Raw genomic sequence first — 43032 nt, forward strand, 5'->3', positions numbered from 1 at the left:
AGCGGTTTCTCGTCCGGTACCGCGTGGGGGGCCATTAACCGCCCCCGGGTTTAGGTATGGGGCGGCACCGCGACCGCGGACCGCCCCCTTCCCGTTCAACGCCTTCGTGGTGGGCGGCGAGTTCTGAACGCCGGGCCCACCCCCTAGCCGAGCTGGGTGGCCGCCCAGCGGGCCCAGTCGCGGCGCATCGCGTTGAAGCGGAGGCCGTACTCCAGGGCGATCCGGCCGTGCACCGACAGCGCGTCCTCGCCCCAGTCGATCGACCGCTCCAGGGCGCGCAGGGCCTCGTACTCCTGGTCGGAGAGCTCCATCAGGCCGGTCAGGTACGTGCTCGCCTGCTCGGGGGTCAGGACCCCGAGGAAGAAGACCCGCAGCAGGATGTCGCTGCGGGTGGAGCGCTGCGGCTTGGTCTCCGTCAGCCAGTGGCGCAGTTCGGCCAGGCCCTCGTCGGTGAGGGTGTACTCCTTGCGGCCGCGCGGGCCTTCCGCCGAGACGCCGATCAACCCGGCGGCGGCGAGTTTGCCCAGTTCGCCGTACATCTGGCTCTGGGTGGCGGGCCAGACGTTCGCCAGTGAGGTCTCGAAGCGCTTGAGCAGGTCGTAGCCGCTGGCCGGGCGTTCGGAGAGGAGTCCGAGGAGGGCGTGTCGAAGGCTCATGCCCCTCACCTTACATTCCATTCTTGACATGTCAGTTTTGGAAGGTCTACCTTCGACATGTCAGAACAGGAATGTCAGAGCGGCAACAGCAGCAGTCGGGGGTCTTCGATGTCGTACGTGCGCACCTTCCTCCCGTGGATCGTCTTCGCGGTCGTCCCGTCCGCCCAGTGGCAGTGGGGCGCGCTCGCCGCACTGGTGGCCGCGGTGGCGGTGGTCCTCCAGCAGCGCCGGGAGGGGGCGGGCTTCGACTCGCTGATCATCGAGACGGGCTCGGCGGTCTTCTTCGCGGCCCTGGCGGGCATCGCCTTCGCCGACCCGCACTCGGGCGTGCACGCCTACTCGGCGGCCCTCTCCTCGGGCGCCCTGGCGCTGGTCGCCGCGGTCTCGCTGCTGATCCGCCGGCCGTTCACGCTGGGCATCGCCAAGCGCACCACTCCGCGCGAGGTCTGGGGACTGCGGCCCTTCATCCGGGCCAACACGGTCGTCACCCGCGCCTGGACGGCCGCCTTCGCCCTGACCGCCGGGGCCCTCGCGCTCCTCGCCCACGCGGGTCAGGGGCACTCGACGACGGCCACGGCGGTGCAGGCCGCCGGTTTCGTCCTGCCGATGGTCTTCACCAACCGCTACGTCGCCTCGCTGCGCACGAACGCCGCCGCCGCCGCCCGCTGAGCGGCGGGGCGAGTCCGGCCACGTGCGGCCACGTGCGGCCACGTGCGACTACGTGCGGCTACGTGCGGCGGAGGGCCTCCTGGGAGGCGACGTACCTGACCATCAGGCGGGCGAGCTCCAGCCGGTCGCGCTCGCTCCAGTCGGCGGTGATGTACTCGTACGCCGAGCGCTGGTGGCGGCGGAAGCGGGCCATCAGCTCCTCGCCGCCGGGGCTGAGGTGCAGGACCGTACGGCGGCCGTCGCGCTGCGAGGCGGCGCGAACCAGGTAGCCGGCGGAGATGCAGTCGGAGACCATGCGGCTGGCCACCGAGGGGTCCACGCCCAGGTGGGAGCCGACGGCGCCGACGGTGACCTCGCGGTCGCCGTCCTGGGCGATCTCCAGGACCACGTTGAGCACGAGGGTCCGGCTGAGGTCCTTCGGGGAGATCGGGTCCTCGACGTCCAGGAGCGAGGAGCGGCGCAGCTTCCCGAAGGCGGGGCCCACGGCGTTCAGCAGCTCATCGGCCACGGCGGCCTCGACGGCCGACTCCGCCTCGTGATTCTTCATGGCCCCATCGTATCTACGTGACTCTCCGCAGACATGTGTTGACATGAAAACGTGTGCGTGTCAGCATGCATATGTCTTCAGTCAATGATTACGGCGTGTCAGGACGAGCGGAACGGAGCCTCCCCATGACCACTCTCATCACCGGTGCCCGCGGCAAGGTCGGCCAGGGCGTCATCGCCCGCCTGCACTCCGCCGGCCACCCCGTCCGCGCCGCCGGCGCCCGCCCGGCCGAAACGACCGTCCCGGCCGGCGTCGAGGTCCTCGAACTCGCCCTCGACCGGCCCGAGACCTTCGCCGCCGCGCTGGACGGCGTCCGGCAGGTCTTCCTCTACCCCGAGCCGTCCGGGATCCAGGAGCTGGTCGAGGCCGCCGAGGCCGCCGGCGTGGAGCACGTCGTGCTGCTGTCCTCCTCTTCGGTCCTCGGCCCGGACGCCGAGACCGACCCGCTCGCCGGCCACAGCCTCACGGTCGAGCGCGCCCTCACGGCCTCCTCGCTGACCTGCACCTTCCTGCGTCCGGACGCCTTCGCGAGCAACTCCTTCGCCTGGGCCTACCCCATCGGCCGGTCGATGCCGGTCCAGCTGGCCTACCCCGACGCGCAGATCGCGCCCATCCACCCCGAGGACATCGCCGACATCGCCTTCGAGGCCCTGACCGGCGGCTCCCTCAGGGGCCGCGCCGTCACCCTCACCGGCCCGGAGTCGCTCAGCTTCCGCGCACAGCTCTCCGTCCTCTCCGGGGCCGTCGGCCGGGAGATCCCGGTCGAGCGGATATCCCGTGAGGCCGCCGAGCGGCAGATGTCGTCCTTCATGCCCGCGCGGGTGGCCGGCTCGCTGCTCGACCTGTGGGCCGCCGCGAGCCACGGGCCCGCCGTCGTCGCCGACACCACCGCCTCCCTGCTCGGCCGTCCCGCCCGCACCTACGCGCAGTGGGCCGCCGAGAACGCCTCTGCCTTCGCCGGGAGCTGACCCGCCATGAAACCCATCGGACACTGGCTGTGCCGCACCGACCGGGCCCTGACCGCCACGATGGACGCCTTGCTGGCGGACCTCGGCCTCACCCGGCTCACCTGGCAGGTCCTCAACGTCCTCAACGTCCTCGACGTCCTCGACGGCCCCGCGGACGATCCGGAGGCAGGCGACACCCGCGTGCGGGCCGTCCTCGCGGCCAACGCCGACGCCGGGGCCCTGACCGCCGCCGTCGAGGCGGTGCTCGCGGGCGGCTGGGCCGTGCGCCCGCAGCCGGGGCGGCTCGCCCTCACCGACGCCGGCCGGGACCGCCTCGCCGAGGCAGGTGCGCGGATCGGGGCGTTCCGGGAGCTGTCGACGGCGGGCATATCCGCCGAGGAGTACCGGACCGCCGTCAGCGTGCTGGAGCGCATGACGCGCAACCTGGAGAGGGCCGCGTGAGCGCTCCGCCCCCGGCCGGGTCGCGGGGGGCCGCCGATAGGGTGGGCGGGTGCCCACGTACTCCATCGGTCAGGCCGCCGGTCTGCTGCGCGTGAGTCCCGAGACCGTCCGCCGCTGGGCCGACTCCGGGCGGCTGCCCGCCCTGCGCGCGCCCGACGGCACGCGGGCCGTCGACGGGCCGGCGCTCGCCGCCTTCGCCAAGGAACGCGCCGCCGGACTGCACCCGCTGCCCGAGCGCGCCGCGGCCACCTCCGTACGGAACTCCTTCGCGGGGATCGTCACCGCGGTGCGGGTGGACGACGTGGCGGCCCTGGTGGAGATCCAGTCGGGTCCGCACCGGATCGTCTCCGTGGTGACCCGGGAGTCGGTGGAGCAGCTGGGCATCGAGGTGGGCGCCAGCGTCACCGCCCGGGTGAAGTCGACGGAGGTGTACGTGGACGTGCCCCTCGCACCCAAGGGCCCCGGCGGGTCCGGGGCGCCCGGCGGGTCGTAGGGGCTTCGGTCAGCGGCAGCGGAGGGCCGCGTACAGGTCCAGCTTGTGGTCCAGGCGGGAGAGGTCGCGGCCGGTCAGGACCTGCACCCGTTCCATCCGGTAGTGCACGGTGTTGACGTGCAGGTGGAGGGCCTGCGCGGTCCGGGCCCAGGAGCAGTTGTTGGCCAGGAAGACCTCCAGGGTCTCCCGCAGCATCCCGTCCCCGAGCGCGCCCAGCACCCGCTCGCCGAACACCGCCCGCACCTCCTCGGGCACCCCGGCCATCAGCCCGCCCAGGGTGTCCAGTTGCTCCACGCCCCGCACGGGGGCGACCGCGTCGGCGGCCGTCAGCGCGAAGCGGGCCTGGGTCAGGGAGGCCCGCAGGTCCTCCGGGCCGGCCGCGGCGGCGCCCGCGCCCAGGCGCAGGTCGGCCTCCGGGCCGCCGCAGACCTGGAGCAGCGGCCACAGGGCACGCAGCCCGGCCACCGTGTCGCTCTCCGCGCGCGGGTCCTCGTACACGACGGCCACGGCTTCGCCGCCGGGCGCCTCGCCCAGCGCCCACGGCAGCCCGTCCGCGTGCGCGAGGGCCTCGGCCAGGGCCGGGCCGGAGGTCGCCGCCAGCACCCGGTACGGCCCGCGTGCGGGCAGTCCCGCGGCGGTGAGGGCCTCCTCCAGCGCGGCCGGTTCGCAGTCGGAGGCCAGCAGCCCGGCCAGCTGCCGTCCGGCCGCCCGGGCGGCGGCGGTCCGGCGGTGGGCGGGCCCGTCGCGGTGCTGGGCCAGCACCTCGGCGATCTCGTGCAGCACGCGCGGGGGCGCCGCGTCCGCGTCGGGGACGTGGAGCTGCCAGGCGTCGTACGGGGAGCCGTCGGCCTCGATGCGCAGCGTGAGCCCGCCCCGTGAGGGGGACGCCGCCCGCTGGGCGGGGATCGCCGCGGCGGAGGGCGTCCGGGCCACGGTGCGCCCGCTCGCGGTGAGCAGGTGGCAGTCCACCCGGCCCAGGTGCGCGCAGGCCCGCTCCAGGAGCTCGCCGGGCCCGGCGCCGTTCTCCAGCAGCCGGCTCAGCTCGGCGCGCACGTTCGCGGGGAGGGCGAAGGTGCGGGTGGGCCGGCGGCTGAGGTCTCCCCAGTGCCTGAGGTACACGGCCTCGGTGACGGCCCGGAAGCTGGTCCGCGCCGGGACGGCCACGATCGGCACCCGGTACGCCCGGCAGGCCTCCACGAGGGCCTCGGGGACCCGCCCGTGGGTCTCCTCGCCGGCCAGCAGGGCGGTGGCCCCGGCGTCGGCGAGGGCGGAGACGAACCGGTCCGCCTTCACCAGGTCGCCGTCCGTCCACCACACCAGCCCGCTCAGCACGAGCTCGCCGGGCCCCAGGAAGCGGCCCGGGTCCTCCAGGTCGGTGGCGGTGACCCCGCTGACCTCCTGGCCGAGAAGCGTTTCTTCGCCCCAGAGCAGGGTGAGGCCGAGATTGTCGGACTGGAGCAGGTCGAGGACGTGCATGGCAGGGACTCCTTGCGGTGGGGGTCACCCACATTCGCCAGGTGAATACGAGGAACCTCATCGTAAATGCAAGGACAGCGCCCGCCTATGCCCTGTCTGTGCCCCTTGGTCAATCATCCAGGGACATCCCGCCGGGACTCGTTCGTTTCCGTGGCCTGGACCAGTCGTTTCGCCCCCTTCGCCGTTGCTTCACTGAGGCGTACGCCCCGGACGACAGAGAGGCTGGTGGCGCGAAATGGACCTCAACACGGTGCTCGACGTGCGCGATGCCCGCCGCCGCGAACCCTGGCGCCCCGGCGACGCCTTCCTCGGCGGGGGCACCTACCTGTTCTCCGAGCCGCAGCCCCACGTCCGCCGCCTGGTCGACCTGTCCCGGATGGGCTGGCCGCCGCTGTCCTGGCAGCCCGACGGCTCCCTCGACATCGCCGCGACCTGCACCATCACCGAGCTGTCCCGCTTCGGCCGCACCCTGCCCGCCACCGCCGCCCCGCTGTTCGAGCAGTGCTGCCGGGCCTTCCTGGCCAGCTTCAAGATCTGGAACATGGCCACCGTCGGCGGGAACCTCTGCAACGCCCTCCCGGCCGGCCCGGTCATCTCCCTGACCGCCGCCCTCGACGGCACCGTGCTGCTCCAGGGCCAGGACGGCGCCACCCGCCGCATGCCCGTCACCGAGTTCATCCGCGGCGCCGGCGTCAAGGACCTGCGCGACGGCGAGATGCTGCGCTCGGTCCGCCTGCCCGCCCGCGCGCTGGAGGCCCGCACCGCCTTCCGTCAGGCCTCCCTCTACGGTCTCGGCCGCTCCGGCTCCCTGGTGATCGGGGCCGCCGACCCCCAGGACGGCTCCCTCGCCGTCACCGTCTCCGCCGCGACCACCCGCCCGTTCCGCTTCTGGTTCGCGCTGCCGCCCACCGCGGCCGAACTCCGTGAGGCGATCGACTCCGCCGTCCGCCCCGGCGAGTGGTTCGACGACATCCACGGACTGCCCGAGTGGCGGCGGCACATGGCCCTGCTCCAGGCCGAGCAGGTCCGCCGCGAACTCTGCCTCCCGGAGGGACCCCGATGAGCTACGAGATCGAGATCAACAGGCAGCGCTTCGAGGACGAGCCCCGAGCGGGCCAGTGCCTGCGCACCTACCTGCGCGAACGCGGCTGGTTCGGCGTCAAGAAGGGCTGCGACCAGGGCGACTGCGGGGCCTGCACCGTCCACGTCGACGGGCAGCCGGTGCACAGCTGCCTCTACCCCGCCGTCCGCGCCGAGGGCCGCTCCGTCACCACCGTCGAGGGCCTCGCCTCCCCGTGCGGGGACCTCCACCCGGCGCAGCGGCAGTTCCTGGAGGCCCAGGGCTTCCAGTGCGGCTTCTGCACCGCCGGGTTCCTGATGACCACCTCCGCCCTCCAGGCCGAGCGGGGCACCGCCCACGACGACGGCAAGCTCGACGACCTCCCGCGCGCCTTCAAGGGCAACATCTGCCGCTGCACCGGCTACCGGGCCATCGAGGACGCCGTCCGCGGGGTGAAGCACATCGAGGAGCCCGAGGCGGGCCAGGCCGTCGGCCGCAGCCCGGGCGCCCCGGCCGGCCCCCAGGTCGTCACCGGCACCGCCCGCTACACCTTCGACGTCGAGGTGCCCGGGATGCTGCACATGAAACTGCTGCGCTCCCCGCACCCGCACGCCCGCATCGTCGACATCGACATCCGCGAGGCCCTCCAGGTCCCCGGCGTGCACGCCGTGTTCACCCACCACGACGCCCCCGACCACCTGTACTCCTCCGCCCGCCACGAGCACCCCACCGAGGACCCGATGGACACCCGGGTCCTGGACGACGTGGTCCGCTTCGTCGGCCAGCGCGTGGCGGCCGTGGTCGCCGACAGCGAGCAGGCCGCCGAGGAGGGCTGCCGGCGCGTGGTCGTCACGTACGAGGAACTCCCGTACGTCGTCGACCCGGAGGAGGCGATGCTGCCCGGCGCGCCGGTCCTGCACCCCAAGGGCCCCGAGTCGGGGATCTTCCGCGCCGAGAACAACGTGTGCGGCGAGGTCCACGGCACGATCGGCGACATGGAGCGGGGATACGCGGAGGCGGACGTCGTCCACGAGGAGACGTTCCGGACCCAGCGCGTGCAGCACGCCAGCCTGGAGACCCACGGCTGCGTGGCGTACTTCGAGCCCAAGGAGGAGGGCGACGGCGAACGCGTCACCGTCCGCACCTCCAGCCAGGCCCCCTTCCTCACCCGGCGGGCCCTGTGCGCCCTGTTCGACCTGAACGAGGACGAGGTGCGCGTCGTCGCGGGCCGCGTGGGCGGCGGCTTCGGCGGCAAGCAGGAGATGCTCACCGAGGACGTCGTGGTCCTCGCCGCCCTGAAGCTGCGCCGCCCGGTGAAGCTCGAATTCACCCGGGCCGAGCAGTTCTACGGGGCCACCACCCGCCACCCGTTCAAGATCACCATCAAGATCGGGGCGAAGCGGGACGGCACGCTCACCGCCCTGCGCATCCGCATCGTCTCCAACACGGGCGCCTACGGGAACCACGGCCCGGCCGTCATGTTCCACAGCGCGGGCGAGTCCTTCGCCGTCTACAAGGCGCCGAACAAGGAGGTGGAGGCGTATTCCGTCTACACCAACACCGTGCCGGCGGGCGCCTTCCGCGGCTACGGCCTGGGCCAGGTCCTCTTCGCCCTCGAATCGGTGATGGACGAGCTCGCCCTGCGCCTCGGCATGGACCCCCTGGAACTGCGCGAGAAGAACGTCATCGGCGCCGGCGACCACATGGTGACCCCGATCGGCCACGAGGAGGACCTCTTCATCGCCTCGTACGGGATGAAGCAGTGCATGGACATCGTCCGCCGGGCCGAGGCCGAGGACCGCAGCCACGAGGACGTCCCCGAGGGCTGGCTCACCGGCACCGGATCGGCCGTCGCCATGATCGCGACCGGGCCGCCCGGCGGCCACTTCGCCGACGCCCGGGTCAGCCTGCTGCGCGACGGCACGTACGACATCGCGGTGGGCACGGCGGAGTTCGGCAACGGCACCACCACCGTCCACAAGCAGATCACCGCGGGCGCCCTGAACACCACGGTCGACCGGATCACCGTCCGCCAGTCCGACACCGACGTGGTCCGCCACGACACCGGCGCGTTCGGCTCGGCCGGCACGGTGGTGGCGGGCAAGGCCGTGCTGCTCGCGGCCACTTCGCTGGCGGAGCGCCTGAAGACCTTCGCCGCCCGCCACACCGGCGTGGCCCGGCACCTGTGCCGGCTGGAGGCCGAGGCCTTCGACTGCGCGGGCCGGGTCGTCACCCTCAAGGAGCTGTACGAGGCCGCGTGGGACCGGGGCGCGCTGGAGGAGGTCGCGGCGGACGGCCACTGGGGCGGCTCCCCGCGCTCGGTCGCCTTCAACGCCCAGTGGTTCCGCCTCGCCGTGGACCCGGACACGGGCGAGATGAGGATCCTGCGCAGCGTGCACGCGGCGGACGCGGGCAAGGTCATGAACCCGATGCAGTGCCGGGGCCAGGTGGAGGGCGGGGTGGCCCAGGCGCTGGGCGCCACGCTGTTCGAGACCGTACGGGTGGACGAGCGCGGGGAGGTCACCACGGCCGCCTTCCGCCGCTACCGGCTCCCGCAGTACGCGGACGTCCCGCGCACGGAGGTCCACTTCATGGAGACCTCGGACGCGATCGGCCCGCTGGGCGCCAAGTCCATGAGCGAGAGCCCCTTCAACCCGGTGGCCCCGGCCTTCACGAACGCGCTGCGGAACGCGACGGGGATCCGCTTCACCGAGCTGCCGGTGACACGTGATGTGGTGTGGCGGGCAATCCACCAGAAGCTGCAAGGCGGAAACGACGATTGATCACACAGGTGCAACTCGGAGGAGCCTCCTAACCTGGCAGATGAGGTTCCAGCGCCGCTCCAGCCGGGCATGACTGCCCCATGGCCTCACTCCTGCTGCACGGCGACCTCGACCACCCGGCGACGCTGACCGTCGCCGACCTGCGGCGATGGCCGCAGCACCAGGCGAAGGTCGTCTTCGACTGTGCGACGAACGGCCCGCAGCACCACGTCTTCGAGGGCGCGCTGCTGCGGGACGTCATCTCCGGCGCCGGCCCCGTCTTCGACGCCCGCCGCCGCAAGGACCGTGGCCGCTACCTCCTGGCGGTCAGCGGCGGCGACGGCCACCACACCGTCCTGTCCTGGGCGGAACTGGACGACGACTTCTGCGGCAGCCCGGTCCTGCTGGCCACCCGCCTCGACGGGGAGGAGCTCGACGGCCCCGGCAGCCAGCTGGTGGTCCCGTCCGACCGCTGCGGGGCCCGCTACGTCAGCGCGGTGACCCACGTCTGGTTCGGCACCCTGGACGTCCCGGCGCTCATCGGCGTCTGACACACGCGCCGCCGCCACCTCCGATCACCCATCGCCACCCTTCGCTACCATCCGTGACGACAGCTGGTCGCGCGGGTCGAGAGGCGGACGGACGGATGAGGCGAACGGCACGGCGTGCGGGGAAGGCCCTGGGAGCGTGCGCGGCGGCGGCACTGCTGGCACTGGCCGGCCCGGCGGGCACGGCGCAGGCGGCGACGGGGGTCCTGGTCATCGACGGAACGGAGCACGAGGACCCGTCGGGCTGCTACCGGCTGGGCGACTTCGCGCCGCCGAGGGTCGCCAACCACACGGACGAGGTGGCGTTCGTGTGGTCCGGCACGGACTGCGACGACCAGGTGGTGCAGCAGATCAATCCGGGCCGGACCGCCATCGGGCGCGGCCGGAGCGTCTTCATCGACTGACGGCCCCGGCGGCCGCGGGCCGCCGGCCGGCCATGCGGCACCCGAGGCACCCGGTGTGCCCCTCGCGCGCGGTGCGGTCGCGGGCGCCCATGGGCCAGTGCTCCTTCGGGCGCGGGCCGGGCCCCTTGCCCCAGCCCGTCAGGTGCAGCACCCAGGTGAGCACCGCGGCCGCCGCCACCACGGCGATCCCGATCCATATCCCGGGCGTCCAGCCGACCACCCCCAGGCCGAGCACCGCGGCCCCGGCGCAGGCGACGGCGGTCCCCGACCAGCCGGCGACCGTGTGGCCCTCGTCGTATCCGTGCGCGCTCATACGTCACCCCTGTCGACCTATGATGTCTTAGTCAGTAAGCAATTTATCTTAGGCACTAAGGGATTTTCAATGGAGGGCAGCACGCCCCGCCCCGACGCGTCCATCCCGGCCGCGATCGGCGCGATGGACGACCTGATCGCGACGAGCATGGTGGCCCAGCAGGAGTTCGCCCGGAACCTGGGCCTCAGCCCGACGGACCTCATCTGCTTCGCGTACGTCCTCCAGGCCGGGGACGCCCCCGTCACCGCCGGCGACCTCGCCGCCCGCGCGCACGTCACCACCGGCGCCGTGACCGGCATCGTCAACCGGCTGGAGCGCGGCGGGTACGTGACCCGGCAACCCGACCCCGCCGACGGCCGCCGCGTGCGCGTGGTCGCCGTGCCCGAGGCCGCGCAGCGCGTCCGCGACGTGTACGAGCCGTACTACGCGCTCCTGGCGCAGCTGTTCGCGACGTACAGCCCGGAGGAGGTCGCGGTGCTGAACGACTGGTTCACGCGGGCCGGCACCCTGGCCGCGACGTACCTTGCGGAGTCCTGCGGCCCCTGAGCCCGGGACGTGGCGTTCACCTCAGTTCATTGCAACGTTCGCATCAGGTTCGTTGCGTTAAACCGCAGGCTCACTGCAACGATTTCTCGGCTCTGACCTGCATGTACTTCACTTCAGTACCGCCACTCTGTTGCCATGCCCTTGAACGCAACATAGCGTTTCCCATGTAAGAAACAAGACGGAGCAACCGCCCAGCGCAGGAGACCACGATGCAGAAGTTCGCCGTCACCGCCCCCGTCTCGGCCGTCCTCGACATCCCGGCCGGACTCGTCCAGCTGATCGCCGCGGACCGCTCCGACGCCACCGTCGAGGTCCGCCCCGCCAACCCCGCCAAGAGCCGCGACGTGAAGGCGGCCGAGCAGATCACGGTGGACTTCCGCGACGGCGTGCTGCGGATCGCGGCCGCCCCCGCGAAGAACCGCCTCCTCGGCAGCTCCGGCGCCGTCGAGGTGACCGTGCAGCTGCCGGCCGGCTCCCACGTCGAGGCGAAGGCGGCCGCGGCCGACCTCCGGGGCGTCGGACGGCTCGGGACGGTCGTCTTCGAGGGCGCGCAGGCCCAGGTCAAGCTGGACGAGGCCGGCTCCGCGCGGCTGACCGTCCAGGCCGGCGACGTCGTGCTCGGCCGGCTGAACGGCCCGGCGGAGATCAGCACGCAGAAGGGCGACATCACCGTCGCCGAGGCCGCCAAGGGAGCGGTCACCCTCTCCACCCAGCACGGCGCCATCACGGTCGGAGCCGCCCGCGGGGTCTCCGCCACCCTCGACGCCGGCACCGGCTACGGCCGCATCCACAACGCCCTGAACAACACCGACGGCCCCGCCGCCGCCCTCACCATCCGCGCCACCACCGCCTACGGCGACATCACCGCCCGCAGCATCTGACCGGAGGTCAACCGGGTTGTGGGAGAACGCGATCCGGTGCGCCCGTACGTTTCTTTTGCTTCGCAAGTACCGGAGAAAGAACCTCTCCCCACCCCACCAGCCTCCCGCGCAGGGCCATCTCACTCACACGGGTGAAGAAGTCCAACTCAGCTGGATTTCGGCCGGGTTGCCGGGCATATGCTCGCCCCGACCACCCCACAAACGAAGACGGCCCCCGCCGGGACGGCAATCCCGGACGAGGGCCTGACCAAGTAGGAAGTACACACCACTTCCCATGGCTCCTGAGCACCCTAGCGCGCCCGAGCGCGCCACGTACGGCGTTCGTCACTCCAACGTCCGTCACACGACCCGGTACACCATCATCGGCAACCACCTGACGCAGCACCCGCACCTCACGCTGACCGCCCGCGGCTTGGCCGCGTACATCCAGTCGCTGCCGTCCGGCGCCCCGATCGGCATCAAAGACCTGGCCAGGCGCCTGCCCGAGGGCGAGATCCGCATCGCGTCCGCGCTGCGCGAGCTGGAGGCGTACGGATACCTGAAGCGGGTCCGCGAACAACTGCCCGACGGCCGCTTCGTCACCCATACGGTGTCCTACAACCACCCCAAGACCGCGGCGACCCGCCCACCCCAGCCACCTCCGCCACAGCACCCCGCCCCGGAACCGGAGCCGGAACCGAAGCCGGAGCCAGAACCCGAGCCCACCCCGGAGCCGGAACCGAAGCCTGCCCCGGAGCCGGAACCGAAGCCTGCCCCGGAACCGGAACCGAAGCCCGCCCCGGAGCCGGAACCGAAGCCGGACCCAGAGCAGGAGCCGGACCCAGAGCCGGAGCCCGTGCCGGACCCGGAGCCTGACCCGGAGTCCGTCCTGGAGCCCGTCCTGGAACGGGAACCGGCCCCCGCGCCGCCCCCCGAACCAGCCGCCCAACCGGCTCCCGGACCCACCCCCGCCCGGCGGGCGGCCATGGCCGTCCTCGCCGAACTGCGCCGCGCCGACCCCCGCCTGCTCCTCGGACGCCAGGACATCGAACGCCTCGCCCCCCAGCTCGAACCCTGGCTGGAACGCGGGGTCACCAGGGAAGCGGTGATCTGCGTCCTCACGGCGAGACTCCCCATTCCGCTGACCAACCCGGCGGGCCTGATCCACCACCGCCTCACCGCCCAGGAGCCCCCGGACCTGCCGCCCGCCGCGCGCAGGCCCGCCTACGTCCCCCCGGACCCCTTCCAGACCTGCCCGAAGTGCGACAAGGCCTTCCGCAGCCCCGTCCCCGGGACCTGCGCGGGCTGCACGTGAGCCGCCGGGCCGGAGCGGCCGCCCCGGTCACCGGCTGATCCGGTCGACCCCCACCCCCGAGATCCGCCCGAGCCCGTCGAACCCGACCTCGACCGCGTTCCCGTCCGGCAGCCCGGCCACGATCCGCTCACCCTGCCCCTCCACCCGGTACGGCAGCCCGTGGTGCTCGAAGAACCCGCGGACGACCTGCGGTGCCGAATGGCCGATCAGCCCCGCGCCGGTGAGCAGCACCCGCGGCAGGGTCACCGGGTCCAGCCCGGCCCGCGGGACCCGCGGGTCGTCGGGCAGGAAGTAGACCCGGGTGGCCGGCCCCGCCATCTGCCCCAGGTAGCCGGGGGCCCCGGCCACGCCCATCCCGGTGAAGGCGAGCATCTCGGCCGCCCGGTGCGGGTCGTCGAACCCGGACAGGTCGACGAGTCCGTCGGTCAGTTCGGGTATCCCGTGCGCCCGCCCGTACCGCTCGACGGTCTCCGTGAGGGCGACCACCTCGGCGCCCCGCCAGCCCGGGTTGGCCCAGCCCCACATCCAGGACCGCTCGTCCATGTCGTACGTCCCGAGCACGGCCACGCGCAGCTCCAGCCCGCCCTGCTCGTACGTGCAGGAGGACAGCTCGGCGGTCCAGGGACCGTCGGGCAGGAAGGAGGTGAGCACCTCCAGCTGCGCCGCCCCCCAGGCGGCATGCCGTTCGGCCTCGAGCAGGAACGCGTCACTGAAACGATTCGTCATGCGCCGAACCCTACGAACCCCCCGGCCCGGCCCCCGCCACGGGCCCGGACCCGAACGGGCGCCTCCCATCAGGGTGAAGGCCGGGCCGGTCAAACCTTTCTGCGGTGAACCGGTTCCGGCAGACGGGTGACGCGGCGTGTCCTCGGCTGGCGGCCGGTCACGCACAGCCACTATCTCTGCACGCATGATCAAGAACATCGCCGCCGCCGCGGCGCTCGCTCTCGGTGCCGGCCTCCTGACCTGCATTCCCGCCCAGGCCGCGCAGAACTCCGTCCCCTTCCCGCCGCCGGCCGGCTACCCCCTCGTCCTCACCCTGGCCCCCGCCCCGCTGCTGTGGCCCGCCGTACCGCTGGTGCAGCCGGCGTACGTGGTCTACGGGGTCAGCTGAGACACCCGGGCGCCCGTGCCCCGACCGGGGGCCACGGGCGCCCCGGCCCCAACCCCCCACCCCCCCACCCCCCCCCCCCCACACACCCCCCCCCGCCCCTCCGCCCTCCGCCCTCCGCCCTCCGCCCTCCGCCCTCCGCCCTCCGCTACGCGAACTCCGGCATCTCCCCGACCCGCGTGTCCATGTCGATCACGGCGAACACCGCGCCCTGCGGGTCGCCGAGCGCGGCGAAGCGGCCGAAGGGGCTGTCCATCGGGCCGAAGTACAGCAGCCCGCCCCGCGCCTTCGTCTTCTCCACCGCCAGGTCGCAGTTGGGGACGCCGAAGTAGACCTGGACGTAGGACGGGACCTGCGGCGGGAACTCGTCGCCCATCTTCATCCGGCCCAGCACCGGGTGGTCGGCGCCGCCCACGCTGAAGATCTTGAAGTCCATCCCGGCCGCCGCCGGGTCGTCGCACTCGGCCCCGCCGGTCTCCATCTGCCGGGACTCGTACGGGAAGACCCGCTCCAGGAACGGATCGGCCTCACCGGGCTCACGGGTGTAGAGCTCGGCCCAGGCGTACGAGCCGGCCTCGCCCAGCTTCTCGAAGCCCTTGTGCTCACCCGGCTGCCAGACCCCGAAGACCGCTCCGCTGGGCTCCTTGGCGATCGCCATCGTGCCGAAGGTGCCGACCTGCATCGGCTCCATCATCAGCGTGCCGCCCGCGGCCTTGATCTTCTCGGCGGTGGCGGCGGCGTCGTCCGAGGCGAAGTACAGGCACCACTGGGAGGGCGCGTCGGCGCCCGGCATCGGCGGGACGACGGCCGCGACCGCCTTGCCGCCGGAGTAGGCCTGCGTGTAGTTGCCGTACTCGCTGGTGGCCTCACCGAAGGTCCAGCCCAGTACGTCGGCGTAGAACTCCTTGGCGGCCTCCACGTCGGTGAACATCGCGTCCACCCAGCAGGGGGTGCCTTCCGGGAACTCGGCCATGGTCGATCGACTCCTGTGTCGTCTCGCGTGCGTGTGTCGTCCGGCTCGTACGTCCCTCCCACGCTAGGGCGGGGGTCTGACAACCGCGCGCCGAACGGGCACCGGGTGCGGTCACGGGAGAGGCTGGGGGCATGGACGACATCACCATCCGGCTCGCGCAGCAGCCCGAAGCCGACGCCCTGCTCGCCCGCAGCCCGCTGGCCGCGCTCACCGGGATGCTGCTGGACCAGCAGGTGCCGATGGAGTGGGCGTTCTCGGGGCCCTGGACGATCGCGCAGCGCCTCGGCGCCGACGACCTGGACGCCCACGCCATCGCCGCGTACGACCCGGAGGCCTTCGCCGCGCTGCTGTCGCAGAAGCCCGCGGTGCACCGGTACCCGGGGTCGATGGCGAAGCGGATCCAGCAGCTGTGCGCGTACCTGGTGGAGCACTACGCGGGGGACGCGGAGGCGGTCTGGGCGGACGCGGGGACGGGGGCGGAGCTGCTGGCCCGGCTGAAGGCGCTGCCGGGGTTCGGGGAGCAGAAGGCGCAGATCTTCCTGGCCCTGCTGGGCAAGCGGTACGGGGTCCGGCCGAAGGGCTGGCGCGAGGCGGCCGGGGGCTACGGCCCCGCGAACGTCCACCGCTCGGCGGCGGACATCACCGGCCCGGAGTCCCTGGCGAAGGTCCGCGAGTACAAGCAGGCCGCGAAGGCCGCCGCCAAGGCCGCGAAGGGCGGGGGCGGCGCGTAGGCCGGGGGCGGTGCGTGGACCCGTTGCGCCACAGCTGAGTTGACGGACCGTCCGGCCCGGTGGAGCCCCCGTGCGCCGGGCCCCGTAACGTCGGCCGGATGACCGAGAAGCCCCTCCGCGCCACCACCGCCGAACGCGTCAGCGACGCCCCCGGCAGCGTCATCACCCTGCTCACCGACACCCCTGAACTCACCTGCAACACGGCCACCTTCGAGGTGGGCGCCGCCGGCGCCCCGGTGCACTTCCACACCAAGGCCACCGAGTTCTTCCACGTCACCGACGGCCGGCTCGACGTGCTCGTCGGGGACGAGGTCCACACCCTCACCAAGGGCGACTTCCTCAGCATCGCCCCCGGCGTGAAGCACGCCTTCGCCCCCTCCGCCGGCCACACCGCCGAGGTGTTCGTCGGGTTCACCCCCGGCATGGCCCGCTTCGACTACTACCGCCTGCTCGGCCGGGTGCACGCGGGCGAGGCCACCGTCCAGGACATCATCGACAGCCAGCCCGCGTACGACAACCACTACGCCGAGAGCGAGGCCTGGGCGGGCCGCCTGCTGCGCAGCGCCGAGGCGTAGACCTCGTCGGCGTCGAGGCGCCGCAGCTCCTCCGCGATCAGTTCCGCCGTGCTGCGGATCTTGAGGGCGACCTTCCGGTCCGGCCAGCCCGGCAGGACCAGCGTGGCCAGCGAACCGGTGGGCCGGTCCACCACGACCTCGCCGGCGCCGGTCTCCAGCCGGACCCGGGTGATGACCGGCCCGGCGGTGGCCACCCGGGCCACCGGCACCCCGAGCCGGTCCTCCAGCCAGCGCGCCAGCAGCTCGGCGCTGGCGTTGTCGGCCTCGCTCTCCACGGCCGCCGCGGTCACCCGCGAGGTGTTCTGGTCGAAGGCGCAGGCCAGCAGCGAACGCCACGGCGTGAGCCGGGTCCAGGCCAGGTCGGTGTCGCCGGGCGCGTAGGCGGCCGCGCGTTCGGCCAGCACGCCGACCGGCTCCGCCGCGGCCTGCGCGTCGGTGATCCGGCGCTGCGCCAGCGCGCCCAGGTCGTCACGGGCCGGGTCGGCGGGGGCGTCGGCCGGCCACCAGGCGACCACCGGCGCGTCCGGCACCAGCAGCGGCAACACGATCGACCCGGCCTGGGTGGTGAGTTCCCCGTGCAGGCGCAGGATGACGATCTCGCCGGAGCCGGCGTCCGAGCCCACGCGCAGCTCGGCGTCCAGCCGGGTCCGCCGGCGCCGCTCCGGGCCCCGGTGGGTCCGCTTGATCACCGCGATGATCCGGCAGGGGTGCTCGCGCGAGGCCTCGGAGGCCGCGCGTACGGCGTCGTAGGCGTTCTCCTCGTCGGTGACGACGACGAGGGTGAGCACGAGGCCCATGGTGGGGCTGCCCACGGCGCGCCGGGCCGCCAGCAGGGCCCGGTCGATCTTGCTGGACGTGGTGTCGGTCAGTTCGGTCCGCATGGACACGAGTCTGTCAGCGGCTGCCGTAAGGCGGACAACCGGTTCGCTTGATTCCTCCTGGACTCGACCCGCGGCTCAGCGCCGCCGGCGCGCCGTGCCGAAGAGGGAGCGGGAGATCTCGCGCCCCAGCTGGGTGCCGACCGAGCGGGCCAGTGAACGGAACAGGCCGCTGCCGACGACCTGTTGGGCCAGCGACGGCTCCGGCTTCGGGGCGCTGCGCGCCGCCCGCTCGGCGGCCTTGGCCTGCTTGTCGGCCTCGGCCGCCGCGGCGGCGGCCTCCGCCTGGGCCTCCGCGGCCGCCTGTTCGGCGGTGATCTTCTCGTACGCCGACTCCCGGTCGACGGGCTCGGCGTAACGGGAGTACAGCAGCGAGGCCTTGACGGCGGCGTCGAGCGCCGCCGGGTCGATCGGCCCCATCAGCGACTGCGGGGCGCGCAGCCGGGTGGCGGCGACGGGGGTGGGGGCGCCGTTCTCGCTGAGCACCGTGACGACGGCCTCGCCGGTACCGAGGCCGGTCAGCAACTCCTCCAGGTCGTACGGGGAGTTCGGGAAGGTCCGCACGGTGGCCTTGAGGGCCTTGGCGTCGTCGGGGGTGAAGGCGCGCAGGGCGTGCTGGACGCGGTTGCCGAGCTGGGCCAGGACGTCGGCGGGGACGTCCTTGGGGGTCTGGGTGACGAAGAAGACGCCGATGCCCTTGGAGCGGATGAGGCGCACGGTCTGGGTGATGGATTCCAGGAAGGCCTTGGAGGCCCCGTTGAAGAGGAGGTGGGCCTCGTCGAAGAAGAAGACCAGTTTGGGCTGCTCCAGATCGCCGACTTCCGGGAGGTCGGCGTAGAGGTCGGCGAGCAGCCACATCAGGAATGTAGAGAAAAGCTGTGGTTTGTCCTGTACGGCCGGAAGTTCCAGTACGGAAACCACCCCGCGCCCGTCCGGAGCCGTTCGCAGGAATTCACTGGTGTCGAATTCAGGTTCGCCGAAGAATTCCGAGGCGCCCTGCTGCTCGAATGCGGTGAGCGCCCGCAGGATCACCCCGGCGGTGACGGTGGAGAGCCCGCCGATCCCCTTGAGCTCCGGCTTTCCCTGGTCGGAGACGAGGAAGGCGACGACCGCCCGCAGGTCCTTGAGGTCGATCAGCTCCAGGCCCTTGGAGTCGGCGTAGTGGAAGATCAGGCCGAGCGACTGCTCCTGGGTCTGGTTCAGCTGGAGCACCTTCGACAGCAGCACCGGCCCGAACGCGGTCACGCTCGCCCGGACCGGGATCCCGGGGCCGATCCCGCCCAGGGAGTAGAACTCGGCGGGACATCCGGTGGCCTCCCAGCTCTGGCCGACCTCCCGCGCCCGCTCCTCGGTCCTGCCGCCCGGCGCGCCGGGGGCGGAGATCCCCGAGACGTCGCCCTTGACGTCGGCGAGGAAGACCGGCACGCCGTTGGCGGAGAGCTGCTCGGCGATCAGCTGGAGGGTCTTGGTCTTCCCGGTGCCGGTGGCGCCCGCGACGAGTCCGTGCCGGTTGAGCATCGACAGCGGGACGCGGATCTGCCGCCCCGGGTCGCAGACCCCGTCCCAGAGCAGGGCCCCCAGCTCCAGCGCGGGCCCGCTGAAGGCGTACCCGGCGGCGATGGCGGCGGCCGGACCGTTCGGGTCCGTTTGTCCCCCCGCAGTGGCGGCCGGCTCGGGCGGATCGATGCTCTGGCTCATGCGTCACTCCCGGAATAGCCCTGTGTGCCACTTTTGCACCGCTGGAGCGAGGCTGCGCCCGGAGGCACCGGCCCGGTAGGCTTTCCGTGTGATCTTCAAGCGCATCGGTAGCGGACGGCCGTACCCCGACCACGGCAGGGAAACCACCCGGCAGTGGGCGGACGTCGCCCCGCGCCCGGTCAGGCTGGACCAGCTCGTGACGACCAAGGGCCAGCTGGACCTGGAGACGCTGCTCGCCGAGGACTCCACGTTCTACGGCGACCTCTTCGCGCACGTCGTGAAGTGGCAGGGCGACCTCTACCTGGAGGACGGACTGCACCGCGCCGTGCGCGCGGCCCTCCAGCAGCGCCAGGTCCTGCACGCGCGCGTCCTCGAAATGGACTGACCAGGGGCGGACGGGGCGCCGGTTGCGCCTTTCGGGTCTGCCTTACCCGATCAACAGATCATTTAGTAGGCATCGTTCCGGTACGGCACTACGCTGCGCCCATGAGCATGCTCACTCCCCCCGGCATGGGCGGAAAGTACCGCGTCACGGGGACCGCCTACCCCCGCATGAGCCGGCCGCGGCGACGCCGGAAGCTCGTGTTCGCCCTGCTCGGATCGGTCCTCGCGCTGGCGCTGCTCGGCTACGGGGCACTGCAGCTCATCGACGTGTTCCGGGGCGACGGCGGCAAGCACACCGCGGCGGCCGGGGACTGTGCGACCAAGGGCCCCGCCTCCGCCACCCCGGCCGCGGCCGCGAACCCCGGCCCCGCCGCGTCCGCCGCCCCCGCGGTCGTCCTGCCGCAGCCCGGCCAGATCACCGTCAACGTCTACAACGCCACCCCGCGCGCGGGCCTGGCCAAGGCCGTCGGCGACGAGCTGAAGAAGCGCGGCTTCACCGTCGGCCACGTCGGCAACGCCCCCGCCGACTTCGACAAGAAGGTCCCCGGGCCCGGGATACTGCTCGGCTCCCCGCGCACCGACAAGGCGGCCTACTCCGTCCTCGGCACCCAGCTCACCGGGGTCACCCAGCAGACCGACACCCGCGAGGGCGCGGACATCGACCTGATCCTGGGCGACTCCTTCAAGGAGCTGAACAAGAAGGAGGACGCGGACAAGGCGCTGGCCGTCCTGGCCAACCCCGCGCCCGCGCCCTCCTCGAAGAAGTGCTGAGAGCCCTACCGCTGCGCTACTCGGCGGAGCCGTACATGCGGTCGCCCGCGTCGCCCAGGCCCGGCACGATGTAGCCGTGCTCGTTGAGCCGCTCGTCCACGGCGGCCGTCACGACCGTCACCGGCGTGCCCGCGAGCTCGCGCTCCATGACCTCGACGCCCTCGGGCGCGGCCAGCAGCACCACGGCGGTCACGTCGTCGGCGCCGCGCTTGATGAGCTCCTGGATCGCGGCGACCAGCGTGCCGCCGGTGGCCAGCATCGGGTCGACGACGTAGACCTGGCGCCCGGAGAGGTCCTCGGGCATGCGCGTCGCGTACGTGGAGGCCTCCAGGGTCTCCTCGTTGCGGACCATGCCCAGGAAGCCCACCTCGGCGGTCGGCAGCAGCCGGACCATGCCGTCCAGCATGCCGAGGCCGGCGCGCAGGATCGGCACGACCAGCGGGCGCGGGTGCGACAGCTTGACGCCGGTGGTCGGGCCGACCGGGGTCTCGATGTCGGACTGCTCGGTGCGCACGTCGCGGGTGGCCTCGTACGCGAGGAGCGTCACCAGCTCGTCGGCGAGCCGACGGAACGTGGGGGAGTCGGTGCGCTTGTCGCGCAGCGTGGTGAGTTTGTGCGCCACCAAGGGGTGATCGACGACCTGCAAACGCACAACATCCTCCAAGACTCAGCCGGGCTTCGACCTGCGATCTGCGACCCTGCTACCTGCGAAAAACGGCCGCCTGTTCGCGACCTGCTGCCAAAAGGCTACGCGGTGGAAGGGGCGCGGCGCGTCCCGCGCGCGTCCGCGGCCCTTCCGGATGCGGGCCGCCGCGCCGCCCGGCACTGTGGACGGATGAGCAACGGCCAGGGGAGCGGCGGACCGGTGATCGCCGCCGTCGACGGGTCCGACCACAGCCTGCGCGCCCTGGAGTGGGCCCGCCTGGCCGCCCTGCGCCACGGCACCGGCCTGATGGTGGCCCACGTCCTGCCCGAGGTCTCCCAGCTGTACGCGGGGCGCCGCTCGGCCCTGCACGACCCGAACGAGCCCGAGGAGTACGCCGACCCCGTCGGCGACCGGGTCCGCGCCCTGCTGGAGTCCGGCCCGGAGCTCCCGGCGGAGGTCCGCTACGAGGCCCTGGAGGGCTCCGTGCCCGAGGCGCTGCGGGCCGTCAGCGCGGAGCAGGCGCCGCTGATGCTGGTCATGGGCTCCCGGGGGCGGGGCGGGTTCGCGGCGCTGCTGCTCGGGTCGAGCAGCCGGGCGGTGGCCACCACGGCGTCCTGCCCGGTGGTGGTGGTCCCGCACGAGGGACGCGAGGCGCGGGACGCCGACGGGGCTTCGGCCGGGCGGGTGGTGCTGGGGCTGCACGCCGCCGAGACCCCCGAGGACGTACTGGCCTTCGCGTTCGCGGAAGCCGCCGCCCGGGGGACCACCGTCCAGGTGGTCTCCGCGTACGCGCTGCCGCCCGGGCCGATGATGGTGATCGACAGCCCGTTCGCGGTGATCCCGCCCGAGGCCCTCGCCGACGGCGCGGACGGGGTGCCGGCCGAACGGGAGATGCTGCGGGCCCAGACGGAGCGGCTGGCCCCGCTGCGGGCCCGCCACCCGGACGTCCCGGTCGAGCAGGCGGCCGTGCCCGGGGACGCGGCGGGGCGGCTGGTGGAGGCGTCCCGGTCGGCCGCGCTGGTCGTGGTCGGCCGCCACCATCCGCGGCGGCGGTCCCTGCTGATCGGGTCGGTGGCGCACGCCGTCCTGCAGCACGCGCACGGCCCGGTGGCCGTCGTCCCCGCCCTGCACGACGACGACGGGGCGGCCTGAGGGCACCGGCCGGATCCGGCCACGCGGAGTGAGCTGACCCTTCAGCCACCCCCTGCCCTGACCTGGGCCGATCCGGGAAGGGGTGGCATCAAACGCCCCGACGGGGGGAAGGTGGGAGCGGGGGGTCTGCTTCGCGCCGGCGGAGGAGGACGACCGGACCAGCCTGGGGTGGTGCCGATGCCCAAGACGCAGCCCGTGAACGACGGCAAGGGGAGCGAGGCGGACGACCCGCCGGAGACGGCGGCCCAGCGCAGGGCGCGCCGTGCGCAGTTCCTGCGCGACCTGATGGAGGCCCGGGCGCTGCGCGACCGGGTGCAGCCGCGGCGTGCCCGTGCGGCCCGGATGCGCCAGCAGATGCGGATGCGTACGTTCCGTTGGTGACGGGCACGATGCCCACGGCAGCGACCGGCCCCTGACCGGCCCTCCGCCCGGCGCCGCGACACGGCCGCCGCGCGGAAGACCTCTCGCAAAGCCGCTGTTTCTGCCACGATGCCGATTGGGCGGGGTGCGAACAGCTTGTGTCAGGACCGTTCACACCCCAACCTCCGGCCGGGGGGACCTCCAACCGGCACGCCTATGACCAGTGGGAGAGTCACGGTGTATTTCGCCGCACTGCTCGCGCGCACCGAAGACGGGTGGGAAGCGAGCGACCTGGAACTCGACGACGTCGAGTCCCTCAGTGATCTGATCGATCTCGCACGTTCCGCCGCTGTCGACGACGACACGGTGGTCGCCCTCATCGAGCAGGAGGACGCCTGGTTCGGCGTCGTCCGCGTGGACGGAGAGGAGGACCCCCGGTACTTCGTGTCGAACGCCTCCGCCGCCGACCGGAGCTCCTACGGATCGATGCTGACCAAGGAGCTGCTGGGCGGTGTCGACGAGGACGACGAACTCGACGAACTGGACCTGGACGGCACCGAGGACGGGGAGGACGAGCCCGTCGCCTCCTACGCGGACGAGGACGACGACGCGGACGAGGGCCGGGCGGGCTCCGGCTCCGAGCCGGTGCCGTCCGGCCCGCTCGGCGACCCCCGTCTGCTGGACGACCTCGGCGTCGGCCACAAGGAGCTGATGTCCCTGGACGGGGACGCCCTCGCGGAGATCGCCGACGCGCTGGGCGCCACCGAAGTGCTGGAGGCCGTCCGCTAGTGATCACCGAGCACGACCTGACGTACGGCACGCGGGACCCGCACGGCTCCGGTACCGGGCCCGACCCGGTACGGGATCCGTGGCGGGACCCCATGCGCCTGGCGCTGCGGGAGGCGGCTCTGGCGGTGCCGGCCGGTGACGTACCGGTCGGTGCCGTCGTCCTCGGACCGGACGGGGACCTCCTCTCCACCGGGCACAACGAACGGGAGGCCGCCGGAGATCCCACGGCGCACGCCGAGGTGCTGGCGCTGCGCCGGGCGGCCGCCCGGCTCGGGGAGTGGCGGCTCACGGGGTGCACCCTGGTGGTCACCCTGGAGCCGTGCGTGATGTGCGCGGGCGCGCTCGTCCAGTCCCGGGTGGCCCGGGTCGTCTACGGGGCGGGGGACGAGAAGGCGGGCGCGGCGGGGTCGCTGTGGGACCTCGTACGGGACCGCAGGCTCAACCACCGGCCGGAGGTGGTCCGCGGGGTCCTGGAAGCGGAGTGCGCGCGGCAGCTGACGGAGTTCTTCCGGGAACGGTGAGGCCGGGGGCCGGGGGCCGACGGCCGGGGACGGCGGCGGGGACGGCGGCCGGGGACGGCGACCGGGGACGGGTGAGCAGGGCCACTCGGCCGGAAGTTGCGAAGCACTCCCCACCATCGGCTAGGATCTCTCTCGGTGGTGTGTCCGAGTGGCCGAAGGAGCTCGCCTCGAAAGCGAGTATGGGGCAACCCATCGGGGGTTCAAATCCCTCCACCACCGCTCTGGAAACGAGAGCCCCGGTTCGTACGAACCGGGGCTCTCGTGCGTGCCCGCCGTGACCGGGCGCCGGCTCGGCCGTTGGACACGGTATGACCAAGACCCAGCGCATCCTCGCCGCCTTCGCCCTCGCGGGGGCCGCCGCGGGCCTCGCCGCACCCGCCGCCTCCGCCGCGCAGCCCGCCCCGCTGACCCTCCCGGACCTGCCGACGGCCGCCCCGGGCATGCCGCAGGGCGCCACGCCGGGCTCGGTCCAGGAGATCGGGGCGAAGGTCAGCGAGGGGGCCAACCAGCTCAACCAGCTGATGACGCTGCCCGACCAGCTCCAGCCCGCCATCGCCCCCGTCGCCCCCCTGGTCGACCTGCTGGGCGCCGTCCAGTAGCGGCGGGTCCGCGCTCCCGCCGCGCCGCTCCCGCGCACACGAAGAAGGCCCCGACCGGAGCCGGGGCCTTCCACGTGGACGGGGGAAGTGACATCGGGGGGACAAGTCACTTCCCCCGGTGAGGACGGAACCCGCCAGCCCGAGCCGCAGTCAGGGGGGAAGCCCGCGGCTCGGACCCCGCAGTGAGGTCCTGTCCCTCACCCACCGGTTTCCTGCCAGAACCGGTGGGCTCGTGTTCCATCCTGCTCCCCCCGCGACCGGACACCCAGCGGCAAAGGGCCCGTACGGCAGGGTCATTGGTCCTTAAAGGACAGGTGAGTGTCCAAACCTGACCGGTTAGACTCACCCGACTTCGCAGTACCGGTTGGGGAGGCCGACACCGCACATGGACACCAAGAAGCTCATCACGGGCGCCCTCACGGTGTTCGTCCTCTTCGTGATCATCACCCAGCCCAAGCGGGCGGCGGAGATGGTCGGAATAGGCTTCCAGGGCATATCGGATGCCGCCTCCGGCATCGGCGAGTTCATCACCGAACTGGTGACCTGAGCCCGTACGCTGAAGCGATTTCCGGACATCCAGGCCCCTCACTCCGCGGGTGGGGGGCCTTTCGCGTTCACTTTTCGCGTTCCCGGCGGTAAAAAGAATACCCCTAAATGCCCAACTTGCCCTCAACACGGCTATATACGGTGCTTGCACACAGTGCACATCTCTTGTGATGCTATGACCGCTTTTGACGGATGAGACGGATGAGTTGACCGAAGGGGTGGCGTGACAGTGCCGGCCAGTACTGCGCCTCAGGTGCCTCCCCAGCAAGAGCTCCGCCAGGAACAGCCGCACGAGCTTCCCGCCGAGCCCCAGGAGCCCGTCGCGGCCCCACCACGGCCCCAGGGGCGGGGCGCCGACACCCGGGCCCTGACACAGGTGCTTTTCGGCCAGCTGAAGGGCCTGGAGCCGGGCACCAGCGAGCACAACCGGGTGCGCGGGGCCCTGATCGAGGCCAACCTCCCGCTCGTGCGCTACGCGGCCGCCCGCTTCCGCAGCCGCAACGAGCCGATGGAGGACGTGGTCCAGGTCGGCACCATCGGCCTGATCAACGCGATCGACCGGTTCGACCCCGAGCGCGGGGTCCAGTTCCCCACCTTCGCCATGCCGACCGTCGTGGGCGAGATCAAACGGTACTTCCGCGACAACGTCCGCACGGTGCACGTCCCGCGCCGCCTCCACGAGCTGTGGGTGCAGGTCAACGCCGCCACCGAGGACCTCACCACCCTCCACGGCCGCACCCCCACCACCCCCGAGATCGCCGAGCGGCTGCGCATCAGCGAGGACGAGGTGCTCTCCTGCATCGAGGCCGGCCGCAGCTACCACGCGACCTCCCTGGAGGCCGCTCAGGAGGGCGACGGGATGCCCGGGCTGCTCGACCGGCTCGGCTACGAGGACCCCGAGCTGGCCGGCGTCGAGCACCGCGACCTCGTCCGCCACCTGCTCGTACAACTGCCCGAGCGGGAGCAGCGGATCCTGCTGCTGCGCTACTACAACAACCTGACGCAGTCGCAGATCAGCGCCGAGCTCGGGGTCTCCCAGATGCACGTCTCGCGGCTGCTCGCGCGCAGCTTCGCCCGTCTGAGATCCGCAAACAGGATCGAGGCGTAACCGGATCGGGTGGAGCCCGGCCCGCGATTCCCTACAGAAACGGCTCATTCCGCTCGGTCGGCCGTCTGTCGCTGGAGATACTTGTCGACATGACGCTACAGCGTGTTGCCGACATGTGACATTCTGCAGAAACCGCGTTTGCCGCAGCTCCGCCTCCGGTATTCAGGTGGAGGCTGCGTTCCTCCGACGGGACGCGCCGATACGCGACCGTCCGCGACCTCAAGGGGGTGGCATGTCCGTAGACCAGGGCAGCTCCAAGGTGCTCACGCTCGTCGAGCGTGAGCTGCCGGCAGTGGCCGACCGCTCGGAAGCCATCGACACCCGCACCCTCTCCCGCTCCCTCTTCCAGCGACTCGCCACCCTGGACCCGGACAGCCCCGAACGGGCGTACGTACGCGACACCCTGATCGAGCTGAACCTGCCGCTCGTGCGCTACGCGGCGGCCCGCTTCCGCAGCCGCAACGAGCCGATGGAGGACATCGTCCAGGTCGGCACGATCGGCCTGATCAAGGCGATCGACCGGTTCGACTGCGAACGGGGGGTGGAGTTCCCGACGTTCGCCATGCCGACCGTGGTGGGCGAGATCAAACGATTCTTTAGGGACACTTCCTGGTCCGTCCGCGTCCCGCGGCGGCTCCAGGAACTGCGCCTCGCGCTGACCAAGGCCAGCGACGAACTCGCCCAGCGCCTGGACCGGTCCCCGACCGTGCCGGAGCTGGCGGCCGTCCTCGGCGTCACCGAGGAGGAGGTCGTCGACGGGCTCGCCGTCGGCAACGCCTACACCGCCTCCTCGCTCGACTCCCCCTCCCCGGAGGACGAGGGCGGCGAGGGCTCGCTCGCCGACCGGCTCGGGTACGAGGACAGCGCGCTGGAGGGCGTCGAGTACCGCGAGTCGCTCAAGCCGCTGCTGGCCAAACTCCCGCCCCGGGAGCGGCAGATCATCATGCTGCGGTTCTTCGCGAACATGACGCAGTCCCAGATCGGCGAGGAGGTCGGCATCTCCCAGATGCACGTCTCCCGGCTGCTGACCCGGACGCTGGCGCAGCTGCGCACGGGCCTGATCGGGGAGTAGCGCCCCGCTCCACCCCCGTGCGCGGGGTTCACATTTGACATGGCGTCAGGAACACTGGCGCGATGCCAACGGGACCCCGCGCGGCGCGCACCCTCGCCCTGGCCGCCCTGTGCTGTACGGCCGCCGCCGCCCTCACCGGATGCGGCGGCCCGGCCCGCGACGGCTACGCCGCCGTGGGCGCCGCGGCACCCGGGCCCGAACGGGGCGCGGGGCAGAACGTCCCGCCGCGGGGGCGGGTGGAGTACCAACCGGTCGGCACGCCCGCTGCGGCGAGCGCTTCCGCCCCTTCCTCTACGACGCCCGGCGCGCCGGGGTCTGGGCCCGGCGGGGGCTCCGCCGGAGCCGGAGCGACGGCCACCGCCCAGGGCGGCTCCGACCCCGCCCCCGGCACCCCGCCGACCCCGGGCACTCCGGGAACCACCCCCGGCACCGGGGGCGCGGGCACCCCGACACCGGGGCAGGGCGGCTCGGGCGGGACGGGCGGCTCGGGCGGCTCGGGCGGATCCGGCGGCACAGGCGGATCCGGCGGGTCCGGCGGCACAGGCGGGTCCGGCGGGTCCGGCGGGTCCGGCGGCACAGGGGCCTCAGGAGGCTCGGGGGCATCAGGCGGCTCAGGGACATCAGGCGGCTCAGGGGCCTCCGGCGGCGGCACCGCGCCCCCGCCCGCCACCCCGGCCTCCCTCACACTGAGCGCCCCCGCCCGCGCGGCGGCGTCCGACCGCTGGTGCGAGCGCGTCACGGTGACCTTCACCAACACCGGCACCACCGCGGCCCGTTCCGGCACGGTCACCTTCGCCACGCACGTCATCGGCGCCCTCGGCATCGACTGGGCCACGGTCACCACGGCCCAGCCCCTTCCCGCCCCCCTCGCGGGCCGCACGTCCAGGACGCAGACCTACACGGTGTGCCTGGACGCCTGGCGGGTGCCCCTCGGCATGCACGTGGAGACCCGCGGGGTCACCGCGACCTGGAGCTGAACCGCCCGCGGCAGCTCAGTGGAGCACCACCCACAGCGCCGCCCCCAGCATGAGCACCAGCGCGAGGCCCAGGGCGATCCGACCCCCGGACAGGGCGCCCGACTCCTTGGGCTTGCGGCGCGAGCCGGGCACGGTCGGGGTGCGGGCCGCCTGGTCCTCGCCCTCCGCCACGAACGCGCGGAACATCTGAGTGCTGCCGGCGGGGTCGTAGGTGCCCTCGGCTTCAGGTGAGTTGTGCTGTGCGGACATGGCTGGACCCTAGCGGGTTTTCCGATTCCTTTACCGCCCCACCCCGCGAATTCATTTGCCTGTAGCAACCATACTCTTCTATGGTTGCCCCAAGCAACGAGATGGGGGGCGGTCCGGTGGCCACGCACACGGCACAGAACACCCGGTACGAGGAGCTGGCCCGCCAGCTCACCGGTATCGGCGCGGTCAAACGCGACCTGGCCCGGATCCTGCCCCCGCACTGCCCGCCCGGCGCCGCCGCCGTCCTCACCGTGCTCGACCGGCACGGCGAGATGCGGCTCAGCCGGCTCACCGAGTACATGGCCGTCGACATCTCCGTCAGCAGCCGGCACGTCGCCCACGTGGCGCAGCGCGGCTGGATCGACCGGGAGACCGACCCCGGTGACGGCCGCTGCCGGATCCTGCGCCTGACCGAGGAGGGACGCGCCGTGCTCACCGAGCTCGGCGCCCGCTACACGGACGCGCTGGAGAAGGCCCTGGCCGACTGGTCGGCCGAGGACATCGACGCACTCAACACCCTGCTGGCCCGACTCCGATCGAGCTTCTAGGAAGGAAACACATGGCTACGACCACACCCGAGGGTGTGCGGGGAGGCGGCCGGTCGGAGACCACGTCCGACGGCGCGCCCATGACCCACTCCCAGATCATGAAGGCGCTGTCCGGGCTGATGCTCGGCATGTTCGTGGCGATCCTCTCCTCCACGATCGTCTCCAACGCCCTGCCCCAGATCATCAGCGACCTCGGCGGCACCCAGTCCTCCTACACCTGGGTCGTCACCGCCGCCCTGCTGTCGATGACGGCCGCGACCCCGCTGTGGGGCAAGCTGTCCGACCTCTTCAGCAAGAAGCTGCTCGTCCAGATATCCCTGGTGATCTACGTCCTCGGCTCCGTGGTCGCGGGCCTGTCCCAGAACACCGGCATGCTCATCGCCTGCCGCGTCGTCCAGGGCATCGGCGTCGGCGGCCTCTCCGCCCTCGCCCAGATCGTCATGGCCGCGATGATCTCCCCGCGCGAGCGCGGGCGCTACAGCGGCTACCTCGGCGCGGTCTTCGCCGTCGCCACCGTCGGCGGCCCGCTGCTCGGCGGCGTCATCACCGACACCTCGTGGCTCGGCTGGCGCTGGTGCTTCTACGTCGGCGTGCCCTTCGCGGTGATCGCCCTGATCGTGCTCCAGCGCACCCTGCACCTCCCGGTCGTCCGCCGGGACGTGAAGGTCGACTGGCTCGGCGCCTTCCTGATCAGCGGCGCCGTCTCGCTGCTGCTGATCTGGGTCACCCAGGCCGGCGACTCGTACGACTGGATCTCCTGGACCACCCTGGCGATGACCGGCGGCGCCGTCGTGCTCGGCCTGCTGTTCCTCCTCGTGGAGTCCCGCGCGAGCGACCCGATCATCCCGCTGCGCCTCTTCCGCAACAAGACCATCAGCCTGGCCTCCGCCGCGTCCCTCTTCGTCGGCATCGCGATGTTCTCCGGCACGGTCTTCTTCAGCCAGTACTTCCAGCTGGCCCGCGGCGAGTCCCCCACCATGTCGGGCATCCTGACCATCCCGATGATCGGCGGCCTCTTCGTCTCCTCCACGGTCTCCGGCCAGGTCATCACCAAGACCGGCAAGTGGAAGGCCTTCCTGGTCTCCGGCGGCGTGCTGCTGACCGCCGGACTCGGGCTGCTGGGCACCCTGCGCTACGACACCCCGTACTGGCGCATCGCCCTGTTCATGGCGCTGACGGGCCTCGGCCTCGGCATGATGATGCAGAACCTGGTGCTCGCCACCCAGAACCAGGTCGCCCCCCAGGACCTCGGCGCGGCCAGTTCCGTGGTCACCTTCTTCCGCTCGCTCGGCGGCGCCATGGGCGTCTCGGCCCTGGGCGCGGTCATGGCCAACCGGGTCACCCACTACGTCAAGGACGGGCTGGCCGCACTCGGCCCGAAGGCGGCGGCCCTGGGCCACGGCGGCACCGGCGGGGGCGGGATCCCCGACCTCGACAAGCTGCCCGCGCCGCTGCGGCAGGTCATGGAGTCCGCGTACGGGCACGGCGTCGGCGACGTCTTCCTCTACGCCGCGCCGAGCGCGCTGCTCGGACTGGTGCTGGTGGTCTTCATCAAGGAGGTCGCGCTGAAGTCGAAGCCGGCCGCCCACGCCCCGAGCGCCGAGGGCACCACCGGCGTCCCGGCGCGGTCCGCCTCCGGCAAGGCCGCGGACAAGACCTCGTCCCAGGCCTGATCAGGCCTGATCAGGCCTGATCAGGCCTGGGACCGGGCGACGGCCGCCTTGGCCTCGATGCCCGCGATGAGGACGTCGAGGGCCAGGGCGAAGTCCGCTTCCGGCGCCCGCCGGACCGTGCCCCCGCAGCCGTGCAGGGCGCAGCCGTTCAGGAACTGGGAGACGGCGAGGTGGGCGCCGGTCCGGCCGGCGTCCGCCAGGCCCGCCGCCCCCAGCAGCCGGTGCAGGGCGGCGTCGAAGGCCCGCGCGTGCGGGCCGATGTTGGGATAGACCGCGCTGAGCGGAGCCACCCACGGGTGCTCCGCCAGCAGCCTGCGGTAACCGCGGGCCAGTGCCCTCAGCCGACCCGGCCAGGGCTCCTCCGGGGGCGGGCCGGCCGGGAGGCGCAGCCGGCCCAGGGCGCTGTCCAGGGCCAGTTCGAGCAGATCGTGCTTGGTGTCCACGTACCAGTACAGGGACATCGCGGTGACGCCCAGCTCGGCCGCCAGCCTCCGCATGGAGAAGCGGCCGAGCCCTTCCGCGTCCAGGAGCCGCACGGTGGCGGCGGTGATCCGGTCCCGGTCCAGCCCCGAGGGGGCGTCGGTCCGGCGTCTGACGGGGGCGGCGGGCCGCACGGCCAGCCACACACTGGTCCTGGCCTCGCCCGGATCAGCATCGGTCACCATCGAGGTGCCCTCCTCATCACAAGGGGATCAGCCCGGAATGCCCGGTCCGCCCTCTTGATGCTAGGGGGTGCCGCGTGGATCGGGGCGGGTTCAGGACGCGCCGGACACAGGGGCCGTCAGGTCGTAGAAGGTGGCTCCGCCGACGGTCACGGCCTTGAAGTGGGCCTTCACCCAGCTGTCGACGGCCGTGCTGACCGCCCCTCCCGGGCCTCCCCGACCTCCCGGCACGCCCCCCGTACGGGACTCCCCGCCTCCTTCGAGGCCGCCCTGGGCGATGAACCAGTGGATCTCCCCGGCCTTCACGTACGCCTTGAACTGCTCCAGCGTCGGGGAGGGGTCGCTGCCGTTGAACCCGCCGAGGGGCATCACGGGGCGGCCGGAGGCCAGCTGGTAACTCGCCGCGTTCTGCGAGCCGATGGCGGCGGCCGCCCAGGTGTAGCGGTCGGCGTCGGCGCGCAGCGCGGCCTTGGCCGCGGCGGAGACCCGGGCCCCGTCGAGCAGTCCGCCGGCGCCGCCCCGCATGCCCGGGCCGCCCGCCTGACCGCCCCGGCCGTTCCCGGACCGGCCCGTGGCACCGGTGCCTCCCGCGCCTCCCGGCCGGCCGGGACCGGGCATGCCACCCTGCGGGAAGCCCGGCGGCATCCCCCCTTGGCCCGCCTGGCCGCCCTGGCCGCCCTGCGGCGCACCCTGCGGGCCTGCGCCGCCCGGACCGCCGCCGGGCAGGCCCGGCAGGCCGCCCCGGAACCGCTCGCCGCCCGGGCCGAACCCCATGGGGCCGCCCCGCCCGCCGGCCACCGCCGGACCCGCCGTCACGATCGAGCCGGTGTGCCCGGCGGAGACGGTGGTCAGGCAGTACGCGAACGGGCCCGCCAGAGCCGCGCCCAACCCCAGCGCGGCCGCGGAGAGCAGGACCCCGCGTCCCAGCCGGGCGGCGAACGGCAGCACGGCGGCGGCGAGCAGCCCGGCGGCCAGTACCGTCCAGCGCAGCCACGGCAGATAGCCGGAGGAGCGGCCGAGCAGCACGAAGGACCAGACGGCGGTCAGGCCGAGGGTCCCGGACAGGGTGAGCGCGGCGACCCTGCCGCCCCGCTCCTCCCACAGCACGGCCACGCCCATGCCCACCAGCGCGGCCACGAACGGGGCCAGCGCGACCGTGTAGTACTCGTGGAAGATGCCCTGCATCCAGCTGAACACCACGGCGGTGATCAGCAGGCAGCCGCCCCAGGCGAGGAAGGCCGCGCGGGCCATGCTCTGGAGGCAGTCGGCGGCCCGGCCGGCCCGCCACGTCACCACCAGCCCCGCGACCAGCAGCACCAGCGCCGCCGGCAGCAGCCAGGAGATCTGGCCGCCGACGGTGCCGGAGAACAGCCGGTCCACACCGGTCTCCCCCCAGCCGCCGCCGCGCAGGCCCGGCCCGCCCTCGAACAGCCCGTACGACCCGGGGGCGGCGGCCGCCCCGCCGGTCCGCCCGCCGCCCACGCTGCCGGTCTCGTTGCCGTTCAGGCGGCCCAGCCCGTTGTAGCCGAAGGTCAGTTCCAGGAAGGAGTTGTGCTGCGAGCCGCCGATGTACGGGCGCGAGGAGGCGGGCCACAGCTCCACGACGGCCACCCACCAGCCGCCGGTCACCACCATCGCGGCCCCGGCGAGCAGCAGCTGCCCGAGCCTGCGGCGCAGCCGGGTCGGCGCGCAGACGGCGTAGAGCAGGGCCAGCGGCGGCAGGATGACGAAGGCCTGGAGGGTCTTGGTCAGGAAGCCCACGCCGATCGCGGCCCCGGCCGCGACCAGCCACCCGGTCCGCGCCCCGTCCAGGGCGCGCAGCACGCAGTACACCGTGACGGTCAGCAGCAGCGTCAGCAGCGCGTCGGGGTTGTTGAAGCGGAACATCAGGGCGGCGACGGGCGTGAGCGCGAACGCGGCGCTGCTGAGCAGTGCGGCCGCCGGGCCGAACTGGCGGCGCACGGCGGCGTACAGGACGGCCGTGGTCCCGACGCCCATCAGGGCCTGCGGGACGAGGATCTGCCAGGAGCCGAGCCCGAACGCCCGGACGGACAGCATCATCGGCCACAGGGCGGCCGGGGGCTTGTCGACGGTGATGGAGTTCCCGGCGTCGGAGGAACCGAAGAAGAAGGCCTTCCAGCTCTCGGAGCCCGCCTGTACGGCGGCGGAGTAGAAGGAGTTGGCGTAGCCGGACGCGCCCAGGTTCCAGAGCAGCAGCACGGCGGTGGCCAGCAGCAGCCCCGCGTACGCGGGGCGTTCCCAGCGGGGCCGGCCGGCGGCGGTCCGGCGTGCGGCGGCGCCCGCGGCCGGGTCCGGGCCGGTGGGGGCGGGGGCGGGGGCCCGTTCGGGGAACGGGGTGCCGAAGGGCGGGTGGGCCGTGGTCATCGGTGGTCGTCCTTCACGGGAACGGGAGTGGTGCGGCGCTCGGGGAAGACCCAGGCGCGGAAAAGCAGGAAGCGCAGCACGGTGGCGGCGAGGTTGGCGGTGACCAGCACGGCCAGTTCGGTGCCGTGGGCGGGCGCGTCGGTGCCCGCCCCGAGGGCGGCGAGGGAGCCGCTGGTCAGGGCCAGGCCGATGGCGAACACGACCAGGCCCTGGGCCTGGTGGCGCAGGGCGCGGTCGCGGCCCCGGACGCCGAAGGTGAGCCGGCGGTTGGCGGCGGTGTTGGCGACGGCGGAGACCAGCAGGGCGGCGGCGTTGGCGGCCTGGGGTCCGGCGCCGAGCCGGAAGAGGGAGTACAGGGCGAGGTAGCAGAGGGTGGACAGCACGCCGACGGCGCAGAAGCCGAGCAGCTGGCGGGCCAGTCCGCGCGGCACGCCGGGCAGGGCGGTGCGGTCGCGCGGGTCGTCGCCGAAGGGGCGGGCGAGCCGGTCCAGGGGGAGCTCCCCGAGGGCCAGCGCCCGGCCGACCCGCCAGACGCCCTTCAGGTCCTCGGTGGCGGTCCTGACGATGTGGACCGTGGAGTCGGGGTCGTCCACCCAGTCGACGGGTACCTCGTGGATCCGCAGCCCGGCCCGCTCGGCGAGGACCAGCATCTCGGTGTCGAAGAACCAGCCGGTGTCCTCGACGAGCGGCAGCAGCCGCTCGGCCACCTCCCGCCGGATGGCCTTGAAGCCGCACTGGGCGTCGCTGAACCGGGCGGCGAGGGAGGAGCGCAGCAGCAGGTTGTAGGCGCGGGAGACGAACTCCCGCTTCGCTCCCCGCACCACCCGTGAGGAACGGGCGAGCCGGGTGCCGATGGCCAGGTCGGAATGGCCGGAGATCAGCGGGGCCACCAGGGGCAGCAGCGCGTTCAGGTCGGTGGAGAGGTCCACGTCCATGTAGGCGAGGACGGGCGCCTCCGAGTGGCTCCACACGGTGCGCAGGGCGCGCCCGCGCCCCTTCTCCTCCAGCCGGACGCTGCGGACGCCGGGGACGGCGGCGGCGAGTTCCGCCGCGAGCGCGGGCGTGCGGTCGGTGCTGGCGTTGTCGGCGATGGTGATGCGGAACGGGTACGGGAAGGTCCGGGCGAGGTGGGCGTGCAGCCTTCGCACGCAGGGGCCGAGGTCCTTCTCCTCGTTGTAGACCGGGATCACCACGTCGAGTACGGGCTCGCCGGGCGTGGGCGCGAGGGGCGCCCGGGCCGGGAGGGCGTCGGAGGAGGTGTCGGTTGGCATGCTCCGACCCTCCCCGGGCGCCCTGTCACCTCGGTGTGCTGACCCTGTGGTCCTTCTGTGAGTCCAGCGGTGTGCGGGGGCCGGGGTCCGCGGCGAGGGGGAGCAGCACCTCGAAGCAGGTGCGGCCGGGCTCGCTGCGGACGTCCACCTGTCCGTCGTGGGCCGTGACCACGGCCTGGACGATGGCCAGGCCGAGGCCGGTGGAGCCCGCCGCGCGGGAGCGCGAGGCGTCGCCTCGGGCGAAGCGCTCGAAGACGTGCCGCATCAGCTCGGCGGGGATACCGGGTCCGTCGTCCTCGATCTGCAGTCGGACGGCGGATGTTTCACGTGAAACACGGGCCGTGACGGTCGTGCCGGGCGGGGTGTGGGTGCGGGCGTTGGCGAGGAGGTTGACCAGGACCTGCTGGATCCGGGCCGGGTCGGCCAGGACGGGCGCGGGTTCCTCGGGCAGGGCCAGGCGCCAGTGGTGTCCGGGTCCGGCGGCCCGGGCGTCGCTGACGGCGTCGACGACGAGCGGGGCCAGGTCGGTGTCCTCGCGGGACAGGGGGCGTCCCGCGTCCAGCCGGGCCAGCAGCAGCAGGTCCTCTACCAGCCCGGTCATCCGGGTGGCCTCGGACTCGATCCGGGCCAGCGCGTGGCGGGTGTCGGGGCCGGGCTCCTCCCTGCCCCGGCGGGTGAGTTCGGCGTACCCGCGGATGGAGGCGAGCGGGGTGCGCAGCTCGTGGGAGGCGTCGGCCACGAACTGTCGAACCTGGGTCTCGCTCTGCTGGCGGGCCGTCAGGGCCGAGGAGACGTGTCCCAGCATCCGGTTGAGGGCCGCGCCGACCTGGCCGACCTCCGTGCGCGGATCGGCCTCGGCGTCGGGGACCCGTTCGTGCAGGGCGGGTTCACCGCTGTGCAGGGGCAGCTCGGAGACACGGGTGGCGGTGGCGGCGACCCGGCGCAGCGGGCGCAGGGCGACCGCGACCAGGGCCTGTCCGGCGAGGGAGGCGGCGATCAGACCGGCCAGCGTGACGCAGACCTCCACGGCGACCAGGGTGTTCACGGTCGAGTCGACGCCCTGTACGGGGAAGGCGAGGACCAGCACTCCGTCGGGCGCGGCCATCGCCCGGTAGGCACCGAGCCCCGGCAGGTCCACGTCCACCTTGCCGGACCCGGCCGGGCCGGCCGTCCGTGCCACCCGCTCCAGTACCGCCGTCTGCGCCTGGGTGAGGACCTCCCGGTGATCGAGGCCCGGGCCCTCCACGGGAGCGATCCGGGCCCCGCCGATCGCCTTCCGGTTCACGTCCAGCCGGATCCCGGCGGCCCCCATGGGGGAGCCGGGGGCGAAGACGAAGCCGAGGCTGCCCTCGCGGGCCGCCTTGCCGGCGCCCGGCCCCCGGACGGCCATCTCCACGGAGTTGTTCAGCTGCTTGTCCAGCTCCCACATCAGCCGGGAGCGCATGGTGAGGGTGGTGACGGTCCCGATGGCCGCGCCCACCACGGCGATCAGCACCACCGCCGACACCACCAGCCGGGTCCGCAGCGACCACGGCCGCCGGCGGCGCGGCCCCCGCCGCCGGGAACGTCCGGACCACGGCCGGGGCAGGCGGAGTGCCACTACTCGGCCGGCTTGATCAGGTAGCCGGCGCCGCGCCGGGTGTGGATCATCGGGGGCAGTCCGGTGCCGCCCTCCAGCTTGCGCCGCAGGTAGGAGATGTAGAGCTCCACCACGTTGGCCTGGCCGCCGAAGTCGTAGGACCACACGCGGTCCAGGATCTGCGCCTTGCTCAGCACCCGGCGCGGGTTGCGCATCAGGTAGCGCAGCAGCTCGAACTCGGTGGCGGTCAGATGGACCTCCTGGCCGCCGCGGACCACCTCGTGGCTGTCCTCGTCGAGGCTCAGGTCGCCGACGGAGAGGACCGAGCCGCCGCGGGCGGCCTGCGCGGCCCCGGAGCGGCGGACCAGGCCGCGCAGCCGGGCCACGACCTCCTCCAGGCTGAACGGCTTGGTCACGTAGTCGTCGCCGCCGGCCGTCAGGCCCGCGATGCGGTCCTCGACGGAGTCCTTGGCGGTCAGGAAGAGCACGGGGACCTGCGGGATCTCCCGGCGGAGCAGACCGAGCACGGACAGCCCGTCCATGTCCGGGAGCATGATGTCGAGGACCACCACGTCGGGCCGGAACTCCCGCGCCGCGCGGACGGCGCCCGCTCCGTCACCGGCGCTGCGGACCTCGCAGCCCTCGTAGCGCAGGGCCATGGACAGCAGCTCGGAGAGCGAGGCCTCGTCGTCGACGACGAGGACCCGGCAGGGGCCGCCGTCGGGGCGCAGGAGCGCCGTCGGGCTGGTGGTGGACGCGGACGCGTGGGAGGTGGTCGTCGCTGTCATGCCCCCACGCTGCGCCGCGCCTCTGAAAACGCTCTTGCCCCAACCTGTGAATCTCCTGAGAAACGGTTTCCGGCGGACCGGCGGCTCAGCCGCCCGCCGGGGCGAGCGAGAACAGCCGGGCGGCGTTGTCGTGGCAGACCGCACGCAGCCAGTCGTCACCCAGCCCGAGCCGTTCCAGGGCCTCCAGCTGGTGCTCGTAGGGATAGGGGATGTTCGGGAAGTCGGTGCCCAGCAGGATCCGGTCCCCGAGGTCGGCGAGCCGTCCGAGGTCCCCGGGCGGGAAGCCGCTGAACTGCTCGGAGAAGTCGGTGAAGGCCATGGTCGTGTCGAGCCGCACCTCGGGGTACCGGTCGGCCAGGTCGAGGAACTCGGTGTACTCGGGCATCCCCATGTGCGCGACGACCAGCGGGAGCCGCGGGTGGCGGGCCAGCAGCCGGGCGACCGGCCCGGGCCCGGTGTACTCGCCCGGGGCGGGCCCGGAGCCGCAGTGGACGACGACCGGGACGCGCGCTTCGGCCAGCAGCCCCCACACGGGTTCGAGGAGGGCGTCGTTGGGGTCGTAGCCGCCGACCTGGAGGTGTGCCTTGAACACCCGGGCCCCCCGCTCCACGGCCCGTTCCGCGTACGCCGCCACACCTTCCTCGGGGAAGAAGGTCGCGGTGTGCAGGCAGTCGGGGGTGCGGGCGGCGAACTCCGCGGCCCACGCGTTGAGCCAGGCGGCCATGTCCGGCTTGTGCGGATAGAGCATCGAGGTGAACGCCCGGACCCCGAACTCCCGCAGCAGCCCGACCCGCTGCTCCTCCTCGTGGCGGTAGGTGATGGGCCACTCCACGCCGGTCAGCGGGCCGGCTGCGTCGAAGTAGTCCCACACCTTGCGCATCACCCGGTCCGGCATGAAGTGCGTGTGCACGTCCACCAGACCGGGCAGGCCGAGCCGCTCGCGGAAGGCCCGGAGGGTCTCAGGCGTCGCGGGCAAAGCCGTGGCTCCGCTCGACGGTCGCGACGTGCAGGGTGTAGCTCTCGTACCAGTGGGCGCGGCCCTGCTTCATGGCCGCCTGGTGCTCCAGGTCCGTGCGCCACGCGGTGAGGGATTCGTGGTCGCGGAAGTAGGCCACGGTGATCCCGAGGCCTCCGGGCGTGCGCGCGGACTCGTAGCCGAGGAACCCGGGGTTGTCCCGGACGATCTCGTTCATCCGGGCGAGGGTGTCCGGATATCCGCTGTCGTCGGCGGTGCGGACATTGCTGAAAACGGCCATGACATAAGGCAGTTCGAACGCCGGAACGGGCTGGATGCTCATGTCCCCACCCTCCGCGCAAGCCCCTTGGCATGTCCACCGGAATCAGCCCCGGCAGCCCAAAGGGATCCAAGTTTTGACCTTGCTCCCCGGGACCTCAGAAGAGGCCGTCCTGCCCACCCGCCTCCGCCGGCGGGACGACGGCCGCCAGCGGTACGCCGGTCACCGCGCCCGCGGGGGCGGCCCCCAGCTCCCAGCCGGCCAGCAGCCGGGTGTCGACCACGAGCCCGTCCGCGAAGTGCAGGTCCGGCCCCGCGGCCCCCACCAGCACCCCCACGACCCCCGCACCGGGCACCAGCTCCCTGACCACCCGCGCCGGAGCGGGCAGCCCGGCCAGCCCGAACGGCCCGGCATGGTCGGTGACCGCGCACCCCAGCCGCTCCAGCGACTCGGGCCACCCCGGCAGCCCCGCCGCCCGGGCATGCAGCTCGGCCACCTCACGCGCCCGCTCGGCCTCCGCCGGCAGCCCGGCCCGCACCGCACGCTTGCGGGCGTAGGCGATCCGGTCCGGCACCCCGAGGGCCGCCCGCAGCAGTTCCTCGGTCCGCCGTGCCGCCATCAGCGGTCCGCGCCCCAGCCAGGTCCAGGTCACGGCCCCCTGCTCCAGCAGCCGGACCGGCCCGCGCTCCTCGGCGGTGATGCCCACCTTGACCATCCCGGGCCCGAACCACGCCAGGTACACCCGGTAGGGACGCGGATCGGCGGCATTGGTGTCGGCCGCCACCGAGAAGGACCGGTCCAGCCGGGCGCACTCGGGGCACTGGGCGCTCCCGGCCCGCCCCGGCACGGTCCGGCCGGCCGGGCACGGGGTCCGCTTGCCGGCCCGCCACACGCCCAGGCAGTGCCGCTCGCCCCCGGCGACGAAGGCCAGCCGCTGCCCGTAGGAGAGCGCACTGCCGCGCTCCCCGCGCCCCTGCCCGTACCACCCGATGGCGGGCCGCCCCCCGCTCCACCGGATCCCGGTGCACCGCCAGCCCGCGGCGGAGCCGGTCACGGGCGCCGTGTCCCCTTGGTGTCGTCCGATCGGTCTTCCTCCGGCTAGCGCGCGACGAACTGCGTCAGGACCGCCTGCATCTCGTAGATGTCGACCCCCTTGGTGAAGGTCTTCTCGATCGGCGCCGCGCTGCCGGAGATCCATATCTTGAGCTCGGCGTCGAGGTCGAAGTGCCCGGCGGTCTCCACCGAGAAGTGAGTGATGCTCCGGTAGGGGACGGAGTGGTACTCCACCTTCTTGCCCGTCATCCCCTGCTTGTCGACGAACACCAGCCGCCGGTCGGTGAACAGGATGGTGTCGCGCACCAGCAGGTAGGCCACATGCACCTGCTCCCCGTGCCCCAGCAGCCGCGCGTAGTCCCGCTGCGCCGATGCCGGATCCACCCGGTGCGCGTTTCCGAACAGTCCCATGAGAGCCCCCCGATCAAGCTTCGAACGATCTCCGAAAACCGTATCGCCCCGGCCCGGTGGTCCACGTCCCCCGCTGGAGCCATTCCACCCCTGAGTCCTCCTGGGGGATTCCCTCCCCCGGAGGTACTGCTCCGCTCGTCCGGAACACACGCAAGAGGCCCTCAGGATTTCTCCTGAGGGCCTCTCCGGCTGTGCACTCGGCAGGATTCGAACCTGCAACCTTCTGATCCGTAGTCAGATGCTCTATCCGTTAAGCTACGAGTGCTTGGGCTTCCCGGTGTTTTCTGCCCGGTTGGCCTTGCGAGAACAACAATACATGGACCTCGCCGGGACGCGAAATCCATTGGCCTCAACGCCTCTGACCTGCGGAAACGCCCCCGAAGAAGATCGTTCGCCCGTAGCGGGCCGCAGCGCGGAGGCCCCGCCGGCTACCCCCGGAGGGCCATCCCAAACCCCAGGGGCACGTTTCAGACCCCGAACGCACCGAAGCCCCGGTCCATACGGACCGGGGCTTCGGTGAGGCGCGGAGGCGGAGGGATTTGAACCCTCGATGGGGTGTAAGCCCCAAACCGCATTAGCAGTGCGGCGCCATAGACCGGACTAGGCGACGCCTCCAGCACACCCCCTGTGACGAGGGTGCGTGCAGATGATGACACAGCCGCAGGGCCGGTCACCAATCCGCTCCCACGGTACAAGGAGCCGGGGCCGCAGGGCAAAGCCTTAAGCCCCCTCTTCGCAACGTCCGGGCGAGCGGGTCGTTGGTGAGGCGTACGACGTACGGACGACCTGGAGTGCCCCATGCTGCGTCTCGCCGCCTTCGCCGTCACCTCCGCGCTGGCCGCCGCGGCCGCCGGACCCCTGCCGCCGCTGCCCCTGGGCCGGCTGCTGGCTTCCCCCGACCGGCTCACGATCGACATCTCCAAGGCGGGCAGCCTCAACGGCCGGTACCGCCTCGACTGCCGGCCCGTCGGCGGCGACCACCCCAAGGCCGAGGAGGCCTGCGCCCGCCTGGACGCGCTGGCGAAGCAGGGGAAGGACCCGTTCGCCGCCGCGCCGAAGGCCGCGATGTGCACCTTCCAGAGCGGCGGACCGGCCACCGCTCACATCACCGGAACGTGGCACGGACAGCAGGTGGACAGCCGGTTCGCACGCGAGAACGGGTGCGACATCGCTCGCTGGAACAACCTGGAACCTGTGCTTCCGAGTGCGGGTGCCTGACCTGGGAGGATGTGGCGGATGCACGGTTTCCCCCGCTCATCCGCCCCCTCGCGGCGGGACGGTGCCCTTAGACTCCTCCCGTGACATGCCGGTAGTCGTGGTCAGGGAGGACGCTCGTCGTGAGCAGCAGGCCATCCCGAGGCGCTGCTCGCCTCGCAGCAATACTCGACGCGCTCCCGGACGCGCTGTTGCTCGTCAACGCCAACGGCACGGTCGTCAACGCGAATTCGATCGCCCTCGAGGTCATGGAGAGCCCCGGCACCGGTCTGGTCGGCCGCGGCGTGCTCGACCTCTTCCCGGAGTTCGACTCCAAACTCATCCCCGGTTCGATGCGCCGGCCCGGCGACGAGCTGACGGGCCGCTCCAAGCCGCAACGCATGACCGCGCGCCGCACCGACGGCACCGAGTTCCCCGTCGAGGTCACCAGCGCCCACCTCGACGGCCGTGACGCCTACCGCGAGCCCCAGCCCTACACCGGCGACGAGCTGCTGATGCTGGTCGTGCGGGACCTCACCGAAGCCGTGGACACCGAGGCCGAGCTGGCCCGCTCCCAGCGGCAGACCGAGATGATCCTGCGCGCCGCCGCCGAAGGCGTCGTGGGCACGGACACCGACGGCCGCGTGGTCCTGGTGAATCCGGCCGCCGCCCAGATCCTGGGCTACCGCGCCACCGACCTCGGCAACCGCGAGCTGCACGGGCTGATCCAGCACTCGCGCGCCGACGGCTCCCCCTTCCCCTTCGACGAGTCCCCCCTCGCCGACACCCTGCGCAGCGGACGCAAGCACCGGGTCCGCGGCCAGGTGCTGTGGAACAAGGCCGGGCAGGCCGTCGCCGTCGACCTGACCACCTCCCCCGTACGGGACGGGGAGGTGCTCGTCGGCGCCGTCATGACCTTCACCGACCGGCGCCCCTACGACGCGCTCGCCGCCCGCCACGCCCAGCTGGCGGCCGTGCTCGCCGACTCGCTGCGCGGGCCGCTGGAGGAGCTGCGCGGGGAGCTGGCCACGCTGGCCGCCGACGACGGCGGCCAGCTGTGGCCCGAGGCCAACCAGCTGCTGCACCACCTGGCCGCCGGGTACGCGCGGATGACCACCCTGGTCGACAACGTGCTCGGCTACCAGCGGCTGGACGCCGGCCGCGAGAAGCTCAAGAAGCGGAACGTCCTGATCAACGAGGTCGTGAAGGCGGGCCTCGACGGCGCGGTGGAGCTGATCGGCCCCGGCCGGGTGCAGTTCGCCGTCCACGCCCCGACCATCGAGGCCGAGGTGGACGCGGAGCGGGTCGCGACCGCGCTGGCGCACCTGGTCGCGGACGTCGCCGGGGTGGACGCCACCGGCAAGACCCGTCAGGGCAGCGGGTACGGCGACTCCACGATCGTGGTGGCCGCGGCCCAGCGCGGCGAGGTCGTACGGATCGAGGTGCGCGGCCCCTACGAGGGCGGCCACCCCGTGCACGAGCCGATCGTGCGGGGCGTCGTCACCGCGCACGGCGGGCTCCTGCAGACGGTGGAGGTGCCCGGCGCTCCGGGCGGGGCGTACGTGCTGGAGCTGCCGCTGGGCTCGGGTGCCGGGACGGTGGAGCTGCCCGAGCCCGAACCCGAGACGGCGCCGGAGCCCGAGGCGGCCCCGGCGACGGTCTCCGGCGGCCGGCGCGGCCGCCGCGGGGTGGACGCCTTCCTGGAGGACGGCAACGGCGGACCGGGCGAAACCGGGGCGCGCGGCGCCGGTGGCGCGCTGGCGCTGCCGTCCGGGCAGGACGCGCAGGCATCCCCCACGGGCCCGGCGGAGCTCGCCCAGTCCCCGGTGAACCCGGCCGGGCTGGGTACCGGGCGCCGACGGGGCCGTGACGGCGACAACGGGCCGGACTCCGGTCCGGTTGCCGGCCGTCCCGTGGGCGTGTCGGCATTGGTCCGTGTTTCCCGCCGGGCGCGTTGCGGGCGCGAGGGCTGGTCGGATGCGGGGTCTACCAGGAGGCGTGGGCGTGGATGGTTTTGCCGCCGTCGGGGGTCGAT

Annotated in this window: 48 protein-coding genes and 3 tRNA genes; 30 read left to right on the forward strand and 21 right to left on the reverse strand. The window is 73.0% G+C overall.

Going from position 1 to position 43032, the window contains the following annotated elements; all coding sequences use genetic code 11:
- Positions 1–143 precede the first annotated feature (143 nt).
- Positions 144–656 (reverse strand): PadR family transcriptional regulator, encoded by a 513-nt coding sequence (locus ACFVXK_RS12005; RefSeq protein ID WP_389611393.1) that lies wholly within the window; start codon positions 654–656, stop codon positions 144–146.
- 108 nt (positions 657–764) lie between these two features.
- Here ACFVXK_RS12005 and ACFVXK_RS12010 point away from each other — a divergent pair, with 108 nt between their 5' ends.
- Positions 765–1325: a hypothetical protein gene (locus ACFVXK_RS12010; protein WP_389611394.1), complete on the forward strand. Its 561-nt coding sequence runs from the start codon at positions 765–767 to the stop codon at positions 1323–1325.
- A 58-nt stretch (positions 1326–1383) separates the two neighbouring features.
- On the opposite strand, the gene ACFVXK_RS12015 is transcribed toward ACFVXK_RS12010, so the two are convergent.
- Positions 1384–1872, reverse strand: a complete 489-nt coding sequence (locus tag ACFVXK_RS12015) for a MarR family winged helix-turn-helix transcriptional regulator (protein WP_389611395.1) — start codon at positions 1870–1872, stop codon at positions 1384–1386.
- A 125-nt stretch (positions 1873–1997) separates the two neighbouring features.
- On the opposite strand from ACFVXK_RS12015, the gene ACFVXK_RS12020 reads away from it, so the two are divergent.
- From ACFVXK_RS12020 to ACFVXK_RS12030, 3 genes are read left to right on the forward strand one after another with little or no spacing between them, the layout of a single operon-like run.
- Positions 1998–2840, forward strand: a complete 843-nt coding sequence (locus tag ACFVXK_RS12020) for an NAD(P)H-binding protein (RefSeq protein WP_389611396.1) — start codon at positions 1998–2000, stop codon at positions 2838–2840.
- A 6-nt stretch (positions 2841–2846) separates the two neighbouring features.
- The gene (locus ACFVXK_RS12025; RefSeq protein ID WP_389611397.1) at positions 2847–3281 is read left to right on the forward strand and encodes a MarR family transcriptional regulator; all 435 of its coding nucleotides are present in this window, start codon (positions 2847–2849) and stop codon (positions 3279–3281) included.
- A gap of 49 nt (positions 3282–3330) precedes the next feature.
- Positions 3331–3774 carry a molybdopterin-binding protein gene (locus ACFVXK_RS12030; RefSeq protein WP_389611398.1) on the forward strand — a complete coding sequence of 148 codons (444 nt, stop codon included), beginning with the start codon at positions 3331–3333 and terminating at the stop codon, positions 3772–3774.
- A 9-nt stretch (positions 3775–3783) separates the two neighbouring features.
- Here the strand turns inward: ACFVXK_RS12030 and ACFVXK_RS12035 are convergent, their stop codons facing one another.
- Positions 3784–5250: a PucR family transcriptional regulator gene (locus tag ACFVXK_RS12035; protein WP_389611399.1), complete on the reverse strand. Its 1467-nt coding sequence runs from the start codon at positions 5248–5250 to the stop codon at positions 3784–3786.
- Positions 5251–5485: 235 nt separating this feature from the next.
- On the opposite strand from ACFVXK_RS12035, the gene ACFVXK_RS12040 reads away from it, so the two are divergent.
- From ACFVXK_RS12040 to ACFVXK_RS12055, 4 genes are all read left to right on the forward strand, one after another.
- A complete protein-coding gene (locus tag ACFVXK_RS12040) occupies positions 5486–6313 on the forward strand; it encodes an FAD binding domain-containing protein (RefSeq protein ID WP_389611400.1) in 828 nt (275 codons plus the stop codon).
- On the forward strand, positions 6310–9093 hold the full coding sequence (locus ACFVXK_RS12045) for a molybdopterin-dependent oxidoreductase (protein ID WP_389611401.1): 2784 nt from the start codon (positions 6310–6312) through the stop codon (positions 9091–9093). Before ACFVXK_RS12040 ends, ACFVXK_RS12045 begins: the two co-directional genes overlap by 4 nt.
- Before the next feature lie 80 nt (positions 9094–9173).
- On the forward strand, positions 9174–9623 hold the full coding sequence (locus ACFVXK_RS12050; protein ID WP_389611402.1) for a molybdopterin-dependent oxidoreductase: 450 nt from the start codon (positions 9174–9176) through the stop codon (positions 9621–9623).
- 95 nt (positions 9624–9718) lie between these two features.
- Complete coding sequence (locus tag ACFVXK_RS12055) at positions 9719–10024, forward strand: hypothetical protein (RefSeq protein WP_389611403.1); 306 nt, start codon at positions 9719–9721, stop codon at positions 10022–10024.
- On the opposite strand, the gene ACFVXK_RS12060 is transcribed toward ACFVXK_RS12055, so the two are convergent.
- Positions 10014–10337 (reverse strand): HGxxPAAW family protein, encoded by a 324-nt coding sequence (locus ACFVXK_RS12060; RefSeq protein WP_389611404.1) that lies wholly within the window; start codon positions 10335–10337, stop codon positions 10014–10016. The two genes, ACFVXK_RS12055 and ACFVXK_RS12060, sit on opposite strands and share 11 nt — an antisense overlap.
- 69 nt (positions 10338–10406) lie before the next feature.
- On the opposite strand from ACFVXK_RS12060, the gene ACFVXK_RS12065 reads away from it, so the two are divergent.
- The 3 genes from ACFVXK_RS12065 (at position 10407) to ACFVXK_RS12075 (ending at position 13058) form a co-directional block, all read left to right on the forward strand.
- The gene (locus ACFVXK_RS12065) at positions 10407–10883 is read left to right on the forward strand and encodes a MarR family winged helix-turn-helix transcriptional regulator (RefSeq protein ID WP_389611405.1); all 477 of its coding nucleotides are present in this window, start codon (positions 10407–10409) and stop codon (positions 10881–10883) included.
- Positions 10884–11092: 209 nt separating this feature from the next.
- Positions 11093–11764, forward strand: coding sequence for a hypothetical protein (locus ACFVXK_RS12070; protein WP_389611406.1), 672 nt, complete (start codon positions 11093–11095; stop codon positions 11762–11764).
- Positions 11765–12038: 274 nt separating this feature from the next.
- Entirely contained in the window at positions 12039–13058 is a 1020-nt protein-coding gene (locus ACFVXK_RS12075) for a helix-turn-helix domain-containing protein (protein WP_389611407.1), read from the forward strand.
- 27 nt (positions 13059–13085) lie between these two features.
- On the opposite strand, the gene ACFVXK_RS12080 is transcribed toward ACFVXK_RS12075, so the two are convergent.
- Positions 13086–13784 (reverse strand): DUF6882 domain-containing protein, encoded by a 699-nt coding sequence (locus ACFVXK_RS12080; RefSeq protein WP_389611408.1) that lies wholly within the window; start codon positions 13782–13784, stop codon positions 13086–13088.
- Positions 13785–13968: 184 nt separating this feature from the next.
- Between ACFVXK_RS12080 and ACFVXK_RS12085 the strand changes: the two genes are divergently transcribed.
- Positions 13969–14172, forward strand: coding sequence for a hypothetical protein (locus ACFVXK_RS12085; protein WP_358891603.1), 204 nt, complete (start codon positions 13969–13971; stop codon positions 14170–14172).
- 145 nt (positions 14173–14317) lie between these two features.
- Here ACFVXK_RS12085 and ACFVXK_RS12090 read toward each other — a convergent pair whose 3' ends face one another.
- Positions 14318–15142 (reverse strand): VOC family protein, encoded by an 825-nt coding sequence (locus ACFVXK_RS12090; RefSeq protein ID WP_389611409.1) that lies wholly within the window; start codon positions 15140–15142, stop codon positions 14318–14320.
- A gap of 131 nt (positions 15143–15273) precedes the next feature.
- Here ACFVXK_RS12090 and ACFVXK_RS12095 point away from each other — a divergent pair, with 131 nt between their 5' ends.
- The gene (locus tag ACFVXK_RS12095; RefSeq protein WP_389611410.1) at positions 15274–15873 is read left to right on the forward strand and encodes an HhH-GPD-type base excision DNA repair protein; all 600 of its coding nucleotides are present in this window, start codon (positions 15274–15276) and stop codon (positions 15871–15873) included.
- A gap of 98 nt (positions 15874–15971) precedes the next feature.
- Positions 15972–16448, forward strand: a complete 477-nt coding sequence (locus ACFVXK_RS12100; RefSeq protein ID WP_389611411.1) for a cupin domain-containing protein — start codon at positions 15972–15974, stop codon at positions 16446–16448.
- Here ACFVXK_RS12100 and opcA read toward each other — a convergent pair.
- Both opcA and ACFVXK_RS12110 read right to left on the reverse strand, forming a co-directional pair.
- Positions 16394–17329, reverse strand: a complete 936-nt coding sequence (gene opcA, locus ACFVXK_RS12105; RefSeq protein WP_389611412.1) for a glucose-6-phosphate dehydrogenase assembly protein OpcA — start codon at positions 17327–17329, stop codon at positions 16394–16396. The genes ACFVXK_RS12100 and opcA overlap by 55 nt on opposite strands.
- Positions 17330–17404: 75 nt before the next feature.
- On the reverse strand, positions 17405–19024 hold the full coding sequence (locus ACFVXK_RS12110; protein WP_389611413.1) for a helicase HerA-like domain-containing protein: 1620 nt from the start codon (positions 19022–19024) through the stop codon (positions 17405–17407).
- Between the two features lie 88 nt (positions 19025–19112).
- Between ACFVXK_RS12110 and ACFVXK_RS12115 the strand changes: the two genes are divergently transcribed.
- A complete protein-coding gene (locus ACFVXK_RS12115) occupies positions 19113–19409 on the forward strand; it encodes a type II toxin-antitoxin system VapB family antitoxin (protein ID WP_008740979.1) in 297 nt (98 codons plus the stop codon).
- Positions 19410–19510: 101 nt separating this feature from the next.
- The gene (locus ACFVXK_RS12120) at positions 19511–20179 is read left to right on the forward strand and encodes a LytR C-terminal domain-containing protein (RefSeq protein ID WP_389611415.1); all 669 of its coding nucleotides are present in this window, start codon (positions 19511–19513) and stop codon (positions 20177–20179) included.
- A gap of 16 nt (positions 20180–20195) precedes the next feature.
- On the opposite strand, the gene upp is transcribed toward ACFVXK_RS12120, so the two are convergent.
- The gene (upp, locus tag ACFVXK_RS12125; protein WP_030225496.1) at positions 20196–20831 is read right to left on the reverse strand and encodes a uracil phosphoribosyltransferase; all 636 of its coding nucleotides are present in this window, start codon (positions 20829–20831) and stop codon (positions 20196–20198) included.
- Between the two features lie 183 nt (positions 20832–21014).
- On the opposite strand from upp, the gene ACFVXK_RS12130 reads away from it, so the two are divergent.
- The 10 genes from ACFVXK_RS12130 (at position 21015) to ACFVXK_RS12175 (ending at position 27949) form a co-directional block, all read left to right on the forward strand.
- Complete coding sequence (locus ACFVXK_RS12130) at positions 21015–21977, forward strand: universal stress protein (RefSeq protein ID WP_389611417.1); 963 nt, start codon at positions 21015–21017, stop codon at positions 21975–21977.
- A 177-nt stretch (positions 21978–22154) separates the two neighbouring features.
- On the forward strand, positions 22155–22358 hold the full coding sequence (locus ACFVXK_RS12135; protein ID WP_045949278.1) for a hypothetical protein: 204 nt from the start codon (positions 22155–22157) through the stop codon (positions 22356–22358).
- A gap of 216 nt (positions 22359–22574) precedes the next feature.
- A complete protein-coding gene (locus tag ACFVXK_RS12140) occupies positions 22575–23126 on the forward strand; it encodes a hypothetical protein (protein WP_389611419.1) in 552 nt (183 codons plus the stop codon).
- Positions 23127–23218: 92 nt separating this feature from the next.
- On the forward strand, positions 23219–23647 hold the full coding sequence (gene tadA / locus ACFVXK_RS12145) for a tRNA adenosine(34) deaminase TadA (RefSeq protein ID WP_389611435.1): 429 nt from the start codon (positions 23219–23221) through the stop codon (positions 23645–23647).
- 134 nt (positions 23648–23781) lie between these two features.
- A tRNA-Ser gene (locus tag ACFVXK_RS12150) sits at positions 23782–23866 on the forward strand.
- Positions 23867–23955: 89 nt separating this feature from the next.
- The gene (locus tag ACFVXK_RS12155; protein WP_389611420.1) at positions 23956–24246 is read left to right on the forward strand and encodes a hypothetical protein; all 291 of its coding nucleotides are present in this window, start codon (positions 23956–23958) and stop codon (positions 24244–24246) included.
- 385 nt (positions 24247–24631) lie between these two features.
- Positions 24632–24793 carry a hypothetical protein gene (locus tag ACFVXK_RS12160; RefSeq protein WP_167747595.1) on the forward strand — a complete coding sequence of 54 codons (162 nt, stop codon included), beginning with the start codon at positions 24632–24634 and terminating at the stop codon, positions 24791–24793.
- Between the two features lie 228 nt (positions 24794–25021).
- On the forward strand, positions 25022–25900 hold the full coding sequence (locus ACFVXK_RS12165; protein WP_389611421.1) for an RNA polymerase sigma factor SigF: 879 nt from the start codon (positions 25022–25024) through the stop codon (positions 25898–25900).
- A gap of 232 nt (positions 25901–26132) precedes the next feature.
- Entirely contained in the window at positions 26133–26972 is an 840-nt protein-coding gene (locus tag ACFVXK_RS12170; RefSeq protein ID WP_079428814.1) for an RNA polymerase sigma factor SigF, read from the forward strand.
- A 740-nt stretch (positions 26973–27712) separates the two neighbouring features.
- Positions 27713–27949 (forward strand): hypothetical protein, encoded by a 237-nt coding sequence (locus ACFVXK_RS12175; RefSeq protein WP_389611422.1) that lies wholly within the window; start codon positions 27713–27715, stop codon positions 27947–27949.
- Between the two features lie 15 nt (positions 27950–27964).
- On the opposite strand, the gene ACFVXK_RS12180 is transcribed toward ACFVXK_RS12175, so the two are convergent.
- Positions 27965–28198 carry a hypothetical protein gene (locus tag ACFVXK_RS12180; RefSeq protein WP_389611423.1) on the reverse strand — a complete coding sequence of 78 codons (234 nt, stop codon included), beginning with the start codon at positions 28196–28198 and terminating at the stop codon, positions 27965–27967.
- A gap of 101 nt (positions 28199–28299) precedes the next feature.
- Here ACFVXK_RS12180 and ACFVXK_RS12185 point away from each other — a divergent pair, with 101 nt between their 5' ends.
- Together ACFVXK_RS12185 and ACFVXK_RS12190 are read left to right on the forward strand one after the other, a co-directional pair.
- Entirely contained in the window at positions 28300–28746 is a 447-nt protein-coding gene (locus tag ACFVXK_RS12185; RefSeq protein WP_389611436.1) for a MarR family winged helix-turn-helix transcriptional regulator, read from the forward strand.
- 11 nt (positions 28747–28757) lie between these two features.
- A complete protein-coding gene (locus tag ACFVXK_RS12190) occupies positions 28758–30419 on the forward strand; it encodes an MDR family MFS transporter (RefSeq protein WP_389611424.1) in 1662 nt (553 codons plus the stop codon).
- A gap of 20 nt (positions 30420–30439) precedes the next feature.
- Here the strand turns inward: ACFVXK_RS12190 and ACFVXK_RS12195 are convergent, their stop codons facing one another.
- The 11 genes from ACFVXK_RS12195 to ACFVXK_RS12245 form a co-directional block, all read right to left on the reverse strand.
- Complete coding sequence (locus ACFVXK_RS12195; protein ID WP_389611425.1) at positions 30440–31084, reverse strand: TetR/AcrR family transcriptional regulator; 645 nt, start codon at positions 31082–31084, stop codon at positions 30440–30442.
- A gap of 90 nt (positions 31085–31174) precedes the next feature.
- Positions 31175–33466: a glycosyltransferase family 39 protein gene (locus ACFVXK_RS12200; protein ID WP_389611426.1), complete on the reverse strand. Its 2292-nt coding sequence runs from the start codon at positions 33464–33466 to the stop codon at positions 31175–31177.
- On the reverse strand, positions 33463–34737 hold the full coding sequence (locus tag ACFVXK_RS12205; RefSeq protein ID WP_389611427.1) for a glycosyltransferase: 1275 nt from the start codon (positions 34735–34737) through the stop codon (positions 33463–33465). The genes ACFVXK_RS12200 and ACFVXK_RS12205 overlap by 4 nt, the downstream gene beginning before the upstream one ends.
- Before the next feature lie 25 nt (positions 34738–34762).
- Entirely contained in the window at positions 34763–36235 is a 1473-nt protein-coding gene (locus ACFVXK_RS12210) for a sensor histidine kinase (RefSeq protein ID WP_389611428.1), read from the reverse strand.
- A 101-nt stretch (positions 36236–36336) separates the two neighbouring features.
- Positions 36337–37104, reverse strand: coding sequence for a response regulator transcription factor (locus ACFVXK_RS12215; protein WP_389611429.1), 768 nt, complete (start codon positions 37102–37104; stop codon positions 36337–36339).
- An 85-nt stretch (positions 37105–37189) separates the two neighbouring features.
- Positions 37190–38080, reverse strand: coding sequence for an amidohydrolase family protein (locus ACFVXK_RS12220; RefSeq protein WP_389611430.1), 891 nt, complete (start codon positions 38078–38080; stop codon positions 37190–37192).
- The gene (locus tag ACFVXK_RS12225) at positions 38064–38402 is read right to left on the reverse strand and encodes an antibiotic biosynthesis monooxygenase family protein (protein ID WP_389611431.1); all 339 of its coding nucleotides are present in this window, start codon (positions 38400–38402) and stop codon (positions 38064–38066) included. The genes ACFVXK_RS12220 and ACFVXK_RS12225 overlap by 17 nt, the downstream gene beginning before the upstream one ends.
- Before the next feature lie 94 nt (positions 38403–38496).
- Complete coding sequence (locus ACFVXK_RS12230; protein ID WP_389611432.1) at positions 38497–39393, reverse strand: DUF2797 domain-containing protein; 897 nt, start codon at positions 39391–39393, stop codon at positions 38497–38499.
- 44 nt (positions 39394–39437) lie between these two features.
- A complete protein-coding gene (locus ACFVXK_RS12235; protein WP_045949802.1) occupies positions 39438–39803 on the reverse strand; it encodes a PH domain-containing protein in 366 nt (121 codons plus the stop codon).
- Between the two features lie 192 nt (positions 39804–39995).
- Positions 39996–40068: transfer RNA gene (locus ACFVXK_RS12240), tRNA-Arg, on the reverse strand.
- Between the two features lie 259 nt (positions 40069–40327).
- Positions 40328–40418: transfer RNA gene (locus tag ACFVXK_RS12245), tRNA-Ser, on the reverse strand.
- Between the two features lie 183 nt (positions 40419–40601).
- Here ACFVXK_RS12245 and ACFVXK_RS12250 point away from each other — a divergent pair.
- Positions 40602–41021 carry an SSI family serine proteinase inhibitor gene (locus ACFVXK_RS12250; RefSeq protein WP_389611433.1) on the forward strand — a complete coding sequence of 140 codons (420 nt, stop codon included), beginning with the start codon at positions 40602–40604 and terminating at the stop codon, positions 41019–41021.
- 119 nt (positions 41022–41140) lie between these two features.
- A partial coding sequence (locus ACFVXK_RS12255; protein WP_389611434.1) for a PAS domain-containing protein occupies positions 41141–43032 on the forward strand: 1892 nt, incomplete at its 3' end.

The sequence above is a fragment of the Streptomyces sp. NPDC058157 genome, assembly GCF_042884105.1.
Taxonomy (GTDB): Bacteria; Actinomycetota; Actinomycetes; order Streptomycetales; family Streptomycetaceae; genus Streptomyces.

What these genes read in the sequence shown, in the direction of transcription:
- ACFVXK_RS12005 (WP_389611393.1), bottom strand. Translation starts at nt 656, where the DNA reads ATGAGCCTTCGACACGCCCTCCTCGGACTCCTCTCCGAACGCCCGGCC.
- ACFVXK_RS12010 (WP_389611394.1), top strand. Translation starts at nt 765, where the DNA reads ATGTCGTACGTGCGCACCTTCCTCCCGTGGATCGTCTTCGCGGTCGTC.
- ACFVXK_RS12015 (WP_389611395.1), bottom strand. Translation starts at nt 1,872, where the DNA reads ATGAAGAATCACGAGGCGGAGTCGGCCGTCGAGGCCGCCGTGGCCGAT.
- ACFVXK_RS12020 (WP_389611396.1), top strand. Translation starts at nt 1,998, where the DNA reads ATGACCACTCTCATCACCGGTGCCCGCGGCAAGGTCGGCCAGGGCGTC.
- ACFVXK_RS12025 (WP_389611397.1), top strand. Translation starts at nt 2,847, where the DNA reads ATGAAACCCATCGGACACTGGCTGTGCCGCACCGACCGGGCCCTGACC.
- ACFVXK_RS12035 (WP_389611399.1), bottom strand. Translation starts at nt 5,250, where the DNA reads ATGCACGTCCTCGACCTGCTCCAGTCCGACAATCTCGGCCTCACCCTG.
- ACFVXK_RS12040 (WP_389611400.1), top strand. Translation starts at nt 5,486, where the DNA reads ATGGACCTCAACACGGTGCTCGACGTGCGCGATGCCCGCCGCCGCGAA.
- ACFVXK_RS12045 (WP_389611401.1), top strand. Translation starts at nt 6,310, where the DNA reads ATGAGCTACGAGATCGAGATCAACAGGCAGCGCTTCGAGGACGAGCCC.
- ACFVXK_RS12050 (WP_389611402.1), top strand. Translation starts at nt 9,174, where the DNA reads ATGGCCTCACTCCTGCTGCACGGCGACCTCGACCACCCGGCGACGCTG.
- ACFVXK_RS12055 (WP_389611403.1), top strand. Translation starts at nt 9,719, where the DNA reads ATGAGGCGAACGGCACGGCGTGCGGGGAAGGCCCTGGGAGCGTGCGCG.
- ACFVXK_RS12060 (WP_389611404.1), bottom strand. Translation starts at nt 10,337, where the DNA reads ATGAGCGCGCACGGATACGACGAGGGCCACACGGTCGCCGGCTGGTCG.
- ACFVXK_RS12065 (WP_389611405.1), top strand. Translation starts at nt 10,407, where the DNA reads ATGGAGGGCAGCACGCCCCGCCCCGACGCGTCCATCCCGGCCGCGATC.
- ACFVXK_RS12070 (WP_389611406.1), top strand. Translation starts at nt 11,093, where the DNA reads ATGCAGAAGTTCGCCGTCACCGCCCCCGTCTCGGCCGTCCTCGACATC.
- ACFVXK_RS12075 (WP_389611407.1), top strand. Translation starts at nt 12,039, where the DNA reads ATGGCTCCTGAGCACCCTAGCGCGCCCGAGCGCGCCACGTACGGCGTT.
- ACFVXK_RS12080 (WP_389611408.1), bottom strand. Translation starts at nt 13,784, where the DNA reads ATGACGAATCGTTTCAGTGACGCGTTCCTGCTCGAGGCCGAACGGCAT.
- ACFVXK_RS12085 (WP_358891603.1), top strand. Translation starts at nt 13,969, where the DNA reads ATGATCAAGAACATCGCCGCCGCCGCGGCGCTCGCTCTCGGTGCCGGC.
- ACFVXK_RS12090 (WP_389611409.1), bottom strand. Translation starts at nt 15,142, where the DNA reads ATGGCCGAGTTCCCGGAAGGCACCCCCTGCTGGGTGGACGCGATGTTC.
- ACFVXK_RS12095 (WP_389611410.1), top strand. Translation starts at nt 15,274, where the DNA reads ATGGACGACATCACCATCCGGCTCGCGCAGCAGCCCGAAGCCGACGCC.
- ACFVXK_RS12100 (WP_389611411.1), top strand. Translation starts at nt 15,972, where the DNA reads ATGACCGAGAAGCCCCTCCGCGCCACCACCGCCGAACGCGTCAGCGAC.
- opcA (WP_389611412.1), bottom strand. Translation starts at nt 17,329, where the DNA reads ATGCGGACCGAACTGACCGACACCACGTCCAGCAAGATCGACCGGGCC.
- ACFVXK_RS12110 (WP_389611413.1), bottom strand. Translation starts at nt 19,024, where the DNA reads ATGAGCCAGAGCATCGATCCGCCCGAGCCGGCCGCCACTGCGGGGGGA.
- ACFVXK_RS12120 (WP_389611415.1), top strand. Translation starts at nt 19,511, where the DNA reads ATGAGCATGCTCACTCCCCCCGGCATGGGCGGAAAGTACCGCGTCACG.
- ACFVXK_RS12130 (WP_389611417.1), top strand. Translation starts at nt 21,015, where the DNA reads ATGAGCAACGGCCAGGGGAGCGGCGGACCGGTGATCGCCGCCGTCGAC.
- ACFVXK_RS12135 (WP_045949278.1), top strand. Translation starts at nt 22,155, where the DNA reads ATGCCCAAGACGCAGCCCGTGAACGACGGCAAGGGGAGCGAGGCGGAC.
- tadA (WP_389611435.1), top strand. Translation starts at nt 23,219, where the DNA reads ATGCGCCTGGCGCTGCGGGAGGCGGCTCTGGCGGTGCCGGCCGGTGAC.
- ACFVXK_RS12155 (WP_389611420.1), top strand. Translation starts at nt 23,956, where the DNA reads ATGACCAAGACCCAGCGCATCCTCGCCGCCTTCGCCCTCGCGGGGGCC.
- ACFVXK_RS12160 (WP_167747595.1), top strand. Translation starts at nt 24,632, where the DNA reads ATGGACACCAAGAAGCTCATCACGGGCGCCCTCACGGTGTTCGTCCTC.
- ACFVXK_RS12170 (WP_079428814.1), top strand. Translation starts at nt 26,133, where the DNA reads ATGTCCGTAGACCAGGGCAGCTCCAAGGTGCTCACGCTCGTCGAGCGT.
- ACFVXK_RS12180 (WP_389611423.1), bottom strand. Translation starts at nt 28,198, where the DNA reads ATGTCCGCACAGCACAACTCACCTGAAGCCGAGGGCACCTACGACCCC.
- ACFVXK_RS12185 (WP_389611436.1), top strand. Translation starts at nt 28,300, where the DNA reads ATGGGGGGCGGTCCGGTGGCCACGCACACGGCACAGAACACCCGGTAC.
- ACFVXK_RS12190 (WP_389611424.1), top strand. Translation starts at nt 28,758, where the DNA reads ATGGCTACGACCACACCCGAGGGTGTGCGGGGAGGCGGCCGGTCGGAG.
- ACFVXK_RS12195 (WP_389611425.1), bottom strand. Translation starts at nt 31,084, where the DNA reads ATGGTGACCGATGCTGATCCGGGCGAGGCCAGGACCAGTGTGTGGCTG.
- ACFVXK_RS12200 (WP_389611426.1), bottom strand. Translation starts at nt 33,466, where the DNA reads ATGACCACGGCCCACCCGCCCTTCGGCACCCCGTTCCCCGAACGGGCC.
- ACFVXK_RS12205 (WP_389611427.1), bottom strand. Translation starts at nt 34,737, where the DNA reads ATGCCAACCGACACCTCCTCCGACGCCCTCCCGGCCCGGGCGCCCCTC.
- ACFVXK_RS12215 (WP_389611429.1), bottom strand. Translation starts at nt 37,104, where the DNA reads ATGACAGCGACGACCACCTCCCACGCGTCCGCGTCCACCACCAGCCCG.
- ACFVXK_RS12225 (WP_389611431.1), bottom strand. Translation starts at nt 38,402, where the DNA reads ATGAGCATCCAGCCCGTTCCGGCGTTCGAACTGCCTTATGTCATGGCC.
- ACFVXK_RS12235 (WP_045949802.1), bottom strand. Translation starts at nt 39,803, where the DNA reads ATGGGACTGTTCGGAAACGCGCACCGGGTGGATCCGGCATCGGCGCAG.
- ACFVXK_RS12250 (WP_389611433.1), top strand. Translation starts at nt 40,602, where the DNA reads ATGCTGCGTCTCGCCGCCTTCGCCGTCACCTCCGCGCTGGCCGCCGCG.